General features: G+C 66.7%; 46 protein-coding genes and 2 pseudogenes (2 of these 48 cut by a window edge). 22 read left to right on the forward strand and 26 right to left on the reverse strand.

The genetic code is table 11. The features are described 5' to 3' along the window. Together rpoD and dtd are read right to left on the reverse strand one after the other, a co-directional pair. Positions 1-1,224, reverse strand: the 5' portion of a protein-coding gene (gene rpoD / locus G7079_RS00285; RefSeq protein WP_166054446.1) for an RNA polymerase sigma factor RpoD. It extends 633 nt beyond the left edge of the window; the window shows 1,224 of its 1,857 coding nt (coding positions 1-1,224); it begins with the start codon at positions 1,222-1,224; its stop codon lies beyond the left edge, outside the window. 105 nt (positions 1,225-1,329) lie between these two features. Further along, entirely contained in the window at positions 1,330-1,770 is a 441-nt protein-coding gene (gene dtd, locus G7079_RS00290; protein WP_166054448.1) for a D-aminoacyl-tRNA deacylase, read from the reverse strand. A gap of 39 nt (positions 1,771-1,809) precedes the next feature. Here dtd and G7079_RS00295 point away from each other — a divergent pair, with 39 nt between their 5' ends. Genes G7079_RS00295 through G7079_RS00305 form a run of 3 tightly spaced genes read left to right on the forward strand, consistent with a single transcriptional unit; the run spans position 1,810 to position 4,774 of the window. Then, positions 1,810-2,727: a lauroyl acyltransferase gene (locus G7079_RS00295; RefSeq protein WP_166054450.1), complete on the forward strand. Its 918-nt coding sequence runs from the start codon at positions 1,810-1,812 to the stop codon at positions 2,725-2,727. Further along, positions 2,714-3,250 (forward strand): PH domain-containing protein, encoded by a 537-nt coding sequence (locus tag G7079_RS00300; RefSeq protein ID WP_240906202.1) that lies wholly within the window; start codon positions 2,714-2,716, stop codon positions 3,248-3,250. The genes G7079_RS00295 and G7079_RS00300 overlap by 14 nt, the downstream gene beginning before the upstream one ends. Positions 3,251-3,253: 3 nt before the next feature. After that, positions 3,254-4,774 (forward strand): PH domain-containing protein, encoded by a 1,521-nt coding sequence (locus G7079_RS00305; RefSeq protein ID WP_166054452.1) that lies wholly within the window; start codon positions 3,254-3,256, stop codon positions 4,772-4,774. Here the strand turns inward: G7079_RS00305 and G7079_RS00310 are convergent. Beyond that, complete coding sequence (locus tag G7079_RS00310; RefSeq protein ID WP_166054454.1) at positions 4,727-6,343, reverse strand: glycosyltransferase family 39 protein; 1,617 nt, start codon at positions 6,341-6,343, stop codon at positions 4,727-4,729. The two genes, G7079_RS00305 and G7079_RS00310, sit on opposite strands and share 48 nt — an antisense overlap. Before the next feature lie 68 nt (positions 6,344-6,411). Here G7079_RS00310 and galE point away from each other — a divergent pair, with 68 nt between their 5' ends. After that, positions 6,412-7,404: a UDP-glucose 4-epimerase GalE gene (galE, locus tag G7079_RS00315; protein WP_166054456.1), complete on the forward strand. Its 993-nt coding sequence runs from the start codon at positions 6,412-6,414 to the stop codon at positions 7,402-7,404. Here the strand turns inward: galE and G7079_RS00320 are convergent. The 6 genes from G7079_RS00320 to def all read right to left on the reverse strand — a co-directional run bounded on the left by G7079_RS00320 (position 7,401) and on the right by def (position 13,872). After that, positions 7,401-8,507: a glycosyltransferase gene (locus G7079_RS00320; protein ID WP_166054458.1), complete on the reverse strand. Its 1,107-nt coding sequence runs from the start codon at positions 8,505-8,507 to the stop codon at positions 7,401-7,403. The genes galE and G7079_RS00320 overlap by 4 nt on opposite strands. Further along, positions 8,504-8,806 carry a hypothetical protein gene (locus G7079_RS00325; RefSeq protein ID WP_166054333.1) on the reverse strand — a complete coding sequence of 101 codons (303 nt, stop codon included), beginning with the start codon at positions 8,804-8,806 and terminating at the stop codon, positions 8,504-8,506. Before G7079_RS00325 ends, G7079_RS00320 begins: the two co-directional genes overlap by 4 nt. Positions 8,807-9,481: 675 nt before the next feature. After that, the gene (locus G7079_RS00330) at positions 9,482-11,134 is read right to left on the reverse strand and encodes a glycosyltransferase family 39 protein (protein ID WP_166054460.1); all 1,653 of its coding nucleotides are present in this window, start codon (positions 11,132-11,134) and stop codon (positions 9,482-9,484) included. Between the two features lie 23 nt (positions 11,135-11,157). Continuing rightward, the gene (rsmB, locus tag G7079_RS00335; RefSeq protein ID WP_166054462.1) at positions 11,158-12,441 is read right to left on the reverse strand and encodes a 16S rRNA (cytosine(967)-C(5))-methyltransferase RsmB; all 1,284 of its coding nucleotides are present in this window, start codon (positions 12,439-12,441) and stop codon (positions 11,158-11,160) included. Continuing rightward, positions 12,438-13,355, reverse strand: coding sequence for a methionyl-tRNA formyltransferase (gene fmt / locus G7079_RS00340; RefSeq protein WP_166054464.1), 918 nt, complete (start codon positions 13,353-13,355; stop codon positions 12,438-12,440). Before fmt ends, rsmB begins: the two co-directional genes overlap by 4 nt. Before the next feature lie 4 nt (positions 13,356-13,359). Then, the gene (gene def / locus G7079_RS00345) at positions 13,360-13,872 is read right to left on the reverse strand and encodes a peptide deformylase (protein ID WP_166054466.1); all 513 of its coding nucleotides are present in this window, start codon (positions 13,870-13,872) and stop codon (positions 13,360-13,362) included. A gap of 224 nt (positions 13,873-14,096) precedes the next feature. Here def and G7079_RS00350 point away from each other — a divergent pair, with 224 nt between their 5' ends. The 8 genes and pseudogenes from G7079_RS00350 to G7079_RS00385 all read left to right on the forward strand — a co-directional run bounded on the left by G7079_RS00350 (position 14,097) and on the right by G7079_RS00385 (position 22,116). Further along, the gene (locus G7079_RS00350; protein WP_166057776.1) at positions 14,097-15,233 is read left to right on the forward strand and encodes a LysM peptidoglycan-binding domain-containing protein; all 1,137 of its coding nucleotides are present in this window, start codon (positions 14,097-14,099) and stop codon (positions 15,231-15,233) included. 74 nt (positions 15,234-15,307) lie between these two features. Then, positions 15,308-16,448, forward strand: a pseudogene (dprA, locus tag G7079_RS00355) (DNA-processing protein DprA). 51 nt (positions 16,449-16,499) lie between these two features. Then, a complete protein-coding gene (locus G7079_RS00360; RefSeq protein WP_166054468.1) occupies positions 16,500-16,991 on the forward strand; it encodes a DUF494 family protein in 492 nt (163 codons plus the stop codon). Positions 16,992-17,169: 178 nt separating this feature from the next. After that, positions 17,170-19,728, forward strand: a complete 2,559-nt coding sequence (locus G7079_RS00365) for a DNA topoisomerase I (protein ID WP_166054470.1) — start codon at positions 17,170-17,172, stop codon at positions 19,726-19,728. Positions 19,729-19,756: 28 nt separating this feature from the next. Further along, a complete protein-coding gene (locus tag G7079_RS00370; RefSeq protein ID WP_166054472.1) occupies positions 19,757-20,179 on the forward strand; it encodes an Ohr family peroxiredoxin in 423 nt (140 codons plus the stop codon). Continuing rightward, positions 20,176-20,739: a Sua5/YciO/YrdC/YwlC family protein gene (locus G7079_RS00375; RefSeq protein WP_166054474.1), complete on the forward strand. Its 564-nt coding sequence runs from the start codon at positions 20,176-20,178 to the stop codon at positions 20,737-20,739. Before G7079_RS00370 ends, G7079_RS00375 begins: the two co-directional genes overlap by 4 nt. A 44-nt stretch (positions 20,740-20,783) precedes the next feature. Next, the gene (locus tag G7079_RS00380) at positions 20,784-21,452 is read left to right on the forward strand and encodes a DUF4124 domain-containing protein (RefSeq protein ID WP_166054476.1); all 669 of its coding nucleotides are present in this window, start codon (positions 20,784-20,786) and stop codon (positions 21,450-21,452) included. A gap of 1 nt (position 21,453) precedes the next feature. Further along, complete coding sequence (locus G7079_RS00385; protein WP_166054478.1) at positions 21,454-22,116, forward strand: hypothetical protein; 663 nt, start codon at positions 21,454-21,456, stop codon at positions 22,114-22,116. On the opposite strand, the gene G7079_RS00390 is transcribed toward G7079_RS00385, so the two are convergent. Further along, a complete protein-coding gene (locus G7079_RS00390; protein WP_166054480.1) occupies positions 22,104-22,883 on the reverse strand; it encodes an SDR family oxidoreductase in 780 nt (259 codons plus the stop codon). The two genes, G7079_RS00385 and G7079_RS00390, sit on opposite strands and share 13 nt — an antisense overlap. Before the next feature lie 62 nt (positions 22,884-22,945). Between G7079_RS00390 and G7079_RS00395 the strand changes: the two genes are divergently transcribed. After that, on the forward strand, positions 22,946-23,188 hold the full coding sequence (locus G7079_RS00395) for a hypothetical protein (RefSeq protein ID WP_166054482.1): 243 nt from the start codon (positions 22,946-22,948) through the stop codon (positions 23,186-23,188). 7 nt (positions 23,189-23,195) lie between these two features. On the opposite strand, the gene G7079_RS00400 is transcribed toward G7079_RS00395, so the two are convergent. The 9 genes from G7079_RS00400 to G7079_RS00440 form a co-directional block, all read right to left on the reverse strand. Further along, a complete protein-coding gene (locus G7079_RS00400) occupies positions 23,196-24,362 on the reverse strand; it encodes a GDSL-type esterase/lipase family protein (protein WP_166054484.1) in 1,167 nt (388 codons plus the stop codon). Continuing rightward, positions 24,340-25,095 carry a 2-dehydro-3-deoxy-D-gluconate 5-dehydrogenase KduD gene (gene kduD / locus G7079_RS00405; protein ID WP_166054485.1) on the reverse strand — a complete coding sequence of 252 codons (756 nt, stop codon included), beginning with the start codon at positions 25,093-25,095 and terminating at the stop codon, positions 24,340-24,342. The genes G7079_RS00400 and kduD overlap by 23 nt, the downstream gene beginning before the upstream one ends. Before the next feature lie 22 nt (positions 25,096-25,117). After that, positions 25,118-25,966, reverse strand: a complete 849-nt coding sequence (gene kduI / locus G7079_RS00410; RefSeq protein ID WP_166054487.1) for a 5-dehydro-4-deoxy-D-glucuronate isomerase — start codon at positions 25,964-25,966, stop codon at positions 25,118-25,120. A gap of 98 nt (positions 25,967-26,064) precedes the next feature. Next, positions 26,065-27,120 carry a LacI family DNA-binding transcriptional regulator gene (locus tag G7079_RS00415; protein WP_166054489.1) on the reverse strand — a complete coding sequence of 352 codons (1,056 nt, stop codon included), beginning with the start codon at positions 27,118-27,120 and terminating at the stop codon, positions 26,065-26,067. A gap of 52 nt (positions 27,121-27,172) precedes the next feature. Beyond that, a complete protein-coding gene (pelA, locus tag G7079_RS00420) occupies positions 27,173-28,315 on the reverse strand; it encodes a pectate lyase (protein WP_166054491.1) in 1,143 nt (380 codons plus the stop codon). After that, complete coding sequence (locus G7079_RS00425) at positions 28,315-29,598, reverse strand: TRAP transporter large permease (RefSeq protein ID WP_166054492.1); 1,284 nt, start codon at positions 29,596-29,598, stop codon at positions 28,315-28,317. The genes pelA and G7079_RS00425 overlap by 1 nt, the downstream gene beginning before the upstream one ends. Before the next feature lies 1 nt (position 29,599). Further along, positions 29,600-30,121 carry a TRAP transporter small permease gene (locus tag G7079_RS00430; RefSeq protein ID WP_166054494.1) on the reverse strand — a complete coding sequence of 174 codons (522 nt, stop codon included), beginning with the start codon at positions 30,119-30,121 and terminating at the stop codon, positions 29,600-29,602. Positions 30,122-30,128: 7 nt separating this feature from the next. After that, positions 30,129-31,112: a TRAP transporter substrate-binding protein gene (locus tag G7079_RS00435; protein WP_166054496.1), complete on the reverse strand. Its 984-nt coding sequence runs from the start codon at positions 31,110-31,112 to the stop codon at positions 30,129-30,131. Then, the gene (locus tag G7079_RS00440; RefSeq protein WP_166057777.1) at positions 31,109-31,927 is read right to left on the reverse strand and encodes a 2-keto-4-pentenoate hydratase; all 819 of its coding nucleotides are present in this window, start codon (positions 31,925-31,927) and stop codon (positions 31,109-31,111) included. The genes G7079_RS00435 and G7079_RS00440 overlap by 4 nt, the downstream gene beginning before the upstream one ends. A gap of 193 nt (positions 31,928-32,120) precedes the next feature. Between G7079_RS00440 and G7079_RS00445 the strand changes: the two genes are divergently transcribed. After that, entirely contained in the window at positions 32,121-33,434 is a 1,314-nt protein-coding gene (locus G7079_RS00445) for a hypothetical protein (RefSeq protein WP_206203221.1), read from the forward strand. Beyond that, positions 33,434-35,017, forward strand: coding sequence for a carboxylesterase family protein (locus tag G7079_RS00450; protein ID WP_166054500.1), 1,584 nt, complete (start codon positions 33,434-33,436; stop codon positions 35,015-35,017). Before G7079_RS00445 ends, G7079_RS00450 begins: the two co-directional genes overlap by 1 nt. Before the next feature lie 80 nt (positions 35,018-35,097). Here G7079_RS00450 and G7079_RS00455 read toward each other — a convergent pair whose 3' ends face one another. Continuing rightward, positions 35,098-38,007: a TonB-dependent receptor gene (locus G7079_RS00455; protein ID WP_166054502.1), complete on the reverse strand. Its 2,910-nt coding sequence runs from the start codon at positions 38,005-38,007 to the stop codon at positions 35,098-35,100. 181 nt (positions 38,008-38,188) lie between these two features. Between G7079_RS00455 and G7079_RS00460 the strand changes: the two genes are divergently transcribed. Beyond that, the gene (locus G7079_RS00460) at positions 38,189-39,211 is read left to right on the forward strand and encodes a sugar kinase (protein WP_166054504.1); all 1,023 of its coding nucleotides are present in this window, start codon (positions 38,189-38,191) and stop codon (positions 39,209-39,211) included. Between the two features lie 9 nt (positions 39,212-39,220). On the opposite strand, the gene sppA is transcribed toward G7079_RS00460, so the two are convergent. After that, positions 39,221-41,119 (reverse strand): signal peptide peptidase SppA, encoded by a 1,899-nt coding sequence (gene sppA / locus G7079_RS00465; protein ID WP_166054506.1) that lies wholly within the window; start codon positions 41,117-41,119, stop codon positions 39,221-39,223. A 78-nt stretch (positions 41,120-41,197) separates the two neighbouring features. Next, entirely contained in the window at positions 41,198-42,589 is a 1,392-nt protein-coding gene (locus G7079_RS00470; RefSeq protein WP_166054508.1) for an MATE family efflux transporter, read from the reverse strand. A 72-nt stretch (positions 42,590-42,661) separates the two neighbouring features. Here G7079_RS00470 and G7079_RS00475 point away from each other — a divergent pair, with 72 nt between their 5' ends. After that, the gene (locus G7079_RS00475) at positions 42,662-43,831 is read left to right on the forward strand and encodes a DUF3667 domain-containing protein (RefSeq protein WP_166054510.1); all 1,170 of its coding nucleotides are present in this window, start codon (positions 42,662-42,664) and stop codon (positions 43,829-43,831) included. Further along, on the forward strand, positions 43,828-44,157 hold the full coding sequence (locus G7079_RS00480) for a DUF4286 family protein (RefSeq protein WP_166054512.1): 330 nt from the start codon (positions 43,828-43,830) through the stop codon (positions 44,155-44,157). The genes G7079_RS00475 and G7079_RS00480 overlap by 4 nt, the downstream gene beginning before the upstream one ends. 75 nt (positions 44,158-44,232) lie before the next feature. On the opposite strand, the gene G7079_RS00485 is transcribed toward G7079_RS00480, so the two are convergent. The 4 genes from G7079_RS00485 to G7079_RS00500 form a co-directional block, all read right to left on the reverse strand. After that, positions 44,233-48,270: a hypothetical protein gene (locus G7079_RS00485; protein WP_166054514.1), complete on the reverse strand. Its 4,038-nt coding sequence runs from the start codon at positions 48,268-48,270 to the stop codon at positions 44,233-44,235. A 142-nt stretch (positions 48,271-48,412) separates the two neighbouring features. After that, positions 48,413-50,236 (reverse strand): ATP-binding protein, encoded by a 1,824-nt coding sequence (locus G7079_RS00490; protein ID WP_166054516.1) that lies wholly within the window; start codon positions 50,234-50,236, stop codon positions 48,413-48,415. Further along, on the reverse strand, positions 50,233-50,895 hold the full coding sequence (locus G7079_RS00495; RefSeq protein ID WP_166054518.1) for a response regulator transcription factor: 663 nt from the start codon (positions 50,893-50,895) through the stop codon (positions 50,233-50,235). The genes G7079_RS00490 and G7079_RS00495 overlap by 4 nt, the downstream gene beginning before the upstream one ends. 91 nt (positions 50,896-50,986) lie before the next feature. Further along, complete coding sequence (locus tag G7079_RS00500) at positions 50,987-52,363, reverse strand: hypothetical protein (protein WP_166054520.1); 1,377 nt, start codon at positions 52,361-52,363, stop codon at positions 50,987-50,989. A gap of 467 nt (positions 52,364-52,830) precedes the next feature. On the opposite strand from G7079_RS00500, the gene G7079_RS00510 reads away from it, so the two are divergent. The 4 genes and pseudogenes from G7079_RS00510 to G7079_RS00525 form a co-directional block, all read left to right on the forward strand. Beyond that, positions 52,831-55,023, forward strand: coding sequence for a primosomal protein N' (locus G7079_RS00510; RefSeq protein WP_166054524.1), 2,193 nt, complete (start codon positions 52,831-52,833; stop codon positions 55,021-55,023). Between the two features lie 34 nt (positions 55,024-55,057). After that, positions 55,058-55,999: a transaldolase gene (tal, locus tag G7079_RS00515; RefSeq protein ID WP_166054526.1), complete on the forward strand. Its 942-nt coding sequence runs from the start codon at positions 55,058-55,060 to the stop codon at positions 55,997-55,999. A 9-nt stretch (positions 56,000-56,008) separates the two neighbouring features. Beyond that, positions 56,009-57,267, forward strand: a pseudogene (locus G7079_RS00520) (NAD(P)/FAD-dependent oxidoreductase). 90 nt (positions 57,268-57,357) lie between these two features. Then, positions 57,358-57,671, forward strand: partial view of an alkene reductase gene (locus G7079_RS00525; RefSeq protein ID WP_166054528.1) — the 5' portion only. The gene runs 778 nt beyond the window's last position; only the first 314 of its 1,092 coding nucleotides appear in the window; its start codon is at positions 57,358-57,360; the stop codon falls past the right edge of the window.

The raw sequence follows: 57,671 nt of genomic DNA on the forward strand, positions 1-57,671 counted from the left end.
CAGGTCGAGGAACTGCAGGCCGCGGTTGGTGTACTTCTTGGCGATGGAGATGACCAGGCGCAGGTTGGCCTCGACCATTTCCTTCTTGGCCTTGCGCGCCTTGGCTTCGCCATAGGCCATCACGCGGTTGATTTCCTTGAGGTCGGCCAGGGTCACGCCCATCGCCTTTTCCAGCGCGATGGTGGCTTCCTGCTCGGCGATGATCTGCTCGCGCACGTCGCGCAGGGCCGAGCCCCACTTCTGCTTGCGCTTCAGCAGCTCATCGACCCATTCCAGGTTGGTCTGGTTGCCGTCCCACGCCTTGATGAAGTCCTTGCGCGGCATCTTCGCCACGCGTGTGCTCAGGTCGAGGATGCGGCGCTCGTGTTCCTTCACCCTGCCAACCACTTCGCGCAGCTGGCGCACCAGCGTGTCGGTCAGCGGCAGCGGCAGCTTCAGGGTCATGAAGATTTCGGCGATGTCCTCGCGCGCCTTCAGCACCGGCTTGGCCGACGGGCCGTTCTTGGCATAACCCTTCTGGAAACGGGCATAGGCGGCAGCCATCGCCTCCATACGTGCGGCGACTTCCAGTGGATCCGGGCCGGTCGGGCCGGCTTCTTCGGCATCATCGGCCGAATCATCCGCATCGTCATCGTCAGCGTCTTCCGCCTCGGCAGCAGCGGCCGGGGCCGGCGGTTCGGCGACAGGTTCCTCGGCATCCAGGAAACCGACCACGATCTCGGCCAGGCGCTTCTTGCCGGCCTTGTGCAGTTCGTAGTCTTCCAGCAACAGCTGCGCCGAGGCCGGGAAGGTGGCCAGCGACGACATCATCTGGGTCAGGCCTTCCTCGATGCGCTTGGCGATGGCGATTTCGCCCTCGCGGGTGAGCAGCTCGACGGTGCCCATCTCGCGCATGTACATGCGCACCGGGTCGGTGGTGCGACCGCCTTCGCCTTCCAGCGAAGTCAGCGCCGCAGCGGCTTCCTCGGCGGCGGTGTCGTCGACTTCACGGCCGCTGGCGGCTTGTCCTGCAAGCAGCAGGGTTTCGGCATCCGGCGCGACTTCATGCACCTCGATGCCCATGCCGTTGATCATGCCGATGATGTCTTCGATCTGCTCCGGATCGACCATGTCGTCGGGCAGGTGATCGTTGACTTCGGCGTAGGTCAAATAGCCCTGCTCCAGACCCTTGCTGATCAGGATCTTGATGTCGGACTGGGGGGCTGCTTGCCGTTCGTTGGCCATGGATCGGGTACCGTTTCGAGGGCGCGACGCAGGCCGCGCGGAGTGAACTAAGCATTATACCGTGCCGGCCCCGCTCCGTCCGGGCAAAGCCGTTCAGGAATGCTCTCAGGGGCGCAGCAGGAACGTCACCGGGCCGTCGTTGACCAGGCTGATCACCATATGGGCACCGAACTGCCCGGTTTCCACCCCCGGCGAATGTGATTCGCGACAGATTTCGACCAGGCGGTTGAACCCGCGCTCGGCTTCGGCCGGTGGCGCGGCGGTCGTGAAGCTAGGCCGCATGCCCGACTTGGTGTCCGCGGCCAAGGTGAACTGGCTGACCAGCAGCAGGCCACCGCCGGTATCGGCCAGCGAGCGGTTCATCTTGCCGGCCTCGTCCGCGAACACCCGGTAGCCCAGCAACCGCTGCGCCATGCGCTGGAACTGCGCCTCGCCGTCGCCAGGCTCCACCGCCACCAGGGCCAGCAGGCCGGGGCCGATGGCGCCGACCACGGCATCGTCCACGGTCACGGAGGCGGCGGTCACGCGCTGGATCAGGCTGAGCATGGCGCAAGCCTAACCGCCCCGGCGGCTAGACTGAACGCCATGACCGAAGTCGCCGCCGCCCTGCTGTATGCCCTGGCCTGGAGCGTGGCCCGCCTGCCGTGGCCGTTGTTGCGCCTGCTGGCGGATGGCGTGGCACGGCTGTCGATCACGTTGAACGGCCGCGAGGCACGCGTCGCACGCCGCAACCTGGAGCTGATCCGCCCCGATCTTGACCACGCTGCGCGCGACGCCTTGCTGCGCGACATCTTGCGCACCACCGCACGCCAGGCCTTCGAGACACTGCGCCTGTGGACGCGGCCAGGAGCGCGCAATTTGACCGATCTCGTCGAGATCCATGGCGAAGCCCTGTTCGATGCCGCCCTTGCCGATGATCGCGGCTTGGTCGTCGCCGCACCGCACATGGGCAATTGGGAAATGCTCAACCAATGGTTGGCCTCGAAGACCCCGTTGGCGATCCTGTACCGGCCGCCGGAATCGGCCATCGGCGAGGCCTTCCTGCGCCGGGTGCGGGCAAATGCTGGGGGCGATGTGGAGCAGGTCCGCGCCGAAGCCGCCGGGGTGCGTACCCTGCTCAAGCGCCTGCAGAAGGGCGGCGTGGTCGGGATCCTGCCCGACCAGCAACCCAAGGCCGGCGAAGGCGAATTCGCCCCGTTCTTCGGCAAGCAGGCGCTGACCATGACCCTGCTCGGGCGCTTGGCCGAACGCAGCCGCGCACGCGTGCTGTTCTGCTGGTGCGAACGCCTGCCCGGCAGCTCGCCGCCGCGCTTCGCCCTGCATGTGCAAGCAGCGCCGGACGCCGTAGCCGATGCAGATCCGCAACGCGCGGTCACCGCACTCAACGCCGGCGTGGAAGTCATTGCACGACGCGACTTCGCGCAATATCAGTGGACCTACAAACGCTATACGCTGCGCCCGCCCGGCAGTGGCGAAGAGAACCCCTACCTTGACCTCTACTGATTTCGACGCACCCCGCGCGGACGCCACGCCCGAACCTGCAACGCCTGCACTCGACGCCTGGCATGCACCGCCAACGCGCGCGGTGCGCCTGCATGCCGGTTTCGTCGCAGCGATGTTCGCGTTGTGCGCGATCGGTGCGATGGCCGGTCCGTTGTTCGCGATGGACGAATACGGCCTGGCGCGTTTCGGCATCGCCTTCGTGGTGCTGGTGCTGAGCGCGGCATTCGGTGCCTGGATCGGTGCGCGCCTGCGCCACCAGCGCTGGAAGCTGGATGCCGAAGGCCTGTGGCTGCGCACCGGCCGCCTGTGGTGGCGGGAAACGCGCGTGCCGGCCAGTCGCGTGCAGCACGTCGATCTCAAGCACGGCCCGCTGGAGCGCCGCTTCAAGCTGGCGACATTGGTGGTGCATACCGCCGCCGTGCACCTGAGCGGGATCACCGTGCGCGGGCTGGACGAAGCCGATGCGCAGCAGCTGCGCGATGCGCTGGCGCGCCAGCTCGACGATGCCGGCGACGCGCTGTAAACGATGAACGAAGCACCCATCGGCACCGCCGCGTTGCCGCAGGACGGGCAGGAACACCGGCTGCATCCGCTGTCCTGGCTGTTCGTGCTGATCGCACAGCTGAAGCAATTCATCCTGCCGCTGATCGTGCTGTTGTTCGCAGGCCGCGGCGACCGCAACGATTTGTGGAGCTTGATCGCCGTCGGCGTGCTGGTGATCGCATCGCTCGCCGAATATTTCACCTACCGCTATCGACTGCGCAGTGACGGCATCAGCATCCGTAGCGGCTGGCTGCACCGCAGCCTGCGCGAGATCCCGTTCGCGCGCATCCACAACGTCAGCGTCCACCAGTCGCTGCTGCACCGGATGTTCGGCGTGGCCGAAGTGCGGCTGGAGGCGGCCGGCGGAATCAAACCGGAAGCGCAGATGCGGGTGCTGCGGATGAACCAGGCGTTGGCACTGGAAGCGTTGGTGAAGCGACGCGGGCAAGCCGCCGATGCCGCCCTTGAAGACGAAACCGAACAGTCACCGCCGCTACTGACGCTGTCCACTGGTGAACTGATCCGGCTGGGCCTGATCAGCAACCGCGGCATGCTGGTCGTGGCCGCCGCCTTCGGTGCGCTGGCGCAGGCCGGCAACGACATCTTCGCGACGCTCATCGAGCGCTGGGGCAAGCTGGTATTCGGCTGGCTGACCGACACCATCGGCCAGCACGCGCACGACAGCCCGCTGGTGATCGGGCTGGCGATCGCCACCCTGGTCATCGCGGCACTGGCGGCGCTGCGCTTGTTGTCGATCGCGCTCGCCATCCTGCAATTCCACGGCTTCACCCTGCGCGAGGACGATGGCCGCATCAGCGTCGAGCGCGGCCTGCTGGCACGTTCGCGCTCTTCCGCGAAGCGCCACCGGATTCAGGCCTGGTCGCTGAGCGAAGGCGTGCTGCACCGCTGGTTCCGCCGCCGCAGCCTGCGCGTGGACACCGCCACCGGCCAGCGCGGCGCGCAGGAGCAGCACACGCTGAAGGACATCGCGCCGATCGCCACCCCGCAGCGTTGCGACGAACTGATCCAGCACTTCCTGCCCGAGGCCGGCTGGGGCGCACTGGACTGGCAGCCACTGCATCGCGGCGCGTGGTTGCGGATCGCGGTGCCCGGCCTGTTGTTCGTGCTTGCCATTACCGGCGCGTTGTTCTGGCGTTTCGGCAACATCGGCCTGTTCGCCCTGCTGTTGGTGCCGGTGCAGCTGTGGCGCGCGCGCCGCATCGCCGCTGCCTGCGGCTATGCGGACAACGGGCGAATGGTCGCCTGGCGCAACGGTTGGCTGTCGAAGAGCTGGAACTTCGCCGAGATTGGAAAGATCCAGGCAGTGCGGCTTTCGCAATCGCCACTGGACCGCCGGCTGGGCATGGCCAACCTGTTGCTGGATACCGCCGGCGCCTCACCCTTCGGCGCGCCGCTGCACCTGTACCACCTGCCGATGGATGCCGCCGAGGCGATGTCAGCGCGGCTGGTAACGCAACTCGCCCGCACCCGCCTGCAAAGGTAACTGCTGCGCTGGCAACGCGCGCCAGTCGCCCGCCCGCCAGACCTGGATCCAGCGCGTGCGCCAGCGCTGCTGGAACACCGGTTGCGCGCCGGGATGCCGCCAATCGTCCAGCGTGTTGACCACGATCAGCCCATCCGGATTGCGCGCCGACCATGCGCGCGCATCGGCCTCGTCCATCACCACCAGCGGAGCGTGCAGGCGGCCGGCGAAATGGAACTGCAGTTGGTATTCACCGATGAAGGCGATTTGCTTGCCGGCACGCTGGGCCTCGCCCAGCACGTTGGCGGTGGGGGTGAAATCGAACTGGCTCTTGATCAGCGGAGTGGCGGCCGCATGCAGCACGACGATCGCCAGCAGCAGTCCACCGGCCTGCGCCGGCAACGAGCGCCAGCGCAACATGCCGATGCCAACCGCGGCCAGCACGGCGCCGGCAATCGGCAGGCTCAGCAGTAGCTCGTCCGGGAACGGCTGGTCAATGCGACCGGCGAGCACGCGTGCACCCAGCATGACCGCGGCGATGGCCAACACCAGCACGCCGCCAATCACGCCCAATCGCGGCCGTGCATGCGCGGCGGCGGCCAACAGCAGCGCGAACGCGGCAAAATCCGGCAACAGGTAATACGCGTTCTTGCCGCTGATCAGGCTGAAGCACAGCACGACGCCGACCACCCAGATCCACGCGAAACGATTGCCCGCATCGCGCCACAGCGCCGGCACCTGCTTCCACCACCAGGCCGACCACCACCACGGCGCCATCAGCGCCAGCAGCATCGGCGCGTACCACCACCACGGCTCGGCATGGTCGAAGCTGTCCTTGAGGCGGCCGGCGGTCTGGGTCACCAACAGCGCCTTGCGGTATTCCGGATCGCCCAGCACGACCGCCGGCACCAGCCACAGCGCGAACAGGCCGATACCGCCCAGCACCGCCAGCCCGGCGCGCTTGGCAAACGCCTTGCCGTTTTCGCGCGCAACCGGATGCCACCACCGCGCAGTGAGCAGCGGTATGCCCAGGTGCAGCAGCGCCACCGGCCCCTTCGCCAACAGCCCGAAGCCGACCGCCAGCGCGAAGCCGGGCCACCACGGTCGCCACGCCTCGCCCTCGCGCCGACATAGCGCCAGCAGGCCACCGAGCACCGCCACCGTCAGCGGCAGCTCGTACATGATCTGCAGCGCGAACAGGAAGAAATACCAGAAGCCGGCCATCGCCCATGCCGCCAGCGCCGGCATGTCCGGCCTGTGCGGATACAGCCGCCGCGCCAGCAACCCGGTCTGGGCGATGGCGATGGTGCCCAGCAAGACCATCAACACCCGCGGCCACACATCGCCCACACCGATGACCAGCCAGCCGGCATGGTTCAGCCACGGCAGCAGCGGCGTCTTGTGCGAATACGGCGCGCCATTGAACAGCGGCACCAGCCAGCTGCCGCGATCCCACATCTCCCAGGCCACCGCCAATGAGCGCGTGGAATACAGCGGCACCGGCCCGTGCAGGAAGATCGAGAGCAGCGCGGCCACGGCCCAAGCCAGCAGCGGCGCGCGCAGGTCGCGCAAATCGTATGCGGCTGTCATCGGGCGAGTCGTCATCGCGCGAAGGATACGGCAGCGCAGTGGTGCGTTGCATCGGCGACAATCGCCGCATGTCCGAATCCATCCTCGTCGTCGGCGGTGCCGGGTACATCGGCTCGCACATGGTCAAGCAGTTGCGCCTGGCGGGTTTCGCCGCGACCGTCGCGGATGATCTGTCCAGCGGCCACCGCGAGGCCGCGCAGGGCGCGCCGTTGTTCGTCGGCGACATCGGCGATGCCGATTTCGTCGATCGTGTGCTGCGTGAGACGAAACCCGCAGCGGTGATGCACTTCGCCAGCTTCATCCAGGTCGGCGAGTCCGTCGCCGACCCGGCGAAGTACTACCGCAACAATGTTGCCGCCACGCAAACACTGCTCGACGGCATGCGCGCGCACGGCGTCGACCGCTTCATCTTCTCCTCGACCGCGGCGATCTTCGGCGATCCGCAGTACGTGCCGATCGACGAGTCGCACCCGAAGGCGCCGATCAATCCCTATGGCCGCAGCAAGTGGTTCGTCGAGCAGATGCTGGAGGATTACGACCGCGCCTACGGACTGAAGTCGATCTGCCTGCGCTACTTCAACGCCGCCGGCGCCGATCCCGACGGCGAACTCGGCGAATGTCACGAACCGGAAACGCACCTGATCCCGCTGATCCTGCAAGTCGCCTCCGGCCGCCGCGCACATATCAACGTGTTCGGCGAGGACTACGCCACGCCCGACGGCACCTGTGTGCGCGATTACATCCATGTTGCCGACCTCTGCGACGCGCACCTGCTGTCCCTGCACCGGCTGCTGGATGGCGCCGGCAGCGCGCGCTACAACCTCGGCAACGGCAATGGCTATTCGGTACGCGAGGTGATCGAAGCCGCGCGTCGGGTCACCGGCCATCCGATCCCGACGCACGTCGGCCCGCGCCGCGAGGGCGATCCGCCGGTACTGGTCGCCGATGCAGGCGCCGCGCGCAAAACGCTGGGCTGGCAACCGCTGTACGCGGATCTCGATACCATCGTCGCGCATGCCTGGGCGTGGGAACGCCGACATGCGGACTGGGCGACGCGCTAGCGGGCGAGTTCGAGGAACAACGCCTCATAGCGCTGGTTCATCAATTCACGGCTGTAGTTATCCATCGCCACACGACGCGCCGGCGCGCCGAGACGCGCACCGAATTCGGGGTCGCGCAACACGCGCTCCAGCGCATCGGCCAGCGCAGCCGGGTCGGCTTCCGCCACCAACAGGCCATCGACACCATCGTCGATCACCTCGCGCACACCGGGCACCGCGCTGCCGACCACCGCGCAACCGGCGACCATGCCCTCGATCAGCGCCAGCGGCATGCCTTCGTAGTGAGTGCTGAGTACCGCCAGCTGATGCGTCATCAACAATTCCGGCACATTGCGCACCACGCCGAGGAACTGCACCTGCTCGCCGATGCCGAGTTCGCTCGCCAGTTTCTCCAATGGTTTGCGATGCAACGCTTTGCCGCCACCAGCCAACAACACCGGCGGCACCAGCCCGCGCTCGCGCAGCAATGCGACTGCACGCAACAACGTGGCATGGTCTTTCTGCTTGGAAAAACGCGCCACCATCACGATGCCGGGAATGCGCTGCGCGAACGGATGCGCCTCGGCCTGCGCGAACGGTTCCAGGCGCACGCCGTTCGGGATGGCGATGGTGCGATCCACGGGCATGCCCATGTCCAGCAACACCTGCTTCACGCCATCCGAGCAACCGACGATGCGATCCGTGCGCTTCGCCAGCCAGCGAGTCTGCGCACGTCGCCACGCGGTATAGCGCTCACGCGTGTTGTGCTCCACATGCACCAGGTGCGGCACCTTCGCCAGCAGGCCGGCATAGCGGCCCCATAGGTGCTCACTGAAACCGTGCGCCACCAGCACGTCCGGCTGGAACTCGCGGCAAGCCTTGACCAGCGCGATGATCGTCGCCGCATGCGACCAACCCGGCACCACCCGCATCGGCACGCCTTCGCGCTGCAATTCGACGATGCGCTCCGGTGGCGTGCGGCGCTTGTGGCGCAACACCAGCAAAGGCTCGATGTCGACGCTGTCGCGCGCTGCATTGACCAGCTGTAGCGCCACCTGGGTGGCACCACCGGAGAAGCCGCCGGTGACGAAGTGCAGGACGCGCACCTTGCGGGCCACGCTCATGCCAGCCGCGCCCTGCGCAAGCTGCGCTGCACGCGCCAAGCCCGCAGCCACCAACCACGCCGACGCCAGCCGCGCAGGATGGCGGCGGTGCCGTGCGGGAACAACCGCGCATGACCCTGCGCCAGGTCGCCGCGCAACGCCGCATCCTGTGCCTGCAATGTGTCAGCGTGCCGCAGCAGTGATGCGAAGTTGCGCAGGCTGAAATAGTCCAGCGCGCGGCGCGCGGCCGGCGCCTGCAGTGCGGCATCGTCGCGCAAGCCCTCGCGCAAGTCCTCCACCGCGGCCAGCCATTGGCGCACCTTGCCGGGGTGATCGTTGACATGATGCTATCCGGATGCCGGCGATAACCAATCCACGGCCGATGCACGTGGATGAAACTGTCGGCTGCGCGAATCAGCGCCAGGGTCACCGCGATATCCTCGAAATAACGCGCCTCCGGAAACGGTGCGCGCAACCAGGTTTCCCGCCGTGCGATCTTCGACCACACATGCAGTTCACCTGCTTCCAGCAGTCCGGTGACCAGCGTGCCGCGCTCTTGCAGCACGCGATCGACGGGCCCGGCGAAGGTGCAGCGCAACGACGACGCATGCGTGCCGTTGAGGTAGCGGAAATCGCACAGCACCAGATCGGGCTTCGATGTTTGCAACAGCTGCCGCAACTGCGCGATCGCGCCCGGCTCGACGATGTCGTCGGCATCGACGAACCAGACATGTGCGCCGCGCGCGTTCGCCAGCAACGCGTTGCGGGCCGCGGACACGCCGCGGTTCTCCTCCGCGTGCAACGCATGCAATCGCCCCGGATATGCCTGCGCCACGCGCTGGATCGCGTCCCAGGTGCCGTCGCCGGAAGCGTCTTCCAGCACCACCACCTCGACGCCTGCATCGGCCTGCGCCAGCACCGACACCAGGCAGGCTTCGATATGCGACTCAGCCCGGTAGGCCGGCACCAGCACGCTCAACCAGGGCGCGACCGGATCATCCATGGCAGGCCTGCGTCGCATCGGCACGCAGCAGCCACCACTGGCGGCGATTGGCATTGCCCATATCGCGCGCCTGCGCCTTGTCCACGCAGGCCGGTAGCACGCTGCCTTCGACCAGCAACCAGCGCGATGCCGGCAGCTGCCGCTGCCACGCCAGCGCGTCGGCGAACTGCAACCCTGCATCGCGCTTGAAACCGAAGTCCGCGGCCGGGCGATCCGCCATCAGCAGCTGCTGTTCGCGCCAGCCAACCAGGCCCAGTTGCGCGTCCGGGCCGATGGTCGCGCCGACTTCGCGCATCAACCCGCGCGAGGACGAACCGTCATTGAGCAGCGGCGCACCGATCAGCGAATACAGCACCCACAACGTGGCCAGCATCGCCACCAACGCGGCCTGTACACGGCGACGACCGAACCACAGCAAGGCACCGATGCCGGTGCCGCCGGTGGCCACGAACATCGCCGCCAACCCGTGTGCCACGCCGGCATCGCGCCCATCCATGAAGCGTTGTTCGAAGCCGGGTTCGCCGAACAGCATCGCCAACCCCGCGCCGAGCAGCGCCAGCGAGAACACCGCGACAAAACCCATCAGCAGACGTTGCGCGCCGCGCTTGCGCAGGATGCCGGGCAACAGCGGCGCCAGCGCCAGGCACAGCATCGGCAGCGCCGGCAGGATGTACATGTCGCGCTTGCCGGACGGGATGCTGAAAAATACGAACACCAACAGCACCCAGGCCAGCGGCAACAGGTAGCGCGCATCACGGCGCTGCAGGCGGCGGCGCCACGCCGGGATCGCCCAAGGCAATGCCAGCACAGTCGGCAACCACGCGGTCAACGCCACTTCGATGAAGTACCAGGGCGGCTGGCCGTGGTGCCAGGCATTCGCATAGCGCGTCACCGTCTGTCGCAGCAGGATGTCATCGACATAGGCGCGATAATCCGCGCCGCCATTGCCGAGCGCGGCGAGCAACATCGGCACCAGCCACACCCCGCAGGCGGCAACGAAGGCCAGCGGACCGAGCCAGAACTTCGGTTCGCGCGCATGCAGGCGCACGCCCTGCCAACCACGCATTGAAGCGAACGCCGCCGGCAGCAGCAGGAACAGCGCAATCACGCCCACGCCCTTGGTGATCACCCCCAGCCCTGCCGCTGCCCAGCCCAGCGCCCACATCCGCCAGTCCGGCCCGCGCAAGACATGCCGCAACAGGCCGTAGCAGGACAACGTGATCCAGAACACCACCAGCGGATCGATCTGCGCCTTCTTCGCCTGCCAGGTGAACTGGATGGTGAGCAGCACCGCCCAGCCGGCGTACAGGCCGATGCGCCGCGTCCACAGCCGCTCGCCCAGGTCGGTGACGCACCACAGCGTGCCCAACGCCGCCAGCAACGAGGGCAGCAGGAAGGCGATGCGCAGGTTGCCGGTCAGCCACAGGAACGCCGCCTGCAGCCACATGAACAACGGCGGCTTGTCCGAATACAGTTCGCTGCCGCGATGCGGGAACAGCCAGTCGCCGCTCTCCACCATGTGTTTCGCCACCAGCGCGAAACGCGGCTCATCGGCCGGCCATGGATCGCGCAGGCCTAGGCCCGCGCCCAGGATCAGCAGGGCGAACAGCCAGAACAACCAAGTCTCACGGCGGGTTTGGGTCATGCCGCGATGATAGCGGCGCGCGGTTATGCCTTTCTCAGCCGTGCGTAGAAAAACCCGTCCATGCCGGCTTCGCCCGGAAAGCGCTGGCTGCCGAAGCCAGTGTCGTGGCCGAAGCTTTCATCCAGCAGTTCCAATCGCGCATCCGGCGTGCGAGCCAGGAAGGCTTCGATCTGCGCGGCGTTCTCCTCGCGCAGGATCGAGCAGGTGGCGTACAGCAAGGTGCCGCCGGAGGCGAGCATCGGCCACGAGGCATCCAGCAATTTCGCCTGCGTATCGACCAAGGCGACAATGTCGTTTTCGCGCCGGTGCAACAACACATCCGGCTGACGGCGGACGATGCCGGTGGCACTGCACGGCGCATCGAGCAGGATCGCGTCGAACGGGGTGCCGTCCCACCATGCCTGCGGTTGCGTCGCGTCGGCGACACGCGCATCGATGCCGAGCTTCAGCCGCGCGAACGTGTCCTGCATGCGCCGTACCCGGCGCGGGTCGATATCCAGCGCGGTGATGCACAGGGACGGATCGCGCTCAGCCAGGTGCGCGCTCTTGCCGCCAGGTGCCGCGCAGGCATCGAGCACCCGTGCACGCGGCCTGGGCGACAGCGCATCGGCCACGCGCTGGGCCGCGCCGTCCTGTACCGACACCACGCCTTCATCGAAACCGGGCAACTGCTGCACCGGCAGCGATGCCGCCAAGCGGATCGCATCCGGCAAGTCCGGATCGACATCGACCTCGATGCCGGCTTCCTGCAGCCGCTCGAGATAGCCGTCGCGGGTGGTCGCCCGCGCATGCACGCGCAGCCACATCGGCGCTTCCTCCGCACTGGCGGCGAAGATCGCGTCGGCGTGTTGCGGCCAGTCGACGCGAATGCGTTGCGCCAGCCACGCCGGCCAGGCATCGCCGGGCATCGCCTGCGGCAGGCCATCGCGTTGCGCGCGGCGCAGCACGGCGTTGACCATCCCGGCCTGGTGCGGGCGTCGCAACGCGCGCGCGGCCTCCACCGTCGCGTCGAGCACCGCGTGCTCCGGCATGCCCAACGAGAGTTGCGCGAATCCGGCGTGCAACAACGCGCGCAGTTCGTGATCGCGCTGGCCGAGCGGCTTGGCCAGCCACAGCGACAATGCGGCATCGAAGCGCGCGCGCTGGCGCAGCGCGGCGAACACGATGGCTTCGACCAGAGCACGGTCGCGCGGGTCGGGGAGTGCAGGTAGCGCAGCGCCAAGACTGGCCTTCAGCGAACGCCCGCGATGCAGGACTTCGTCCAGCACGCGTGCAGCGGCAACGCGCGTGGCAACACCGGCGCTCATCGGACCAGGTCGCGGCGCGCGTTCAGATAATCGGCGGCGGTGATCGCCTTGCCGCCATCGCGCTGCAACACGCGGATGCGCAGCACGCCTTCGCCACAGGCGATGTCGATGCCGTCGCGGCTGGCGCGCAGCACGGTGCCCGGTGCGGCCTCATGCGCCTCGTCTAGCGCCACTGCACCGTGGATGCGCACGCGCTCGCCGGCCAGTTGCGCTTCGGCCATCGGCCACGGATTGAAGGCGCGCACCTTGTTCGCCAGCGTGGCGGCCGGCTGTGCCCAATCGAGCCTTGCTTCGGACTTCTCGATCTTGTGCGCGTAGGTCACGCCCGCGTCGGACTGCGGATGCGGCGGCAACTGGATGGTGGCGCGCAGCAGGCCCAATGCATCGGCCAGCACCTGTGCGCCAAGTTCGGACAAACGGTCGTGCAGCTGGCCGCCGGTTTCCGTCGCACCGATTCCCGTGGCCTGCGCCAGCAGCACCGGGCCGGTATCCAGCCCCTTCTCCATCTGCATCAGGCAGACGCCGGTTTCGGTGTCGCCGGCCTCGATCGCGCGCTGGATCGGTGCCGCACCGCGCCAGCGCGGCAGCAGCGAGGCATGCACGTTCCAGCAACCGTGCACGGGGATGCCGAGCACTGACTGCGGCAGGATCAGGCCATAGGCCACCACCACCATCAGGTCTGGCTTCAGCGCGCGCAGCGCGTCCTTCGAGATGGTTGACTTGAAATTTTCAGGCTGCAGCACCGGGATGCCGCGCTGGATCGCCTCCCGCTTGACCGGCGACGGCGTGAGCCCGCGCCCGCGGCCGGCCGGGCGATCCGGCTGGGTGTAGACGGCCACCACATCCGCCTTGTTCGCGGCCGCGCGCAGGCAGGGCACGGCGAACTCCGGCGTGCCGGCGAAGACGATGCGCATGCGGTCAGGCGGCGTGCTTGCGGGCTTTGGCGAGCTTCTTGCGCACCATTTCGCGCTTGAGCGGGCTCAGGTAATCGACGAACAGCTTGCCGTCCAGGTGATCCATCTCGTGCTGGATGCAGACTGCCAGCACGCCGTCGGCCTCGAGGCTGAACGGCTGCCCGTGGCGATCCAGTGCCTGCACGGTGATCACGTCGCTGCGGGTGACATCGGCATAGATGCCGGGCACCGACAGGCAACCTTCCTGGTACACCTGTTCGCCTTGGCGGGCGGTGATCTGCGGGTTCACGAACACCAACGGCCGGCTTTTGTCCTCTGTCACGTCTATCACCATGAAACGCTGGTGCACGTCGACTTGGCTCGCGGCCAGGCCGATGCCCGGCGCCTCGTACATGGTTTCGAACATGTCGTCGAACAATTGCTGGAACGACGGTTCGGCCAGGCGGGCGGCATCGACCTCCACCGCTTTGGTGCGCAGGCGCGGATCGGGGAATTCGAGAATCGGGAGCAGGGCCATGACGAGCAATCCGCTGAACAGCATTCGGGGCAAAGGGGCCGCAATTGCCGCGGCTGCCACGATTGTACCGCGCGAAAGCTGGTTGACCGCTTGCCAGGGTGCGGGTTTTGTGGGCTATAGTGGCCCGGCTTCAGGGGGTTTTTATCAACGGGAGCGGGGAGATGGCTGCCATGCTTGAACGCTTTTCTAATTTCGTGCGCGAACGTGCGCCGCGTCCGCGCGCAATGCGCACCATGCTGGCGGCGGCACTGCTGACGGTGGCGACCTATGCTGCCGCGGTGGAACTGCGCGGCGGCCATCCCGACAGTTACGTCGTCAAGCGTGGCGACACGCTCTGGGATATCGCCGGTCGCTTCCTGCAGAAGCCATGGTTATGGCCGGAGATCTGGCAAGCCAACCCGCAGATCAAGAACCCGCACCTGATCTATCCGGGCGACGTGATCAGCCTGGCCTACCTGGATCGCGTCGGCGTGCAGGCCGGCCCGCGCACCGATGGCCCGATCAACGCCGTGCCGCTGGGCGAGATCGAGCCGTTCCTGAAGGACCTGCGCGTCGTCGACAGCATCGACGGGCTGCCCTATGTGGTTGGCCTGGAAGAAGACCGCCTGCGCAGCAGCAACGGCCAGGTCGCGTATGTGCGCGGACTGGACGGCATCGCACCCGGCCAGCGCTACCTGGTGGTGCGTGCGGAGAAGCGCTACCGCTTCGTGGATCGCTCCGGCTATTGCTGCGATCTGTTCCAGACCGAGGATCTCGACGCGCGCGGCCAACACATGCGCGAAGCCGGCACCATGTGGAGCAACTGGGTGTTCCCGAGCAAGAACACCGAATTCATCGGCTACGAGTTGATGACCCAGTCCACCGGCACCGTCACCCGCGGCGAAGTCGCCGGCATCCAGGCCTCCACCCTGTTGCTGGACAGCGAAGGCCGCGAAGTCCGCGTCGGCGACCGCTTGATCCCGGTCGAAGCGCAACCCTACGACCTGCAGTTCTTCCCGCATGCGCCCAAGCAACAGCAGGAATACGGCCGGCTGCAGGTGATGTCGGTCGCTGACCGATTCACCACCGGCGGTCCACACGATGTCATCGCGATCTCCGGCGGCAGCGCGCAGGGCATCGACAACGGCACCGTGTTCTCGGTCTGGCGCCGTGGCAATTCGGTGACGGACAAGGTCAAGGACGGGCTGGATCGCGACGAGGACGTGACCCTGTTCGAGCAAAAGGTGCGCCTGCCGGATGAATTCGCCGGCCATGCCATGGTGTTCCGCACGTTCGACAAGGTCAGCTATGCCCTGGTCATGGACAGCGTGAAGCCGACCCGCGTTGGCTACGAGTTGAAGCACCCCGACGCACCGTACTGATCGCGGCGTTTTCCGACGCCATACCGCGACGGCGCCCGATGGCGCCGTCGTCGTTTGCGGCCGATGCTGGGCGAATGTCGAGATCGACCGAACAGCAAGACGAACAACGGGCCCTGTTGCGTCTGCTTGCCAGCGGGGCGGCAGCGGGCGCGCTGCGGCGGTTGCTGGACAGCCACGGCAACGCCTGCGCCGCATTCACGGCCGGTGTGCGCGACTGGGCCAGCCATGGACTGGATGCGGATGCCTGCAACGCAATCCGCAAGCCGGATGCGGCGACGATGGCGCGCGGCGAGCGCTGGCTGGACGATGCGAACCGGCAATTGATCGGCTGGGGCGATCCGGACTATCCGCCACTGCTGCGTCGCATTTCCAGCCCACCGCCAATGCTGTTCGTGGCCGGTGATGCCGGCTTACTGTGGCGGCCAACGGTTGCGGTCGTCGGCAGCCGCGTCGCGACCGCGGTGGGCCGGGCCAACGCGGCGACCTTCGCGGCCGCGCTGGCCGGGGCCAGCCTGTGCGTGGCCAGTGGGCTGGCGGCAGGCATCGATGCCGCCGCACATACCGCCACGCTGGAGGCCAATGGCGCCACCGTCGCCGTGCTGGGCACCGGGCCGGACATCGCCTACCCGCCGCGGCATCGCCCACTGCTGGATCGCGTCGCCGTTGAGGGGCCGTGGTCAGCGAGCACCTGCCCGGCACCCAGCCGCTGCGCCAGCACTTCCCCAGTCGCAACCGCATCCTGGCCGGCCTCAGCCTGGGCACGCTGGTGATCGAGGCCGCAGAGCGCTCCGGCGCGTTGATCACCGCCCGGTTGGCGGCCGATGCCGGGCGCGAAGTCTTCGCCCTGCCCGGTTCGATCCACAACCCGATGGCCCGCGGCTGCCATCGGCTGATCCGTGAGGGTGCCACCCTGGTCGAATCCGCGGAAGAGGTGCTCACGATCCTCGGGCCGTTGGCGGCTGACTTGGCTCGAGCCTTGCGCGGAGCGTTGGGCGACCCCATCCATCCCCTCAAACCATCACTCAAGCCTTTCTTCCGCCAGATCCCGACTACAACCGCTTGTGGCAGGCGCTCGGTCACGACCCAACCAGTATGGATGACCTGGTCGAGCGCAGTGGATTGACGACCGCCGCCCTGTCCTCCATGCTGCTGGCGCTGGAGTTGGAAGGGCGGGTCGCGGCGGAACATGGCCGCTACTGCCGGATCGGGGTCTGAGACGACGGTTTTTTTCTTCCACACGCGCCGTTGCGGCGCAGGCCGAGGGCCATGAAAGAAAGCATCCTGGACGTCCTGCTGTACCTGTTCGAACATTACTTCACCAACGACGCCGCCAACGTCGACGGCGATGACCTGACTGCCCAGAACGGCCTGCTGATGGGCGAGCTGACCGAGGCCGGCTTCTCCACCGCCGAAATCCGTCGCGCCTTCGACTGGCTGGACGCCCTCGCCCGGCAACGCCCGGCACCCGGCCAGCCGCGCAGCAATGGCCCCACCCGGGTCTTCCATGGCGCCGAGCTGGACAAGCTGGACACCGAATCGCGCGGATTCCTGCTGTTCCTGGAGCAGCACGGGATCCTGGATGCCGACCAGCGCGAGCTGGTGCTGGACCGGGCGATGGCGCTGGACCAGGAAGAGCTGGAGCTGGACGACCTGAAATGGGTCGTGCTGATGGTGCTGTTCAACCAACCGGGCAGCGAAGCCGCCTACGCCTGGATGGAAACCCAGATGTTCCTGGACGAGCCGGAACCCGTGCACTGAGCCCGCTTTTGCGGGGCTGCAGCCGCCGATTCAGGATCGCCGCGCTTGACACGGCCCCACCCCCCGTGATTCCACTGTAATAAGGAACAAGCTGAACGCCCGGGGCATCCGCTCCGGGCGTTGGCTTCTGCGGCGCACTTGCACGCCGCCTTCACCGCCCCACCGGAAGCTGCGCCACATGGCCAAGAACCTGCTCGTCGTCGAATCGCCCGCCAAGGCCAAGACGATCAACAAATACCTCGGCAAGGACTTCACCGTCCTCGCCAGCTACGGGCACGTGCGCGACCTGGTGCCGAAGGAGGGCGCGGTCGATCCGGCGCACCACTTCGCGATGCGCTACGAGACCATCGAGAAAAACGAGAAGCACGTCGAAGCGATCGCCAAGGCGGCCAAGTCCGCCGAAGGCATCTATCTGGCGACCGACCCGGACCGCGAGGGCGAGGCGATCAGCTGGCACATCGAGCAGATCCTGCGCGAGCGCAAGCTGCTGGACGACAAGCGGGTCGAACGAGTGGTGTTTACCGAGATCACCCCGCGCGCGATCAAGGAAGCGATGACCAAGCCGCGCGGCATCGCCATGGATCTGGTGGATGCGCAGCAGGCGCGCCGCGCACTGGACTACCTGGTCGGCTTCAACCTATCGCCGGTGCTGTGGCGCAAGGTGCAGCGCGGCCTGTCCGCCGGCCGCGTGCAGTCGCCGGCGCTGCGCATGATCGTGGAGCGCGAGGAAGAGATCGAGGCCTTCATCGCCCGCGAATACTGGACGGTGGAAGCCGAGGTCGCGCATCCCTCGCAGGCGTTCACCGCCAAGCTGAGCAAGCTGGACGGCAAGAAGGTCGAGCAATTCACCATCACCAATGGCGAGGATGCCGAAACCGCGCGCACGCGCATCCAGCAGGCGGCCGGTGGCTCACTGCATGTCACCGATGTCGGCGCCAAGGAGCGCAAGCGTCGCCCCGCAGCACCGTTCACCACCTCCACCCTGCAGCAGGAAGCCGCGCGCAAGCTGGGCTTCACCACCCGCAAGACCATGCAGGTCGCACAGAAGTTGTACGAAGGCGTGGCGATCGGCGAAGAAGGCACGGTCGGCCTGATCAGCTACATGCGTACCGACTCGGTGAACCTGTCGGCCGAAGCGCTGACCGAGATCCGCGACGTGATCGCTCGCGATTACGGCACCGCCTCGCTGCCGGACAAGCCGAACACCTACCAGACCAAGTCGAAGAACGCGCAGGAAGCGCACGAAGCCGTGCGCCCGACTTCCGCCCTGCGTACTCCTGCTCAAGTGGCGAAGTTCCTCAGCGACGACGAACGCAAGCTCTACGACCTGGTGTGGAAGCGCGCGGTCGCCAGCCAAATGATCCCGGCCACCCTCAACACCGTGACCGTGGAACTTGCCGCCGGCAGCGAACACAGCTTCCGCGCCAGCGGCACCACCGTGGTGGTCTCCGGCTTCCTGGCCGTGTACGAGGAAGGCAAGGACAACAAGTCGGCGGAAGACGAAGATGAAGGCCGCAAGCTGCCGTTGATGAAGCCCGGCGACAAGATCCCGCTGGACCGCATCCACGCCGACCAGCACTTCACCCAACCGCCGCCGCGCTTCACCGAAGCGGCCTTGGTCAAGGCGCTGGAGGAGTACGGCATCGGCCGTCCGTCCACCTACGCCTCGATCATCCAGACCCTGCTGTTCCGCAAGTACGTGGAAATGGAAGGCCGTAGCTTCCGCCCCACCGACGTGGGCCGCGCGGTCAGCAACTTCCTTAGCTCGCACTTCACCCGCTACGTGGATTACGACTTCACCGCCAAGCTCGAGGACGAGCTCGACGCCGTGAGCCGCGGCGAGGAAGAATGGATCCCGTTGATGGAGAAATTCTGGGGCCCGTTCAAAGAACTGGTCGACGAAAAATCCGAAAGCGTGGATCGCAGCGAGGCCACCGGCGCGCGCGAACTCGGTACCGACCCGAAGTCCGGCAAGCCGGTCAGCGTGCGTCTGGGCCGCTACGGACCGTATGCTCAGATCGGCGACAAGGACACCGATGAAAAGCTGGAATTCGCCTCGCTGCGGCCCGGCCAGTCGATGCACACGATCACCCTGGAACAGGCGATCGAGCTGTTCAAACTGCCGCGCAAGTTGGGCCAGCACAAGGACGAGGAAGTCAGCGTCGGCATTGGCCGCTTCGGCCCGTTCGCCAAGCGCGGCAGTGTTTATGCCTCGCTGAAGAAGGAAGACGATCCGTACACCATCGACCTCGAGCGCGCGGTGTTCCTGATCGAGGAAAAGGAAGAGATCGCGCGCAACCGCATCATCAAGGAATGGGCGGATAGCGATATCCAGGTGCTGAACGGCCGCTTCGGCCCATACATCAGCGATGGCAAGCTCAACGGCAAGATTCCGAAGGATCGCGAACCTGCTTCGCTGACGCTGGAGGAAGTGCAGCAGCTGCTGGCCGAAACCGGCAAGCCGGCGCGCAAGGGCTTTGGCGCGAAGAAGGCCGCTGCAAAGAAAGCCGTGGCCAAGAAGGCGCCTGCCGAAAAGAAGCCGGCGAAGAAAGCGGCCAAGAAAACCGCAACCAAGAAAGTCGCGAAGAAGGCGGTGAAAAAAGCCGCGACGAAGAAAACCGCGCGTCCGCTTTCAGCCGACATCGAACAAGCCAAATCCATGCTGACCCCGGCCAAGGTCGAGATCGGCAAGAAGCGCATCATCAAGAAACCGACGCGCGACGACGCACCATTCTGATCGACGCGCACAGCCACGAGAACCCGCGATGAACACCCTCGACAAAGTGCTTTACACCGCCCGCGTCCACACCACCGGCGGCGGCCGCGATGGCGGCCGTTCCAGCAGCGACGACGGCCATCTTGACGTCACCCACACCCCGCCCGGCCATGGCAACGGCACCAATCCGGAACAATTGTTCGCCGCCGGCTATTCGGCCTGCTTCATCGGCGCGATGAAGGCGGTGGCGGCGCGGCAGAGACTGACGCTGCCGGCGGACCTGTCGGTGGATGCCGAAGTCGACCTGGGCCCGACCGGCCAGGCCTACGGCGTCGCCGTGCGCATGACCATCCACCTGCCCGGCATGGACGCAGCTGCGGCCCGCGAGCTGGTCGATGCCGCGCATCAGGTCTGCCCGTATTCCAACGCCACCCGCGGCAATATCTCGGTCGACCTTCGCATCGCCGAATGAGTACGCGCAGCACGACCGCCGAAGCGGTGGCCGCGCTGCGCGCCGGCGGCGTGATCGCCTATCCGACCGAAGCCGTGTGGGGCCTGGGCTGCGATCCGCGTGATGAAGCCGCCACCCTGCGTCTGCTCACGCTGAAAATACGTGAAGTCGACAAGGGCCTGATCCTGATCGCCGCCGATGAAGCGCAACTCACGCCATTCATCGACATGGCTGCGCTCGACCAGGCCCAACGCGAAACGGTGCGCGCCAGCTGGCCCGGCCCGCATACCTGGATCGTGCCGGCATCGCCCGCTGCGCCGCGCTGGGTCACCGGCGCACATGTGGGTATCGCGGTGCGGGTCAGCGCGCATCCGGCCGTCATCGAACTGTGCAATGCCTTCGGCGGGGCGCTGGTGTCGACCAGCGCCAATCGCGCTGGTGAACCGGCAGCGCATGCCATCGACCAGCTCGATCCGGACATTATCGAAGGCGTGGACGGCGTACTCGCGGGCGAAACCGGCGGATTGGTGCGCCCCACCGACATTCGCGATGCACGCAGCGGCGCAGCCCTGCGCCTCTGAACTGCACCATTTGCGATTCAGCCGCGTGCGCGCAAGATGCACGCATGAAGCGGATCCTCGCCATCGTCCTGTTGTTGTTCGCGGCCCCTGCCGTGCGCGCACAAACCAGCGGTGAAGTGCGCATCTATCGCTGCACCGATGCCGCAGGCACGCAGGCCCTGCGCGACACGCCCTGCCCCAAGGGCCAGTCGCAACAGACCCGAGATATGTTGCGTCCCAAAGACGCCCCCAAGACCACGCGCCCAGCCGCCGCTCCGACACCATCGTCCGCATCGCAGCCGACGCCGACGCAGGTCGTCTACCTTGCGCCGCCGCAGCCGATGTACGAATGCATCACCCATGAGGGCAAGCGCTACACCAGCGACAACAGCGAGGGCAATCTGCGCTGGGTGCCGCTGTGGACGCTGGGTTATCCGGCAGTACGACCAGGAACCTCGCTCGGCAGCAATATCGGTGGCCCGCCACCGCGACCGGATCGGCCGATGCATCCGCCCATGCGCGACATCAACTGGCCGGTGGCGACCGGTGGCGGCACCTGGATCCGCGACGACTGCGCCATGCTGCCGCCAAGCGAAACCTGCGCGCGCCTGCGTGATCGTCGCAGTGAGATCCGCACCCGCTTCTTCAACGCAATGCCCTCCGAGCGCGACGTGCTGCGGGTGGAAGAGCGTGGCATCAACGCACGCCTCGACAACGACTGTGGTGGCCACTGACATGCGCAAGACGATCGTTATCGCAACCGGAATCGCCTTGTTGCTGGCGCTGGCACCACGCGCAGCCCCGGCGCAGGAAACCGTGTTCTACAAATGCACGAACGCCAAGGGCGAAGTGTCGATGCAGAACGGCACGCCCTGCGCACCTGGCATGAAGCAGGAAATCAAACGCATCGGATCGGTGCGTACGGTGCCGGTGCCGGCGGCCAAGCCGAAGGCGGAAGCGGCGCCGCCCGCTCCGGTCTATGGCGAATTCCAGCTGGTCAGCGGCCCGAACATGAAGCGCAAGCCGTCGCCCGAAGCCTCCGGCTTGCCACCACCGCCACCGCTGTATCAATGCACCACCTGGGAAGGCGACGACTACCTCGGCGAAACCGCAACGCCGGAGCCACGCTGTGCACCGCTGGAGATCACCGGCATCGATGGCAGTGCCGGCCTCGGTGCCGGAAGCGCCTGCGAAATGAAGGAAGACAAATGCACTGCCATTCCCGCCGAAGGCCTGTGCGAAGCATGGCTGAGGCGACTGGACGATGCCGATTTCAAGTTGAAGTACGCCGGCAACAACAACCGGAATGAACGGCAAGCGGCGTTCGACGCGATTGACGCGAAAGTGAAAGCGAGCAACTGCTCGCCAGTGGCACCAACACCGGCTCAGAAGCCGTAACGCAGGAACCCACCGTCCACCGCGATGCATTCACCGGTGATGTAGCTGGATGCCGGCAGGCACAGGAACGCCACCGCTGCGGCCACTTCCTCCGGCTCGCCGATGCGGCCCAGCGGCGTGCGCAGCAGCACTTCATCCAGGTAATCGGGATCGGACAGCTTCGTTGATGTCCGCCGGGTGCGGATGTACCAGGGCGCCACGCTGTTGACGCGCACGCCGTCCTCCGCCCATTCCACCGCCAGGTTGCGGGTCATCTGGTGCAGCGCCGCCTTGCTCATGCCGTAGGGCGCGCCGCTGCGCACATGGGTGATGCCGGACACACTACCCACGTTCACGATGGCGGACGCCGCGTGCTTGGTCAGCAACGGATATACGCCGCGGCACAACTCGAAGGCCGAGAACAGGTTGGTCTCGAAGATCTCGCGCCACTGGTCTTCGCCGTAGTCCAGCGCGGGGCGGGTGACGTTGCCGCCAGCGTTGTTGACCAGGATGTGCAGGCCGCCGTGGTCGGCGGCCCAATCGAGGACTTCGTTGCGCTGTTCCTCGTCGGTGACGTCGGCGGCAAGCGCCAGCACGGCGTCCTCGGGACCGGGGAATTCGTCTTCGAGGTCGGTACGCATCCGTTCCAGCAATTCGCCATCGCGCGCCACCATCAGCACCTGTGCGCCCAGGCCCAGCAATTCGCGGCAGATCGCAAGGCCAATGCCGGCGCTGGCACCGGTCACCAGCGCGCGTTGTCCGTCCAGTCTCCAGCGGAGCGATGTCATGCGCGGCCTCGAAGGGTGAGCTCAGGCGTAGGATAGGCCGCGAACCACTCCGAGGCCACGCCATGCATCGCAACGCCCGCATCGCCGCCGCATCGCTCGCCATCGGCTTGCTTGCCGCGTGTTCGCCGCCGAAGCCACCGGAAGAGGAACGCCGCCCCGAGCCGCAGGCGCAGGCCGCCGCGCAACCGCAGTCGGCCATCGTGCAAACCGCCGAGGCCTACAAGGACCGCGCGCGCAGCGCCGAATCGCAGCAACTGGAAGCGGCAGACCAGCAGCGCGCGCAGATCGACGCGGCCACGCAATGAACCTTGGTCAGTCCGCGGTCTTCGGATAGGCGAGCAGGATCACCAGGTCGTCCTCGCCGGCCTGCTGCAACGCATGGGAGCTGCCGGGACGGGTGAGCATCGCATCGCCGGGGCCGACATCGCGAATCGTCCCGTCGACGATATAGCGGCCCTTGCCGCTGACCACGTAATAGATCTCGTCCTTGTCGTGCTGGTGCAAGCCGATGCCGGCACCCTTGTGCAACACGCGCTTGCGAAAGAAGAACGACAGGCCGGACGCATCGGCGAACAGCGGGTAGGCGGTGGTGGTGCCGGCACCGCCGTGCGGACCGGGTTGCTGGCGCGCCAGGCCGGCCACGTTCACCACCAGCGACGGATGCGCTTGCGTGCGGCGATCTTCGAGCGCGGTGTCGCGCGCTCCGCAGTCGGTATCGCGCACGACCTGTTTCGCCAATGGCGGATCCAGCGCTTTCCAGCCAGCCACCACCAGGCAGGCGACCAGTACCGCGCCGCGTTCCTGCAGGTGGGTATCGTCGGCCTGTTGCTGTTCCGGCACGTGCATGAAGAACGGCTTTGAGGCCTCGTCGCCCAGCGCGCGCAACCAGGCCATCGAGGCCGCGTTGAGATCGATCAGGCCGACGCCTTCGCGCTGCGCCAGCGTACGCACCGCCGAGGCATATTCGCCATGTGTGTCCAGCAACTGGTCGATCTTGCTGCCGCGCTCGAACTTGCGCCGCGCCAATGGCGTGATGAGGATCGGCGTCGCGCCCTTCGCCCGCGCCAGCGCCACGTAACGCATCAACCATTGCGGGAAGGCCTCCGCGGGTTCGTTGTAACGCGTCGGGTCTTCGGCCTTTTCGTCGTTGTGGCCGAACTGGATCAACAGCACATCGCCGCGCGACAGCGATTTTTCCACCGGCGCCAGCCAGCCTTCTTCGATGAAACTGCGCGAACTGCGGCCGGACTGCGCATGGTTGCGCACCTGCCACGCTGCGGGATCGAGGAAGGACTGCAGCTGCATGCCCCAGCCCTGCCGCGGTGCGCGTTCGGCGCCGTATTCGCTGGCGGTGGAATCGCCGACGATGAACACATGTCTTGCAGCCGCTTGCCGCGGCTCTGCAGCAACGACCTGCAGCGCCGCGCCCAACAGCGCGGCGCACCACAGCCAGCGGTTAGCGCGCCAGCCAGCCACCATCGACCGGGATGATCGCGCCGTTGACGTAGTCCGACGCACTGCTGGCCAGGAACACGGCGGTGCCGCCCAGGTCGGCCGGCACGCCCCAGCGGCCCGCCGGGATGCGGTCGAGGATCGCCTTGTTGCGGTCTTCGTCGGCGCGCAGCTGGGCGGTGTTGTCGGTGGCCATGTAGCCCGGCGCGATGGCGTTGATGTTGACGCCCTTGTTGCCCCACTCGTTGGCCAGCAGGCGGGTGATGCCGGCGATGCCGGACTTCGACGCGGTGTACGAGGGCACGCGGATGCCGCCCTGGAAGCTCAGCATCGAGGCGATGTTGATGATCTTGCCGCGGCCCTGCGCGATGAAATGGCGGCCTGCCGCCTGCGCCATGAAGAACGCGGACTTGATGTTGACGTTCATCACCTCGTCCCAGTCCTGCTCGCTGAAATCGACCGCGTCGGCGCGACGGATCAGGCCGGCGTTGTTGACCAGGATGTCGAGCCCGCCGAGCCCGCCGAGCGTTTCCTGCACGATGCGGTCGATCGGCTCCAGCGAGGACAGGTTGGCCTGGATGGCGACGAAGCGCCGGCCCAACGCCGTCACCATCGCCTCGGTCTCGGTGGGCGGCGCGATGCCGGCCGCGGCGATGTCGGCGCCGGCTTCGGCCAACGCCAGCGCGATGCCCTGTCCCAGGCCGGTGTTCGCGCCGGTGACCAGTGCCACCTTGCCTTGCAGGCTGAACGGATTCGTCATCGTGTGATCCTCGTGGTCGCGCTTACTTGAGCTGGCAGATGTCGAGTACGTGCATGTCGGTGTAGTCCAGGTTTTCGCCGCCCATCGCCCAGATGAAGGCGTAGTTGCTGGTGCCGGCGCCCATGTGGATCGACCACGGCGGCGACACCACCGCCTCGTCGTTTTTGACCACGATGTGGCGCTGCGATTCCGGCTGGCCCATGAAGTGGTAGACGCGGTCGTTCTCGGGCAGGTCGAAGTAGAAATAGACCTCGCTGCGGCGGTCGTGCAGGTGCGGCGGCATGGTGTTCCACACGCTGCCGGTCTTCAGCACGGTCAGGCCCAGCAACAGCTGCGAGGACTGGCAGGTGGCCGGCACGATGAACTGGTAGATGGTGCGTTCGTTGCTGGTCTCCAGCGCGCCGCGCTCCAGCGCCACCGCGTCCTTGATCGACAATTGCTTGGTCGTGAAACGCGCATGCGCCGGGGTCGAGGCGAGGTAGAACTTCGCCGGGTTGGCCGCATCGTCGGAGGCGAACACGACATCCACGCTGCCCATCGCCACGTACAGGCCATCCTTCGGGCCCAGCGCGAAGGTGGTGCCGTCCACGGTGACCGTGCCCGCACCTGCGCCGACATTGATCACGCCCAGCTCGCGGCGTTCGAGGAACGGATGCCCGGCGGCCGAGGCCGGCTCGGTCTGTTTCGGCAACGCGACCGTCTGCGATACCGGGGCCGCGCCGCCGATCACGAAGCGCTCGTTGTGCGAATAGTTGAGCTGCACGCTGTCGGCCACGAACAGGTCGCCGACCAGGTAGCGGTCGCGCAGTTGGTCGTTGCTGGCGCCGGCCATCATGTCCGGATGGGTGGCGTGGTAGGTCTTGCAGAACATGGACGCTCCGTCGCTGCGATCGTGGATTCAGGTGCAGTCTAGCGGCATTTGGTAACCGGTGTCATTACGCGGTGCGTCAAATCTTCGCCATGGGCCGCTCAGGCTGGCGGCTGGGTGGAATCGCGGATGATCAGATGCGGGCGGATGCTGGCCGCAGCCAGCGCATTGGCGCCTTCCGGCTGCAGCAGCATGGCGGCGGCGATGCGCCCGGTATCGCGGGTATTGCGCCGCACCGAGGTCAACGCAGGCCATAGCCGCGAGGCCAGCGGGCTGTCGTCGAAACCGACGATCGACAGCTCGCGCGGGATGCTGATCCCGGCGCGCATGGCGACCTTGTACACGCCCGCGGCCATCTCGTCGTTGCCGGTGAAGATCGCGCTGGGCCGCTTCTTGCCGGCCAGCAATTGCTCCGCCGCGGCCACGCCGGATTCGAAGGTGTAGCCGGCTTCGACGATGCGCGACTTCGGCAGTTCGATGCCACGCCGCCGCAACACTTCCAGGAAGCCGTCGGTGCGCTCGATCGCCGAGCGATACGCGCTTGGGCCGGTGATCAGGGCGATATCGGTATGGCCGAGCGAGAGCAGGTATTCGGCGACTTCGGCGGCACCGTTGCGGTCGTGGGTGACCACCATCCGCGACGGATCGTCCATCGCCACCGAGGCGATGCGCGCGTAGCGGCAGCCGATATCGGCCAGCATTTCCGCCAGCGCATCGTCTTCCGATGCGCGCGGCACCAGCATCACCCCGTGCAGCTTCTGCTGCTGCGCGAAGCGGCGCACGCCATCGATGTAACCGGGGCTGCGGCTGTCGCAGGGATGCACGACCAGCTCGAAGCCGGAATCGCGCAGTGCGTCGAGTGCGCCGTATTGCATGTTGACGATGTACTGCGCGGTCGGGTTGTCGTAGACCATGCCGATCAGGAACGACCGCCGGAACGCCAGTGCGCGTGCCATCGGATCCGGCGAATAGCCCACTTCGCGCATCACCGCTTCCACCCGCTCGCGGGTATCCGGCTTCACCAGCGGCGACTTGTTGATGATCCGCGACACGGTCTTCTTGGACACGCCGGACAGCCGCGCGATGTCGTTGATCGTCGACGCGCGGGTCGCCGGCTTGGCGGTGGAAGAGGTTTCGGGCGGTTTGCGTGCGGGCATGTGCTTGGGTCGGGTCGCGTGCAGGGAGGATACCGGTGCCAGCCGCCGGCCGTTACTCCGCTGCGACCGGCAGCTGCCGCGCGCGCCAGGCCGGATAGTCGCGATCGAGCAATGCCCGTGGCCAATCGCCATACCAGGCATAGCCGGTGCGGCGTTCGCGGCTGACATCCTGATAACGCGCCAGTCGGCGCCCATCGCGATCCGCCAGCACCACGCTGTTGTCGCCGAGATCGTGGAAGCGTGCCCACAGACCATGCGCCGAGGCATCCGCGACCAGTCGTCGATCCTTGCTGCTCTCGTGATAGCGGAATTGTTCCGCCGGCGCATCGAAGGTCTCCAGTCGCCAGCCGTGCAACTCCACGCGCTGCAGCCACTGCGCCGCGCCATCGACGGCGGCGCGCACTTGCGGTGAAGGCGACGGGATCGACATCAGGTAACGCACCACACCCACGGTTTCCTGCGTGGCGATCGCCGGCAATTCGAACTTGCGTCCCGGCGCGGGCTGCAGCGTGGTTTCGTCGTATTGCCCGGCCCAGCCTGCCAGGCCGTCGCCCTGCCGCACCTGCAAACGCAGCACGCAGGCATCGCCGTGCTGGATCGCCTGTTGCACGCGCGCCAGCAGCGCGCCGTCGACGAAGGCATAGCGACGTCGATCGTCGACCACCTTGCGCAAGGTACCGAGCACGCCAGCGGTCACATCGTCAGCGAAGGTGATGCGTGGGTGGTAGGACTGCGATGCCGGCACGGTATGCGGCCAGCCGCCACAGGACGCGATCTGGTGCGCAAGGGTGAATTCGAGTCCGCGCAGGCTGCCATCGCGATAGCGCACATCACCGGTGAGTGCGTACGCGGTGGCAAGGTAGTCGAGCTGGGTGTAGATATTGCGGTTGTCGAAGCTGCCACCGGATTTCTGCGCTTCCTGCGCATAGCGTGTGCGCGTTTCGTCGTCGAGGATCCGCGCCGGGTCCTCGTTCTCCTTCCAGCCGCCGTCGCGGCGCTGGTACAGCAGGATGGTGTCGGCGATCTTCGCCACCGCATCCGGCGCATGCCGCGGATATTTGTCGCCATGCACGTTGCGCCAATGATGGATGGCATCGTCGAAGCCGCCCAACGCCGGCGCCTCCTGCGGCGCAACAGCAGCACAAGCCGTCCCCGCACACGCCATCAGCACACACAGCAATGGCGCGCGCAACATCACGACTTCAATACCGCCGGCAGCCACAACGAAAGCCCGGGGAACAGCGCCACCACCAGCAGCACCAGCAGGCCGGCCAGCCAGAACGGCCAGATCGTGCGCATGCTCTGGCCGATGCTGATCTTGCCGATCGCGGTGCCGATGAACAGCACCGAGCCCACCGGCGGGGTGACCAGGCCGATGCCGCCGGTCAGCACCAGCACCAGGCCGAAATGCACCGGATCGATGCCATAGGCCTTGGCTACCGGCAGGAAAATCGGCGTGCAGATCAGGATCATCGGCGCCAGATCCATGAACGTGCCCAGCACCAGCAATGCCAGCACGATCAGCAACAAGGCCGCGTGCTTGCTTTCGGCGAACGATTGCAGCGCTTCCACCGCCGCGGTCGGCACCTGCAGGTAAGCCAGCAGCCAACCGAACACCGCCGCCGCCGCGATCACGAACAGGATCGCGCCCGCACTGCGTGCGGCATGGGTGATCGCGGCGAGGAATCCGCGGATACCGAGTTGCCGATACAGCAGGCCGGTGACCAGCAGCGCGTACACCACCGCGATCGCCGCGCTTTCCACTGCAGTGAAGATGCCGGCACGGATGCCGAAGAAGATCAGCGCGACCAGGCCCAGGCCGGGCAAGGCCGACAGCAGGCGCAGCATCACCGCGCGCCTGCCGGGGAACGGCTCCACGCCGTAACCGCGATGCCGCGCCACCGCATAACCGGTGATCATCAGCACCACCGTCATCAGCAAGGCGGGGACGATGCCGGCGGCGAACAGATCGGCGATCGACAAGCCACCGCCCGCCGCCGCCGAATACAGGATCAGGTTGTGCGAAGGCGGCACCAGCAACGCCACCAGTGCGGCGGTGATGCTGACGTTGACCGCATAGTCGCGGTCGTAGCCGCGCTTGATCATCTGCGGAATCATCGTGCCGCCAACCGCCGACACGTCCGCGATCGCCGAGCCCGACACGCCGCCGAAGAACAGCGACGAGAGGATGCTGACCTGCCCCAGGCCACCGCGCAGGCGGCCGACCAGTGACGATGCCAGCGCGATCAGGCGTTCGGAGATGCCTCCACGCAGCATCAGCTCGCCGGCGAAGATGAACAACGGAATCGCGATCAGGCTGGCGGATCCGGAGCCGGCCGAGATCTGCTGCACCAGCACGATCGTCGGCACATCCAGGTAGATCAGCGTCGCCAGCGAAGCGGCCGCCAGCGCGAAGGCGACCGGCACGCCGATCACCAGCAACAGGCCGAACACGATGAAGAGCAGGGCGATCGCCATCTCAGTCGCCCTCCGCCACGGCCGGCGCGACACTCGCGCCTGTGTCGCCCGCGCGCAACTGCGCCAGCGCGAACAGCAGCATCAGCCCGCCGCCAATCGCGATCGGCAGGTAATCGATGCTTTCCGGCAGCGCCGCGCCCGCAGTCGGGATGTGCAGCCCATCGAGGAACAACACGCCGCCCCACCAGGCCATCATCGCCCCGATCACTGCCACCACCAGGGCCTGCAACACGTTCAAGGCCTGCCGTGCACTGGGTTGCAGGGCATCGGCCAACAGCGAGAAGCTGAAATGCCGGCGCGCATGCACGCCGGCGGCGGCGCCCAGGCTCATCGACGTGCTCAGCAACAGCACGGTGACCGGCTCGGTCCAGCTGGGTGAATCGTTCAGCACGTAGCGTGCGATCACCTGCCAGCCCTGCACCAGCACCAACCCGAACAGGGCACAGGCAGCGATGGCGATGGACAGGCCGGCCAACCGATCGATCAAGCCTTGTGGTGCGGCGGGAGTAGTGGTTTCCGGCATGGAGGCCTCAGGCAAGCGCGCGGATGCGCCGGGTCAGGTCGTCGATCGCCGGGTTGCGGCGGTACGCGTCGAGCAACGGTTGCGCGGCACGCTGGAATGCGGGGATGTCGCAGTCGTTGAAGCGCACGCCGGACTCGATGACCGTGCGTCGCGACACCGCCTCGGACTCCGCCCATTTCGCCCGCATCACCTGCACCGATTCGCGCGCGAGTTCCAGCATCAGGCTGCGGTCGCGCGGCGCCAGCGCATCGAAACTGCGCTGCGACATCAGCAACACGTCCGGCGCATACGAATGCTCGCTCTGCGACCAGTAGCGCGCGGCTTCGAAATGGCGGCTGGACTGGAAACTGCGGATATTGTTTTCCGCACCTTCGATCATGTGCGTCTCCATCCCGGAGAACACCTCGCCCAGCGCCAGCGGCGTCGGGTTGGCGCCGAACAGGCGCAGCATGCGGATGAAGATGTCGGAAACCGGCACGCGGATCTTCAATCCGTGCAGGTCGCGCGGTTCGACGATCGGATGTTTCGTGTTGTAGAAGCAGCGCGGGCCGCTGTCGTAGATCGCAAGCCCGACCAGGCTGCGCGCTTCGAAGCCCTTCAGCACGGCCGCGCCGACCTCGCCGTCCAATGCGCGGCGCTGGTGTTCGACCGACTCGAACACGTAAGGCAGGCACAACGCCTGGGTCAGCGGGAACGCATTGTTGAGCGCACCGGAATACACGCGGGTGATGTCGATGGCGCCGAACCGCGCCATGTCGATCGCTTCGGATTCGCGCCCGAGCTGGCCGGAGTGGTACTGGCGGATGCGGATGCGCCCACCGGTGCGGTTCTCGAGCTGTTCGCCGATCCAGCGCACCGCCGCCACCGTGGGGTAGTCCTTCACGTGCACGTCGGTCGCGGTGAGCACGCCATCGCGGCTCATGCCGAATGCCGGGAGCGCGGCACCGCAGGCCGCGCCGAGGCTGCCGGCGAGGAATGCGCGGCGCTTCATGCCTGCCCCCCTTGCCCGGCAGGCGCAGCCGGCACCGCACGACCAACGATCTCGCCGTAGGCGCCGAAGCTGACCCGCCCTTCCTGCCCGGCACGGATATCGTGGATCCCGGTGGCATTGCCGGTGGCGATCAGGTCGCCCGCCTTGAGCGGACGACCGCGCCGCGCCGAGCGCGACAAGGCGAAGGCATACGCCGCCAGCAGGCCGCCCGGCAGCGTGGTGGCACCGCCGCTGCCGACGCGTTCGCCGTCGATCCAGGTCTCCGCGCGCAATTCGCTTTCCGCGATCTGCTGCCAGTCTGGGATCTCCCCGCCGATCACCAATCCGTTGTTGTTTCCGAAATCGGAGACCACCACGCGCGGCCCCAGCATATTGATGGTGGCAAGCGGGCTGCTGGCGATCTCCACGCCGACGAACAGGCGCGCCGGCAGCGCCGCAGCGTCCTGCGCCGTCCAGTGCAGTTTGTGCCCCGGCGCATCCGCGTCCAGGCGCAGCACGTACTCGGCTTCGATCGCACCGAAGCCTCCGGCGAACACCGGGAACCGGACCGCCTCGCCCGCCGCATGCACTTGGCCGGCATAGATCGGGCCGAGCAGGCGTTCGTCGCCGGAGTCGTCGCGACGTTCGGGTGCGATGTATCCCACCTTCCAGCCCACCACCCGGTCCGGCCAGCGGGCAATGGCGAGATCCTGCACGGCATAGGCCGCAACCAGATCGCGCGGCACGCTGCCCGGGAAGTCGGGCAACGACCGTCCCTGCAGGCGCGCCTGCACGAAGGCCTCGGCAATGGCCGCCGCCTCGTCCTGCCGTTCCATCGTCAGTGTCTCGTTGACCAATCGCATCCCCTCGGCCGATGTTGCGGTGCAGATGGCCTGTTCTTGTTGGTCGGTATAAGGTAAACCGGTGTCATTGACAATACGCACTGCGTCAAACCGATGGATTTCCACCATCGGCGCCGCATCCGCCACCATGGAGTCCACCATGCCTGTCGCCCCACGCCTCCGATCCGTGTTCCGCATTACCCTGCTGAGCGGCCTGCTGGCTGCCGCACCACTCACCGCGCAGCAGGCGCCGCCGCCACCGTTGGCCTTCCCGGGCGCAATGGGCTGGGCCGCGCACACGCCGGGCGGGCGCGGCGGCAAGATCGTCCGGGTCACCACCCTGGCCGCCGAAGGACCGGGCTCGCTGCGCGAGGCCGTGGATACGAAAGGGCCGCGCATCGTGGTGTTCGAAGTGGGCGGAGTGATCGACCTCGGGGCCAAGGCGCTGAAGATTCGCGAACCGTTCCTGACCATCGCTGGACAAACCGCGCCGCAGCCGGGCATCACCCTGATCCGCGGCGGCATCGACCTCAGCGCGCACGACGCGGTGATCCAGCACATCCGGGTGCGCGCGGGCGAGGCCGGGCTGGCGAAGATGAGCGGTACCGACTTCGATTCGATCAGCACCGTCGGCGCCTATAACGTGATCGTCGACCACTGTTCGCTGACCTGGTCCACCGACGAGAACCTGTCCGCCTCCGGCACCCGCTTCAAGGGCGACACGCCGGAGCAATGGCGCGAAGGCACCTCGCACCGCATCACCTTCAGCAACAACATCCTGGCCGAAGGCCTGGGCTACGCCACCCACGCCAAGGGCGAGCATTCGAAGGGTTCGCTGATCCACGACAACGCGCGCGACATCCTGATCATCGGCAACCTGTATTCGCAGAACCGCGAACGCAACCCGATGTTCAAGGGCGGCACCCAGGGCTGGGTGGTGAACAACCTGATCTACAACCCGGGCCAGCGCGCGGTGCACTACAACCTGATCGCCGCGGAATGGCTGGGCCATCCCTACCAGGACGGACGGCTGGTGCTGGTCGGCAATTCGATGCGCGGCGGCCCGAACACGCCGGAGCGCACGCCGTTCTTCCAGTTCGGCGGCTCGGGCTGGCTGGACCTGTACATGGAAGACAACCTGGCGGTGGATCGTTACGGCGAACCCTTGCCGCAGACCGGCCGCTACAGCAGCAACGACGTCGGCTGGCGCATGCTCAAGTCGCGGCCGCCGCTGCCGTTCGGGGTCACGCCGATGCCGGCGAAGGACGTGCAGGACAGCGTGATCGCCAATGCCGGCGCACGCCCGTGGGACCGCGACGATATCGACCGGCGGATCCTCGAGAACGCCATCGAAGGACGCGGCAAGCACATCGACAGCGAACAGGAAGTCGGCGGCTATCCCAAACACGCGGAAACCCGGCAGGCCTTCGTGCCGGCGGACTGGAACCTGGACACGATGGAACCGCTGAAGCCGTTGCCGCGCCGCGAACCGCTGCGCTGATGCCGATGGATCGCGAACGCCGGCGCCTGCTGCAGGCATCGTTCGCACTCGGACTGGCGGCATCGACGCCAGCCTTCGCAACACCGCGCATCGAACACAGCACTGCACGCACCCGCAGCGGCCGCATCCTCGGCCTGCGCGACGGCGACCTGCATGTCTTCCGCGGCATCCCGTATGGTGCGGACACCGCGGCATACCGCTTCCAGCCGCCGCGACGCGAAGCGCCCTGGCGCGGCACGCGCACAGCGCTGGCGTTCGGTAACAGCGCACCGCAGTCCGGCAACGACGGCCCAGGCAGCGAAGACTGCCTGTTCCTCAACGTGACCACGCCCGGCCTGCGCGACGGCGGGCGACGACCGATCCTGGTCTACATCCATGGCGGCGGCTACAACAACGGCAGCGGCAGCGATCCGTTGTACGACGGTCGCCGCCTGTGCGCGGCCGGAGACGTAGTGGTGGTCACCGTCAACCATCGACTCAACGCGTTCGGCTATCTCCATCTCGGCGAGTTCGACGAACGCTTCGCCAGCTCCGGCAATGCCGGCCAGCTCGATCTGGTCGCGGCATTGCAATGGGTGCGCGATCACGCCGCGGAATTCGGCGGCGACGCCGGCAATGTGACCGTGTTCGGCCAATCCGGTGGTGGTGCCAAGATCGCCACCCTGATGGCGATGCCAGCGGCACGCGGCCTGTTCCATCGCGCATGGACGATGAGCGGGCAACAGGTCACCGCCGCCGGCCCGCGCGCCGCCGCGCAACGCGCACGGCTGTACATGGATGCGCTCGGCGCACGCGATGTCGATGCGCTGTCGCACCTGCCAATGGCATCTCTGGTCGCGGCATTGCGCACGCGCGATCCTTCGCGCGTCGAGGACAGCTCGCTCTACTTCGGTCCGGTAATGGACGGCAACGCCTTGCCGCGGCATCCGTTCTGGCCGGATGCGCCACCGCAGTCGGCGGTAATCCCGATGGTGATCGGCAATACCCGCGACGAGACCCGCGCGTTCCTGGGCAACGATCCGGCCAACTTCAGCCTCGGCTGGGGCGAACTGCCGGAGAAGTTGCGCAAGCAGCAGTACGTCGACATCGATCCGCACGAGGTCATCGCCGAATACCGGCAGCTGTATCCGCACTACACGCCATCGGAAGTGTTCTTCGCCGCCACCACCGCCGGGCGCTCATGGCGCGGCGCGGTGGAGGAACTGGAGGCACGTGCGGCGCAAGGCGGGAACACCTGGGCCTACCAACTCGATTGGTATCCCGATACCGACCAAGGCCGGCGCACGCGCGCCTTCCACACGCTGGATATCCCGCTGGTGTTCGACAACATCGCGCAACCGGGTTCGCGCACCGGCACCTCGGACGAAGCACGCAACGTGGCAGCGGCAATGCGCGATGTGCTGCTCGCCTTCGCCCGCAGCGGCGATCCACGCACGGGCGCGACTGCATCGTGGTCGCCATATTCGCTGCCGCGTCGCGAGACGATGGTGTTCGGCGCCACGCCGACGATGCAGGACGATCCACGCGGCGGAGAGCGCCGCCTGTATCGGCGTGCACCCTTCGTCCAGCGCGGCACGTTCTAAGCCCAGATACGCGACATACACGACCAAAAAAAAACCGCGTGCACGGGGCCGTCCTCCCGTGCACGCGGCCTTGCCAAGCGTCAGAACTTGTAACGGAACCCTGCGTAGAACTGCCGGCCGGTGTGGTGGTAGACGGACGGACGGTCGCCCACCGAATCCACGAACTGGTCGTTGAACTCGTCGGTCAGGTTGATCCCTTCCACGGTGAACGACAGGTTGTCGCTGAAGTTGTAGCTGGTCGAGAAATCGATGTTGAAGGTATTGCGCTTGCCTTCGACATCGTTGCCGTTCTGCCCGGGCACGCGCTGCAGGTAATCGTCGCGGTAGGAACCGGACACGCGCGCGCTGAACTTGCCGTCGTCGTAGTACAGGGTCGCGTTGTACGCGTCCGGCGACAGGTTGACCAGATTGTCGATCACATAGGTATTGCTGGTCGGCGAGATCGCATAGGAGATCTCGGATTCGACGTGCGTGTAGTTGATGAGCGTGCCGAAGTTGCTCCAGAAGCCAGGCAGGAAGCGGAATGCCTGCTGATAGTTGATCTCGAAACCCTTCAGCGGGCCGCCCGGGGTGTTGACCGCGGAAGTGATCTCGAACGGGGTGTCGTTCGGCATGCCCGTGGGCAGCAGGCTGTCCGGCAACCCGGTGGTGTTGAACGGACGCGTCTCGCGCAGGTTCTGGATGTAGGTGCCGATGTCCTTGTAGAAGTACGCCGCGCTCAACAGCGAGTCCTCGGCGAAATACCACTCGGCGCTGAGGTCGTAGGTCTTGGCGCGGAACGGCTCCAGCAGCGGGTTGCCGGTAGTGATCGTGCGCAGGGTGGTATTCACCGTGCCGCCGGGCGACAGGTTGGCCAGCTGCGGACGCGCCATCACCTTGGCCGCACCGAAGCGGAATATCAGTTCGTCGGTGAAATTCCAGGCCAGATTCAACGACGGCAGCCAATCCTTGTAGCTGTTGTCCACCGTGACCTCGGTACCGCCGGCCGTGGCCAGGTAACCGGTCGCTTTGATGTCGGTCTTGGCGTAACGCACGCCGACGTTGCCGCGCAACGGCCTGTCCATCAGGTCGACGTCGAAGTCCATCTGCACGAACGCGCCGGTGTCTTCCTCGATCACCGCGCGGTTGTTGCCGCGCGCGTTGCCGTTGGTGATGCTGGCCAGGCTGAAATCGCCGCCGGCCACGCCGGTATTGCAGTTGCAATAGATGTTGAACAGCTGCGCGAGCTTGTCCAGGTCCGGGATCAGCCAGCCTGACGGTACGTTACCGCTCATGCCGCTGCCGAAGCCGCTCAGGACCTTGCTGATGTCGGCAAGCGTCGTGCCCGCCGGCAGCGCCGGCACCACGGTCTCGCTGGGGCGGCGGAACTCGAAGGTCGAGTTGTCGTATTTCTTCCAGCTGCCACCCGCCTTCAGCGTGACGCTTGGATTGGCGATGAACTCGAAGTTGGCCTGGAAGGTTTCGAAGATGTTGGTGGTGCCCAGCGGGCGGATGCGGATTTCCGAACCGGTCGAATTGGCCGGCGGCGAACTCACCCACTGCCATGCGGCCGGGTTGTTGACGTCGAACGGATAGGTGATCAGCGGCTCGCGATCGTTGTTGCGGAAGTCCCAGCTGTAGCCATCGACGTTCTGGATGTCGAAGGTGACCGTGGTCTGGGTCGGGTTCTCGAAATCGGATTTCGAGCGGCCACCGATCAGGCGCATCGAGAACCTGTCGTTGAACTCGTGCTCGAGGTCGGCGGTGAACTGGGTGAACTTGGTGGACAGATCGTCGAAACGCGATTCCGAACGCACGTCGACGTTGTTGAACACGCCATACACCATGTTGCCGCGGCCATCGACTTCGGCGGCCACCACTTCGGTCTGCGGCTTGCCGCCCTGCGCGGCGGTACGGCTGAACGAAATGGATTCCAGGAAATCTTCCCGGCGGGTGGCATCGAAGCGCGAATACATGCCGTCCAGCGACAGCGTGGTGTCGTCGCTGATCTTGAATTGCAGCGAACCGGTCACGCCCAGGCGTTCCTGTTCATGGGTCAGGCGGCCGTAGCGCGGCAGGCGCGGATGGAACACGCCGGCGCCCATCGCGGTGTTGTACGCAGCGACATTCGATGCCGTATTCGCCGGGCGCGGGATGCCGGTGCCGCAGTTGGCCGCACTGGAACCGGCGCCGCTGGCCGGGTTGGCCGGCGTCACGCCCAGCGGGCTGCAGAAGCCGCCGGAATTGATGCCGGGCTCCCAGCGCACCGCGCTGAAGCCTTCCTCCAGCAGGTCGCGCTTGCTGTAGGACACCGACAGCAACGCGCCGATCTTGCCATCCGCGAAGATGTTGCTGATCAGCGCCGAGCCGCGCGGATCCCAGGATTCGGACAAGTCGTTGTAGCCCATCTGCCCGGTCACGGTGGCGGTGAAGCCGTCGTAGTCGAACGGGCGGGCGCTGCGCAGGTCGACGGTGGCGCCGAGCGAGCCTTCCTCGATCGACGCCGACTGGGTCTTGCGCACGGTGAGGTTGCTGAAGAGTTCCGACGCGAACACGTTGAAGTCGAAACCGCGACCGCGGTTGGCGCCGCCCGAGCTGTCGGTGCCGCCGGTGGTCGACAATGCCTCCATGCCGTTGATGCGCACGCGGGTGAAGTCGGGGCCCAGGCCGCGCACGGTGATCGAGCGGCCTTCGCCGGCATCGCGGTCGATCGACACGCCGGGGATGCGCTGCAGCGATTCGGCAAGGTTCAGGTCCGGGAACTTGCCGATGTCCTCGGCCACGATCGAATCGATCTGCTCGGTGCTGTCGCGCTTCTCGTCCAGCGCCTTGGCCAAGCTCTGGCGGAAAGTACCGACCACGGTCACCGTGTCCAGGTCCTTCGCTTCTTCGGCGGGCGGCTTCGTCGTCTGTTGCTCCTGCGCGGCCACGGGCGTGACATACAGGGCGAGGGCGATCGATGCCGCAAGTATGGAAACCGGTGTCTTTTTGTTCGTGCTCAACTGGCGCATCTGAATCCCCCTCCGGATGATGCATTGAATTTCATGCGTGCCTTGACGTGGCGCCCGCACTTCCCTAGGTTCGTCAGCGGAAAATGACACCGCTGGTCAAAACCGTAGCACTAGCCGGGCGACAAGGCATGCTGCAGTGCACGATGGCGGTACCGTGGCGGAAACCGGAGGGGTACGGGCAATGACGGATCGAGTGCTGTGTTTCGGTGAAATCCTGCTGCGGCTGGCCGCGCCGGGGCGCGAGCTACTGTTGCAGACGCCACGCCTGGACGTGCACGTGGGCGGCGCCGAGGCCAATGTCGCGGTCTCGCTGGCGGCGTTCGGCCATGCCAGCGCGATGGCCGGCGTGCTGCCTGCCAATCCGCTGGGATACGCCGCGCGCGACGCCCTGCGCCGACATGGCGTGGACACCACCGCACTGCGTTTCGACGAAGGCCGCATGGGCCTGTATTTCTACACCACCGGCGCCGGCCACCGTCCCAGCGAAGTGCTGTACGACCGCGCCGGCTCCGCATTCGCGCTCGCCGCAGCTGACACCTACGACTGGCCCGCCCTGCTCGCGGATACGCGCCTGCTGCACCTCTCCGGGATCACCCCCGCGCTCGGCCCCGCGACCGCACAGGCCGCGCTGGAGGCCGCGCGCGCGGCACGCGCGGCTGGTGTGCTGGTCTCGTTCGACGGCAACTATCGGGCCAAGCTGTGGGCCGCGTGGGATGGCGATCCGCGTACCCGCCTGCACGCGCTGCTGCTGGAAACCGACCTCGCCTTCGCCGATCACCGCGACATCGAACTGGTGCTGGGCATCGATGGCGACGCGTCACTGTCCGCGCGCGACCGTTTCACTGCCGCCGCTGGCGCTGCGTTCGCGGCGTTCCCGCGCCTGCAACGCATCGCCACCACCACCCGCGCGCAGGCCAGCGTCGACCACCACCGCCTGGGCGCGATGCTGGCCACCCGCGATGGCGCGTTGCACGTACGCGACGGCATCGAGCTTGGCGGGATCGTCGACCGCATCGGCGCTGGCGATGCCTTCGCCGCCGGCGTGCTGCATGGCCTGCTGGCGGGCATGGACGATGCGGACAGCCTGGCCTTCGGACAGGCCGCAGCCTGCCTCAAGCATTACCTGCCGGGCGACGCCAGCCTGGCCAGCGCGGCCGATGTGATGGCCCTGCTCAACGGCGAACGCCTCGACGTCCGCCGCTGAGGATCGTGCTTACTGCGCACTGCAGAAGCAGTGCGCCAGCGGGGTCACGCGGACGTTGCCGCGGTTCTCCAACGCGTTCTGCACGAAGCGCAGCGGCGCGTCGGATTGACTGGCGACATGCTCCAGCAACAGCGCCTCGCCGATGCCGGAGGCGCGCAGCAGGCCAAGCCCGGCACGGCTGCTGACCAGGCCGCCGAACCATTGCGCGAACGGCTTGGCGGTTTCCTCCAGGTAGCGGGTCTGCCAGGTGTCGGGCTTGCCCAGCTTGGCGCGCGCAGCGGCATCCGCCACTGCGGCATCCACGCCGCCGAAGGCATCGACCAGCCCGCGCTGCTTGGCCTGCTCGCCGCTCCACACGCGGCCGCGCGCGACTTCATCGATCTGTTCCACGCTGCGTCCACGCGCCTGCGCGACCTTGCCGGTGAAATCGCGGTAACCCTTGTCGATCACCGACTGCACGATGGTGCCCACGCCCGGATCCAGCGCGCGTGTGATGTCGAACGCACCCGCGTACTTCGTGGTGCCCACGCCATCGGTATGCACGCCGATCTTGTCCAGCGCGCGGTTGGCGGTGGGGAACAGGCCGAAGATGCCGATCGAACCGGTAATGGTCGAGGGATCCGCGTAGATGCGGTCGGCGTTCATGCTGATCCAGTAACCGCCGGAGGCGGCCACGTCGCCCATCGACACCACCACCGGCTTGCCGACCTTCTTCAGCGCAGCGACTTCGCGGCGGATCTGCTCGGAGGCGAACACTTCGCCGCCCGGCGAGTTCACCCGCAGCACCAGCGCCTTGACGTTGTCGTCGTCGCGCGCCGCGCGCAGCAGCGCCGAGGTGGATTCACCGCCCACCTTACCCGGCGGCGATTCGCCACCGGCGATCTCGCCTTCGGCCACCACCACCGCCACCTGCGGACGCATGTCGGCCGGCGACAACGCACCATCAAGGTGTTGTACGTACGTCTCCAACGCGACTTGCCGGAAGCCGCCCTCGGCGGTGTCGTCGGCGGTGCCGCCTTCGAGCAACAGGTCTTCGACCTCCTCGCGGGTCTTCAAGCCATCGACCAGCTTCTGCTTCAACGCGAGTTGCGCAAGATCGCCATTCGCTCCGGCGACCTGGTCGGCCATCGCGTCGATGTTCGCGGCAAGTACGGCCGGCTGCAGCCCGCGCGCCTTGCCGATGTCGGCCAGCATGCGCTGCCACACATCGTTCATCCAGAACAGGTCGGCTTCCTTCGATTCCGGCGATGCGGCGTCGAGGATGTAGGGCTCGGCGGCGGACTTGTACTCGCCCACCTTGAACAGGTGCATGTCCACGCCCAGCTTGTCCTGCAGGCCTTGGCGGTAGTACTGGCGGTAGCCGGCCAGGCCTTCCAGCATCACCCCGCCCTGCGACATCGGGTCGAGGTAGATCTTGTTCGCCTGCGCAGCGAGCAGGTACTGGCCTTGCGTGTAGTTGTCGCCATAAGCAATGACCTGCTTGCCGGCGGCCTTGACCTTGCCGATGGCGGCGGCGACATCGCGCAGCGAAGCAAAACCGCTCGGCTGGAATTCATCCAGTTGCAGCACCACGCGGTCGATGCGCTTGTCCGTGCTCGCCGCATCCAGCGCGCGCAGCAGGTCGCGCAGGCGCACTTCGCGGCAATCGTTGCTGTTGGTGGCGGCGGCGAACTTGCGGCTCAGCGGGTCGCAGCGGAACTGCTCGACCAGCTGGCCTTCCGGCGCGATCACCAGAGTCGACTTGTCGGCCAGCGGCGCCAGCTTGCCGCCGCCGAACATCGCCGCCAGCAGCAGGAACACCACCAGCAGGAACAGCAGGTTGAAGACCAGCCGACGGCTGAAATTGACGGCATCCCACAGGCCGATGAAAACGCGGGCGATGGGGCCGCGGCTGCGCGGTTGGTTCATTGCGTGCTCCGGAAAAAACGAGTGCTGCGTGTAGGCGACATGCTACCGAGACGGCGTGAAAGGCTCATGCGGCATCGGTCACGGTGACCGATGGCCGGCCTCGATCGAGGCTTCCTGCACGATGGGGACGCGGCGGCTGCTGCGCAAGAAGCGCCGGCACAACAGGAACGCCGCCACCGACAGTCCGGCGGTCAGGCCCAGCCACATGCCCTTCGGCCCCCAGCCCAGCGCCAGGCCCAGGCCGGCGCCGACCGGCATGCCGATCCCCCAATAGGCCAGCGCGGCCAGCCACATCGGCACGCGGGTGTCGTTCAGGCCGCGCAGGGCGCCGGCGGACAGCACCTGCACGCCGTCCGGAAACTGGAACAGCGCGGCATACAGCAGCAGCGAGGCGGCCAGCGCGCCTACCATGGCATCGCTCGTGTACAGGCCGACGATGACATGGTTGCCGGACAGCATGATCAGCGCGGACACCGCCTGCGTGCCCAATACCAGCGCCAGCCCCGCGAAATAGGCGCGGCGGATGCCGTCGCGGTCGCCGCGGCCCAGCGCATGGCCCACGCGCACGGTGGTGGCCTCGGCCACGCCGAACGGGATCATGAAGCACAGCGTGGCCACGTTGATCGCGATCTGGTGCGCGGCCACCGGCACTTCGCCCAAGCGCCCGATCAACAGGGTGGTGACGATGAACAGGCCGCCTTCCATGGTGATGGTGACGCCGATCGGCAGGCCACGGCCCAGCAGGCCACGGATCACCGGCCACTGCGGCCGTTCGCAGCGCGCGTACAGGCGCAGGTCGGCGAAGCGCGGCGACAGCCGCAGGTACAGCGCGAACGCGAGCAGCTGCACCCAGAACATCGCCGCCGACGCCCAGCCGAGGCCGGCCGCGCCCATCGCCGGCAGCCCGAACAGACCGTTGGTCAGCACGTAACCGACCGGTGCCAGGAAGAACAGGCCGCCGAAGCCGATCAGCATGGTCGGCAACGACCAATGCAGGCCATCACTGAGATAGCGCATGCACAGGTACAGGGTGAATGCCGGGATGCCCCAGCGGATCGCGTGCAGGAACTCGATGGCACCGGGGATGATCGCCGCGGAAATCCCCATCGGCCCCAGCAGCCACGGCAACACCGTCATCAGCACGAACAGCAGCGCGCCCAATCCAAGCCCCAGCCACAGCGACTGCCGCCACAGCGGGCCGATCTCGCCGCGCCGCTGCGCGCCATCCAGCTGCGAGACCGACGGCGGCAGCGCCATCAAGGTACCCATCGGCAACATCATCGGCAGCCAAAACAGCGCCGTGCCCACCGCCACCGCCGCCAGCGTGGTGGTGCCGTGTTGGCCGGCCAACACGGTGTCCACGAAACCGACCAGGCCATGCGACAGGTGACCGGCCGCCAACGGCGCGGCCAGGCGCGCACTGGTGCGCACCTCGTCGCGAAACCGGATCGGCGTGGTCGTGTCTGTCATGGCGGTTTCCGTGCGCTGCGGTGGCGCAATCGCGCAAGGGCTGCCATCTTAACGGCGACAGGGTGAATGCCGATGACCGAACAAACCACCAATACCGAAGCCACACCGACCGCCGCCGCCGGCGACTGCCGCAACTGCGGCACGCCCTTGCTGGGCGCGCACTGCTACGCCTGCGGACAGCCGGTGAAAGGCTTGGTGCGGCCGCTGGGCAACCTGTTCGGCGACCTGCTGGACAGCGTGTTCAACATCGACACCCGCATCCTGCGCACGCTGCCGCCGCTGTTCGCCAAGCCCGGCTTCCTCAGCACCGAATATTTCGCCGGGCGCCAGGTGCGCTACGTGACCCCGGTGCGGCTGTTCTTCTTCCTCGCCATCGTGACGTTCTTCCTCGCCCAGCTGAGCTTCCAAATCGGCCCGGACGCGATCGACGTGGACGGCAAGGGCAGCAACGGCAACATCCGCGACGCGAGCACCGTGGCCGAGGTCGAGAAACGCCGCGATGTGGCGCTGGCCGGGCTCGCAGATGCAAAGAAGGGCATGGCGGGCACGCCTGCCGCCAGCGGCATCCCTGGCATCGAAGCCGGCGAGCAGAAAGTGCGCGAGGAAGCCAACGCGCGGATCAAGCAACTGCAGGAGGCGCAGGCCAAGGGCGAGCCGGTGCCGGAAGCCGACGAGAACAAGCTCAACCTCAGCATCAATGGCAAACGCTGGGATGCCAAGAAGAACCCGGTCGACACCTGGCTGCCTTCTTTCGCCAACCGCTGGCTCAACGACCAGATCGTACGCGGCAACCGCAACATCGAACGGCTGAAGCAAGATCCGTCCGCGTTCAAGGACGCGGTGCTCAGCGCGGTGCCCACCACCTTGTTCGTGCTGGTGCCGATCTTCGCGCTGATGCTGAAGCTGGCCTACCTGCTCAAGCGGCGGCTGTACATGGAGCACGTGGTGGTGGCCCTGCACAGCCATGCCTTCCTGTGCCTGGACCTGTTGCTGGTGTTGCTGGTGCGGATGCTGCAGGAGTGGCTGGCCCCGAACGGCGGCGCGCTCGCCACCCTGTTCGGCTGGATCGAAGGCCTGCTGATCGCCTGGATGCCGATCTACCTGCTGCTCATGCAGAAGCGCGTCTATGCGCAGGGCTGGCCGATGACGCTGCTGAAGTACTGCGTGCTGGGCTTCTGCTACACGATCCTGCTCAGCTTCGCGATCGCGGCGAGCATGGCGATCGGACTGGTGGCGATGTGAGCGCGGCGCAGGCCGGCGATGTCGTCTACGAGGTGAACCTCGATGTCGAGGCCGCCATCGAAGCCGACTACCGCGCCTGGTTGCGCGGACATATCGACGACATCCTCGCCCTGCCCGGCTTCCTCGATGCGCGCGTGTTCGACGTGATCGACCCGCCGCCCGCTCCCGGCCGCATCGCGCTGTGCGTGCAGTACCGCATGCATGACGAAGCTGCACTGCAGGACTACTTCGACCAACACGCACCGCGATTGCGCGGCGATGGCATCGCTCGCTTCGGCGGCAGGTTCAACGCAAGCCGGCGCGTGCTGCGCGCAGTAGCGGCCTGATAAACGAACGGGGGCGATGCCGAAGCATCGCCCCCTCCCGCAACGACGGCGGGCGCCCCCGCAGCAAGGCTTGCCTTACAGGTCGAAGCCGAAGCCCGCGCCGGCGCTGGATTCACCGCTGCCGAAGCTGGCGCCCAGCGAGAACGAACCGCGATCACCCAGGCGCTTGCCGTAACCGATCGACACCGCCCCCTCGCCGCCCTGTGCACCCACGCCGATGGCGATGCGGCCCTTGCTGCTGTTGCCGTTGGCCGCGTTCACCGACATCTGGGTCATCGCAGCGCCCATCGCACCGATCCGGTCGATGCGCTGGTCGGTCTTGGCGAAGCGCACATCCACTTCCCGCTGGTACTGGGTGAAGTTGTCGTTCCAGGCCGCGAACTTGCTGTCCGTGTACGCATTCGCCGCGCTCAGCGTGGCGGTGCTGCGGGTGTCCGTATACGCCTTCGAGCTGCTCAGGGTGGCCGCATCGCCCGCGGCCATGTCGGTGCGCACCGCCGCTTCGCGGGTGTCGGTATAGCCATTGGCCGACGCCAGCGTGGCCGCATCACCGGCATCGGCGTGCGTATTGGCGGCGGCCAGCGTGGCCGCATCACCGGCATCGGCGTGCGTATTGGCGGCGGCCAGCGTGTCGGCATCGCCGTCCTGCAGCTGCCCCAGGTTCACGGCATCGGTGGCGGCGGTGCCGTCGGCCAGGTTATGCACTTGCGTGCCATCCGCACCCTGCAGGGTCACGCTGGACTGGCTGGGATCGTCGTACTGCACCCCATTGCCGCCGGTATCCATCCAGCTGCCGATCGCTGCCAGCGCGTCGCCCACGTTGTTGTAGGTGATGCCCAGGATGGTGTAGCTGGGCGGCGCGAACACGCCGCCGGCATAACTCGCGCCACCGCCAAAAGCGGACGCCAGCGGGAACAGTTGCCCCACATTGACCGCATCGGTATCGGCGGTACCCGCCGCAAGATGGATGATCTGGCCCTGCGTGGTCGCGCTGCCCACCGACACCGCATAGTCGCGGTCGGCGACCGCTTGATAACCGATCGCGGTGCTGCCGAAGTTCAACGCCTGAGATCCGTAACCGAACACGCTGCTTCTCATGCCGCTGGCGGTGTTCGCCACCCCGAATGCAGTGCTGCTCTCACCACTGGCGGTGTTGGCGAGGCCGAACGCGTTGCTGCCACCACCGGCAGCCGTGTTCCGGGTGCCGAACGCGCTGCTGTTAGCATTGCTTGCGACGTTTTGGAAGCCGAACGCGCTGCTTAGGCTGCCGCTGGCGGTATTAATGTAGCCAAACGCGCTACTGTAGTTACCGTTGGTGACACTCCCTACACCAAACGCACTGCTCATCAGCCCGCTGGCTTGGGTCACCCGGTCAATGCCCGCATCGAACACGCCATCGCCGTCCTCGTCGTACCAGGTGCCCACCGCGATGCTGTTTGCCCCGTTGGTGGTGCCGGCAGCACTGTTGCCGGCCACGCTGCCCACGCCGATGGCCACGCTGTTGTTGTCGTAGGCGGTGCTGCCCACGCCCACCGCAACGGCGTCGTCGCCGGTCGCCCCGTCGTTGTTGTAGTTGCCGGCGGCGCTATTGGTGTTATTGACGCTGAAGAAATGCACGGCTGTGCCACCACTGACGCCGGCGATGGCGTCAGTCAACTGCCCAAAGTTCACCGCATCGGTGGCGTTGATGCCCGCCGCCACATGAACCAGGCGGGCGTTGCGGTCGCTGCCGTAGGCATTGCCGTTTATATCCAGATCGACCGCCGCGTGGCCGAACGAGACCACGCCGGCTTCGTCGGCCACCGCCTCGTAGCCGATGGCGGTGCTGCCCTCCTTCAATCCCCGGCTGCCGTAACCGATCGCGACGCCTTTATTCACCGTCACTGCAGCGTGAGTGCCGATCGCAACGCTGAAATTGCCCGAGACCGAGCTATGACTGCCGAATGCGTTGCTGTAATGCCCGTAGACATTGTTAAAAGTACCTACCGCGTTGCTCCTTTCACCTTGAACAACGTTTTGGGTGCCAACTGCGTTGCTGTAGTTGATGACTTCGACGGTGTGGCCGACTAGATTCCATGTGCCAAACGCGTTGTTGAAATTGCCGATGACGGTGTTGCCGGAGCCAACCGCACTGTTCAACACGCCGTCAACGTAGTTCAAGGCGCCGAGCGCGGTGCTTGAGTCGCCAATGACGGAACTCCCCACGCCGAACGCACTGTTGCTATCTCCGTTGACCTGGGTCAGCGTGCCGTTGAGATCCTTGGTGCCTGGCAAGGTCGAGTAATACCAGGTACCCACCGCGACGCTGTTGTTGTCGTTGGCGATGGCATTGGTACCCACGGCCAGACTGCTGTCGCCGCCGGCGGTGCTGCGCACGCCCACCGCAGTGGCATCCGTGCCGGTCGCCCCGTCGTTGTTGTAGTTGCCTGCGGTGCTGTCGGTGGAATTCACGCTGAAGAAATGCAGCGGGGCGCCGCCACCACTGACGCCGGCGATGGCCGCATCCAGCTGGCCCTTGTTGACCGCATCGGTGGCTGACGTACCCGCCGCAAGATGGATGATCTGGCGCTGCGTGGTCGCGCTGCCCACCGACACCGCATAGTCGCGGTCGGCGATCGCCTGGTAACCGATCGCGGTGCTGCCAATGTTCAGCGCCTGCGAGCCGTAACCGAACGCGCTGCTCCATTGGCCGCTGGCCGTGTTCAGACTGCCGAAGGCACTGCTGCCGATGCCGCTGGCGGTATTGAAGAAGCCGAACGCGCTGCTCTTGTTGCCGCCGGCGGTATTGGAGAAGCCGAACGCACTGCTGAAGAGCCCGCTGGCGTCACTGCCCACGCCGAACGCGCTGCTGTGCGTCCCGGAGGCCTGGGTCAGCCAATCGGTGCCCGCATCGAACACGCCATCGCCGTCCTGGTCGTACCAGGTGCCCACCGCGATGCTGTTGCTGCCGCTGGCGGTGGCGGGATCGCCGTCGCCCGCCACGCTGCCCACGCCCAGCGCCACGCTGGTGTTGTCCGTGGCGATGCTGCCGTTGCCCACGGCCACGCTGCTGGTACCCAGCGCAACACCGACTTCGTCGTTACCCGGCGAGCCGTCGCCATTCTTGTCCCACCAGCCACTCAGCACCGTGCTGTACGCGCCGCTGGCGTAGCCGCCAAAGCCGAACGCGCTGCTGCCGAAGCCACTGGCGATGCTCTGATTGCCGAAGACGCTGCTGTAGCTGCCGCTGGCCGTGTTGAGGAAACCGAACGCGCTGCTCCGCTCTGCGCTGGCGGTGTTGCCCACGCCGGATGCACTGCTGTAGCTGCCGGACGCGCTGTTCACCTGGTCGGTGCCGGCATCGAACACGCCATCGCCGTCCTGGTCGTACCAGGTGCCCACCGCGGTGCTGTTGCGGCCGATGGAGCCGGGATTGCCGTCGCCGGCCACGCTGCCCACGCCCACCGCCACGCTGAAGACGTCGGACGCCTGGGTACCGGCCCCCACGGAGACGCTGCTGGGGCCACTGGCGCTGCTGGTTTCGCCGGCGTCGACGGTCCCGTCGTTGTTCTTGTTCCACCAGCCGCTGAGCACCATGCTGCCCTGGCCACTGGCGCTGCCGCGAAAGCCGAATGCGCTGCTGGCGCTGCCGCTGGCGATGTTCGTGTAGCCGAATGCACTGCCGTACAAGCCATTCGCGGTGTTCATGTAGCCGAACGCACTGCTGGCAACGCCGCCCGCAGTATTGGTGTTGCCGAACGCGCTGCTGTACGCGGCACTGGCGGCGTTGAGCAGGCCGAACGCGTTGCTGCTGCCGCCGCCAGCGGTATTGCCCACGCCGAACGCGCTGCCGAAATTGCCGTTGACGGTGTTCAAGACATCTCCGGCATCGAACACCCCATTGCTATTGGCGTCGTACCAGGTGCCGAACGCCGCGCTGTTGGCACCCAGGGCGCGATTGCCGTCGCCGCAGGCTACGGCTTCCGCGCCGGCGGCACTGTTGGGCTGGCTGGGTGTCGCCGGCGTGGTGGTGCAGACCACCCCGGCCAGCGCCGGCGTGGTCAGCAACGACAAACCGCCGCTGACAGCCAGCGACAGCACGGAACGGCGGACATTGCGGCGAGACATGCGCATGGCGATTTCCCCGAAGGAACCGCCAGTCACCATGCCGCCCGGCACAGCCGTCGCCGACGGTCGTGCCGCCTAAAGTATGCACATGGGCGCGGCTTGAACATCCACGAAATCAGGTAGGCCGGAGGGCGAATCGCCCGCGCACTCACCCAGCCAGCGGCATCTCCAACCGCAGCTCCATGCCCGGCGCCCTGTCTCGCACCTGCAAATCGCCGCCCAGCCGCATCGCGCGCAACCGCATCGACGCGAACCCCGCACCGCCGCCTTCCATGCGCAGCATGCTGCTCGCCGGCAAGCCCACGCCATCGTCGCGCACGCTGATTTCGAGCCGTTCTCCCGCGCGCGCGATGCGCACGTCCACCCGTTGCGCGCGGCTGTGCTTGAACACATTGGTCAGCGCTTCCTGCAACAGTCGCAGCAGGTCGAGGCTGCGCGCAGGTTCCAGGTGCAGACCGTCGATGCCTTCCACCTGCCAGTAGGCGTCGATGTCCGCCGCTTCCAGCAAACGGCTGGCGCGATGCCGCAGCGGCGCGATCAATGCGGCCAGGTCCGCCTGTTCCTGCGCGGTAGTATCGATCACCAGGCGCAGGTCGTCGCGCATATCCTTCAGCATCGACACCAGGCTTGCCTCCGATGAAGTTTCCGGCGCCTGTTCGAGTCGCGCGATGGCGCCGACCAGAGTGCCGCCAAAACCATCGTGGAGGTCGCGCACCAGTTGCAGGCGCTCGCCGGCGCGGGTGTGCGCGAGTTCCAGCGCGTGTTGCTGGTTCATCGTCTGCGCAAGCTGCGAGGTCGCCGAATGCACTTCGCGGGTCAGTTCGGCGTTGAAGCCTTCGACACGCTTCATGGTGTTGGCAAAGCGATAGGCCAGTACGAAGGCCGTGCCGAGGACGGTCAATGGGGACAACAGCGCGCCGAGGTAAGTCGATGCCTTCATCCAGCACAGATAAATGGCAAGGTCGTGGAAGGACACCACCAGCGGGACGCTGACGCAGGCCGCCAGCACCAGGTAATCGATGCGACGCTTGCGCAAGGCATAGCCGATGAAGGCGAGGTTGGCGACATACACGAAGGCGACCGCCGGGATCAGATAGGTATTGCGCTGCGTCCCCATCCAGTCGGGAATGATCGGAACCAGCACCAGCGCCAGCAAGGCAATCACCAGCAACGCGCGCTCGATGCGCGGCCAGCGGCGATTGCAGTAGCGCAGCAGGAAGATCGCATGCGTCACCACCATCGCCACGAAGGTGGCCGAGATGAAGGCCTGCCACATGTTGGTGGTCGGGAATGGCCAGATATTCTCGACGATGTAGTTACTGCCATACAGGCTGCCGAAAAAGCCGCTGAGCGCGTACCAGCCATAGGTGGTGTCCTGCTGGCGCACCAGCCAGAACAACCCGAACAGCGAAGCGACGACGATGCCGATGGTGAAATAGAGGATCTGCAAATCGCGGCGAATGAAGACGGCTTCGCTGAAGCTGTCCTGCAGCGCCTTGGCATCCCCGACCGACACCGTACCGAGGCCCGGTACGTATTCGCCGAGTCCCGACACCCGCACCAGCAGCTCGTTCTCGCCCTGTTTCAACAGTGGCGCCTGCACCACGTAATGGCGCGGCACGTGCCATTTGCGCGACAACGGCTCCACCAGCGATGCATCGCGATCAATCACGCTACCGTTGAGCCGCACCTCGGCTGCCATGCCGGTGTAATCGAGCAGCAGGCCGGTGGGCACTTGCGCGTCGGCCTGATTCCATCGCACGCGATACCAGACCACGCCATCGTGATCCGGCCAGCGCTCGCCCCAATCGTCCTGCAAGGTCACCGACACCCAGCCGTCGATCGGCGGCGTCTGCGCGTTCCAGTCCGAACGCGCGGCCTCCGCTTTCGCGATGGTGATCGGTGCGGCTTGCGCCTGCGCGATACCAGCGCAACACCACAGCAGCAGGGCGAGCACCGCGCGCAGGATCATTGCAGCAGGCCGCGTTCGCGTGCGGCATGCACGGCCTCGGTACGCGAGCGCACCGCCAGCTTGCGGTAGATGTTGCGGGTATGGGTTTCGATGGTCAGCCGCGACAGGCCGGTGGCCTCGGCGATCTCGCGGTTGCTCAGGCCGCGTTCGACGCTGCCAAGGATCTCGTATTCGCGTTCGGACAGCCGCGGTGCATCGGACATCAAGAGTGGTGCGGCCTTCGGCACCAGCTGCAGGATGCGCCGCGCGATGACCGGATCGATCGGCGCGCCGCCGCGCTGCAGGCTGCGCAGATGCATCGCCAGTTCGATGTCCTCGGCGTTCTTCAGCAGGTAGCCGATCGCGCCATTGCGCAGCGCGGACAGGATGGTGCCTTCCTCGGCCCACGACGACAGCACCACTGCCGGCAGCTGCGGCGCATGCTCGCGCAGCCAGGCGATGAAGTCGACACCGTTGCCGTCCGGCAGTTGCACATCGACCAGGACCAGGGTGTAGTCGCCGCGGGCGGCATGCTCGCGCGCGGTCGCCACATCGCCGGCGACATCGATGCGGATGTCGTCGCCGCCGACTTCGCGCAGCAGGCGCTGCGAGCGCGCCTGCATCGCAGCGTCGTCTTCCACTACCAGCACTGATGTCAGCGCGATTTCGCCCGCTTGCATCCCGTAGCGATTCCTTTCAGCCGGCGGCCGATCCCTTCATCATCATACGTTTACTGGCCGACGTATTGCCCATCGAGTCACGCACTGCCGGCTATTGAAGCTGTGCCTGCAACCACGCCCCACGCTGCGTGGCCGGTTGTGCCAACAGTTCCGCACGCAAGGCCGCGCGCTCCTCCGGCGGCGTGCTCTGCGCAAGCCGCGCACAGGCATCGATGTCTTCCGGCGCCGCGTCGCGCAGGAAGCGCAACAGGCGTTCGCGTTCCGCGGCATCGACGTAACCGAACAGCGCCGCGATGCGCGGCCAGTCGCGGCCCAAGCGCGGGCCCAGCCGCCAACCGGCGCGCGCATCGGAGGTTTGCGCGGCGAAACGTTCGCGCAGGAGCCGTTGTTCCTCGCCCGAAAGCTGGCGGACGCGTTGGCCGATGCCGCGCAGCTGCACGCGCTCGCCCGCCTCCAACGCCTGCCATGCCTGCCAGTGCCCGCGTTGCACGCCGCGCATGCGCGGCGACAAGGCCTCCCACTGCCGCACGCGCTGCGCGATGGCGGCCGCTTCATCGGCGGCATCGCGCACGCGCGGTTGCTCGCTGGCGCTGGCGATCGGCAATGGCACGGCATCCGCCGCCGCGGGATCGGATGCATTCGCCAGCCATGCCAGCAGGGCGAGCCGCTCGGCGTACCAGGCTTCCTGCGGCGCGGCCAGTTGCGCGCGGTCAGGGTGCAGGGCGATGTCGCCGGCATCGAAACGCGCCTTCGGCGCCGCCGCGGCCGGCAACGCCTCGCGCTTGATGCTGGCGAACCACTTCGAAATCGTTTCGCGTCCCGCCGGGTGGATGAAGAAGGCCGCGGAAAACGCCAGCACGCAGGCCAGCACGCCCAGCCACAGCCAGCGCGAGTCCTGCGATGGCAACGGTTCCGCCTTCGCTTTCGGCAACCGCCGGTCGCCGCGTGCGGATTCCGCCACCGGCCTTGCCAGCGGCGCCGGCGCAGGTGCGCGCTCGAGTTCGCGCTGTGCCGCCGCACGCCAGGCGCGCCAGACATCGACATCCGGCTGGCCCAGTTCGTTGCGCGGCAGGCTGTCGCGGATCATCGCCTGGTAGGCCGGCACCGCCAATCCCAGCGATGCCGCGGCGGCCTCGTCGTCCAAGCCCGCGACCAGATGCAGCAGCACGCCCGCGCGTTGTGCGGGCGGCAGCCTGGCAACGCCGGGCAGCAGCGCAGACGCGTCCGGCATCGACGCCTGGCGCAGCGAGGGCGTGGCCAACAGCAATCGCCAGTATTGCTGCGGCCATTGCGCCAGCGGCCACTGTCCGGCTTCCGCGGCGAACACCCGCGCGACGGCGGCCAGCGCATGCTCGCCACGCCCAGGGTCGCCTGCCTGCACGGTGGCGAATAGCCGCGCACGCTTGTCCAGGCCGCGCAGGAACGCGGCAACGGCAGCCGGCGAGGGCGGGGCAGGGCTGGGGGTCATTGCAGGCAGGGTTTCACACCGCAATCTTAGCCGCGCCAGCCGTTGGTGACCGACGAAACGAATGCTTGACAGCCCGCGTGCATGCGGCTCCGCCAGCGGTGATGCGGTCTGTGGGTAAAACGGTTGTGCACAGGCGTCATAAAAGCTTCACTGCCCAGTGTTCCACGGTTTTTCGGGCAGGCATGACAATTGCGTTTCACGCACAAGTGCTTGTTTTGAAAGGATTTGGATGCAATGGCTGTTTTTTCGCCAATCCCGGCGCGACGCTTGTTGTACGGCCCTTGCGCACGCTGGCCCAAGCAGGATGCACAGACTTATCCACAGATGATGTGGATAAAGACATTTTCTTAATGATGTCGGGCAGTTACGCGCCTTTCATCAGTAAAGCCTGAGTTGTGCCGCGCAAACCGGCCCACAACCCCATTCGCCACCGCCGCAGTCTGGCCAGCCTGCCCTAGACTGGCGGCATGCAGGCCACCCGTCCGGTACTGCACGTGGCCCTGCCCGTGCCGTTGCCACGTCCTTTCGACTACTTCCCGCCACCCGGCATCGATCCCGCATCGGTGGCGGTCGGCCAGCGCATCCTGGTGCCGTTCGGCGCGCGCGAGCTGTGCGGCATCGTCACCGGCCATGGCGTGGCCGAGGCCGGCATCGAACCCAAATCCGTACTCGCCCTGCCCGATCCTGCGCCGCTGCTGCAGGGCGAACTGTTCGCTTCGCTGCAGTGGCTGTCCGGCTACCTGCATGCGCCGCTGGGCGAGGTGTTGGCCACCGCACTGCCCGCCGCCTTGCGGCGCGGCGAGCCGCTGCCGGACACCACCCAATACGGATGGCGATTGAGCGAGGCCGGCCGCACCGCATTGCCATCGATGCGCGCAGGCAAACCGAAAGCGCTGGCGACGCTGTTCGAATCAGTTCGCGACGAGGAATGGCTGGATGACGAAGTCCCCGGCTGGCGTTCGGCCTTGCGCGGCTTGCGCGAACGCGGGCTGGTTGAGCGCATCGAAATGGGGACGGAGGGAATTAAGCCGCACTTAATTCCCTCCGTCCCCGTTTCCCTCAACTCCGAACAGCAGACCGCCGCCGAGACCATCCGCGCGGCAGATGGCTTCGCCGCGTTCCTGCTGGACGGCGTCACCGGCAGCGGCAAGACCGAGGTGTATCTGGACGCGATCACCGACTGCCTCGCGCGCGGCAAGCAGGCGCTGGTGCTGGTACCGGAGATCGGCCTCACCCCGCAGGCACTGGCGCGGTTCCGCGCGCGCCTCGGCGTGCCGATTCATGCGTTGCATTCCGGCCTCAACGACAACGAGCGCGCGCGCAGCTGGATGGCGGCAGCGCGCGGGCAGGCGCGGGTGATCGTGGGCACGCGCTCGGCGGTATTCGTGCCGCTGCCCGATGCCGGGCTGATCGTGGTCGACGAGGAACACGACGGCAGCTACAAGCAGTTCGACGGCATCCGCTACCAGGCGCGCGATTTCGCCATCGTCCGCGCGCGCGCGCTGGGCGTGCCGATCGTGCTGGGCAGTGCCACGCCCTCGCTGGAATCGCTGCACAACGCGCAGTCCGGCCGCTACAACCATCTGCGCTTGCGCCATCGCGCCGGCAATGCGAAGCCGCCCGCCGTGCGCGTGGTCGATGTGCGCAAGCAGCCGTTGCAGGCCGGCTTGTCGAATACGGCACTGGATGCGATTCGCGCCGCTTTGCAAGCCGGTGGACAAGTGCTGGTGTTCAAGAATCGCCGCGGCTATGCGCCGGTACTGCTCTGTCACGACTGCGGCTGGAGCGCGCATTGCACGCGCTGTGGCACTCCGGACAAACCCAGCGCAATGACCGTGCATGCAGGTGGCCACCGCCTGCAATGCCATCACTGCGGGCATCGCCGCGCGGTGCCGCTGGCCTGCCCGGATTGCGCCAGCCTGGGCCTGCAGCCGCAGGGTGCGGGTACCGAACGCATCGAGGAAGTGCTGAAGGAGCGCTTTCCCGACACGCCGGTACTGCGCATCGACCGCGGCAGTTCGCAACGCCGCGACGCCATCGAACACCACTTCGCCGAACTCGGCAGCCAGCCCGGAGTTTTGGTTGGCACGCAGATGCTGGCCAAGGGTCACGATCTACCGAACCTGACGCTGGTCGTCGTGGTCGGCGTCGACGAAGGCCTGTTCTCCGCCGACTTCCGCAGCGGCGAAAAGCTCGCCCAGCTGCTGATCCAGGTCGCCGGCCGCGCCGGCCGCGCCGACAAGCCGGGCACGGTGTTGGTGCAGACGCATCACCCCGAACATCCGCTGCTGCTTACGCTGATCGGTGGCGGTTACCACGCGTTTGCCGATGGCGAAATCGCGCTGCGCGAAGCCGCTGCGTTTCCGCCGTTCGCGCATCTCGCCCTGCTGCGTGCGGAAGCGAAGCATGCCGATCCGCCGATGCAGTTCCTGCAGCGCGCGAAGGAACTATTGGGCGATGCCGGCATCGAAATCGCCGGCCCCTTGCCCGCGCCGATGCCGCGCCGCGCCGGCTATCTACGCGCGCAGCTGATCCTGGCCTCGAACGAACGCCGCCGCCTGCATGCCGCGCTGGATGTAGTGATGCCGCAACTGCAAGCACTGCCCGAGGCACGCAAACTGCGCTGGTCGCTGGATGTCGATCCGGCGGAACTCTACTGAACGACAATCGCCGCAAGACAAGACGACGACACCGATGAGCAACCAACTCGAACAACTGCGCCAACTCTCCACCGTGGTCGCCGACACCGGCGACATCGACGCCATCGCCCGCTTCCGGCCGATGGATGCCACCACCAATCCTTCGTTGTTGCTCAAGGCCGCCGCGCTGCCGGCGTATGCGCCCTTGCTGGATGCCGCCATCGCGCAGGCCGCAGGCGATGACCGCGTGGGCGATGCCTGCGATCGCCTGGCGGTCGCCATCGGCGGCGAAATCCTCAAGCTGATCCCCGGCCGCGTCTCCACCGAAGTCGATGCGCGCTTGAGCTTCGACACCGAAGCCACCATCGCCAAGGCGCACCGGCTGGTACAGCTGTATGCGGATGCCGGCATCGGCACCGACCGCCTGCTGATCAAGATCGCATCGACGTGGGAAGGCATCCGCGCCGCCGAACGGCTGGAGCGCGACGGCATCCACTGCAACCTGACCTTGCTGTTCTCGTTCGCGCAAGCCGCCGCCTGCGCCGAAGCCGGCGTCTTCCTGATCTCGCCCTTCGTCGGCCGCATCCTCGATTGGCATCTTGCGCATGGCATGCAACCACCGACCGCGCCGCAGGACGATCCCGGCGTGCAGTCGGTCGCGCGCATCTGGCAGCACTACAAGCGCCACGGCTACGCCACCGTGGTGATGGGCGCGAGCTTCCGCAATACCGGCGAAGTGCTGGCGCTTGCCGGTTGCGACCGACTGACGATTTCACCGGAACTGCTGGCCGCGCTGGAACAGTCCGATGCCACGGTCGCACGCGCATTGGTCGATACCGGCGAACGCGCCGCGCCGCCAACGTCGCTAGATGAAGCGAGCTTCCGCTGGCAGCACAACGAAGACGCGATGGCGACCGAAAAACTCGCCGAAGGCATCCGCAAATTCGCCGCCGACCAGCGCACGCTGGAAGCGCTGGTGGCAAAACGGATGGGTTGAGCGATGGCGATGCCGCATGTGGTGATCATCGGTGGCGGTTTCGCCGGGTTGTGGGCCACGCGCGCACTGGCATCGGCGAAGGTGCGGATCACCCTGGTCGATCGCGGCAACCACCATCTGTTCCAGCCGCTGCTGTATCAGGTCGCCACCGCCGGCCTGTCCGCGCCCGACATCGCCGCGCCGCTGCGGCAATCCTGCGCAAGCAGGACAACGTCGAAGTGCGGATGGCGACGGTGACCGGCATCGCTGCGAACGCGAAACGAATCACGCTAGACGATGGCAGCACGCTCGATTTCGACTATCTCCTGCTCGCCAGCGGCGCCACCCATGCCTACTTCGGCAACGATGCGTGGGCCGAACACGCACCCGGCCTGAAGACGCTGGATGACGCGCTGGATCTACGACGCAAGCTCCTGCTCGCCTTCGAACGCGCCGAAGCCGCCAGCGATCCTGCAGAACGCGAGGCATGGCTGCACTTCGCCATCGTCGGCGGCGGCCCGACCGGCGTTGAACTCGCCGGCACCCTGGCCGAAATCGCGCGGCACACACTGAAGGATGAATTCCGCAACATCGATCCATCGAAAGCGCGCGTACGCCTGATCGAAGCCGGCCCGCGCGTGCTGGCCGCCTTCCCCGAAGACCTCTCGGCCAAGGCGAAACAGCAGCTGAAAAAACTTGGTGTCGAAGTTTCGCTCGGCATGCCGGTGAAAGAGATCAACGCAGACGGCTACATGCTGGGCGATACCTTCGTTCCCGCGAAGACCGTGGTCTGGGCCGCAGGCGTGGCGGCATCACCCTTGGGCGCGCTGCTGGGCGTGCCGCTGGATCGCGCCGGCCGCGTACGGGTGGAAACCGACCTCAGCATTCCGGGCCATCCTGACATTTTCGTTGCCGGCGACCTGGCCGCGCTGATGCAAGCCGACGGCAAGCCCGTGCCCGGCGTTGCACCGGCCGCCAAGCAGATGGGCCGCGTGGTCGCACACAACATCCGCGCGCGATTGGCAGGCAAACCAACGGAACAGTTCGCATACAAGGACTACGGCAACCTGGCCACCATCGGCCGCATGGCCGCAGTGGTCGATCTTGGGCGATTGAAGTTCTCCGGCATGCTGGCCTGGTGGTTCTGGCTGGTGATGCACGTGTTCTTCCTGATCGGCTTCCGCAACCGGCTGGTGGTGCTGCTCAACTGGACGTGGGCGTATTGGAGCTACCAGCGCGCGGCGCGGATCATCCTGGGCAAGGCGGGGCGCAACGGCCACGGCGGATAAGGCAGGGATTTCCGGCCGGCTTGACGATATAGGTCAATTGTCCTAATTTTACTAGGACGATTGACCTAATAATTGCCGGAGCCGCCGACGATGACCGCATTGTTCTCCCCGCTTTCACTGGGCGATCTGACCCTGTCCAACCGCATCGTGATGGCGCCGATGACCCGCAACCGCGCCGACGAGCATGGCGTGCCCACTCCGATGATGGCGACGCACTACGGGCAGCGCGGCGACGCCGGCCTGATCGTCTCCGAGTCCTCGCCGGTCTCCGCGCAGGGCGTGGGGTATCCGCACACGCCCGGCCTGTTCGATGCCGCGCAGGCGTCGGCATGGCGTGCCGTGACCGATGCCGTACATGCGCGTGGCGGACGCACCTTCGCCCAGCTGCAGCATTGCGGACGGAT

This window comes from Thermomonas sp. HDW16 (assembly GCF_011302915.1).
GTDB lineage: Bacteria > Pseudomonadota > Gammaproteobacteria > Xanthomonadales > Xanthomonadaceae > Thermomonas.

Excerpts from the sequence above, each read along its gene's own strand:
- fmt (WP_166054464.1), bottom strand. The coding sequence starts at position 13,355 with ATGCGCATCGTCTTCGCCGGCACGCCGGAGTTCGCCGTGCCCTGCCTG.
- G7079_RS00305 (WP_166054452.1), top strand. The coding sequence starts at position 3,254 with ATGAACGAAGCACCCATCGGCACCGCCGCGTTGCCGCAGGACGGGCAG.
- dtd (WP_166054448.1), bottom strand. The coding sequence starts at position 1,770 with ATGCTCAGCCTGATCCAGCGCGTGACCGCCGCCTCCGTGACCGTGGAC.
- G7079_RS00470 (WP_166054508.1), bottom strand. The coding sequence starts at position 42,589 with ATGACAGACACGACCACGCCGATCCGGTTTCGCGACGAGGTGCGCACC.
- G7079_RS00380 (WP_166054476.1), top strand. The coding sequence starts at position 20,784 with ATGAAGCGGATCCTCGCCATCGTCCTGTTGTTGTTCGCGGCCCCTGCC.
- rsmB (WP_166054462.1), bottom strand. The coding sequence starts at position 12,441 with ATGAGCGCCGGTGTTGCCACGCGCGTTGCCGCTGCACGCGTGCTGGAC.
- G7079_RS00415 (WP_166054489.1), bottom strand. The coding sequence starts at position 27,120 with ATGCCCGCACGCAAACCGCCCGAAACCTCTTCCACCGCCAAGCCGGCG.
- G7079_RS00460 (WP_166054504.1), top strand. The coding sequence starts at position 38,189 with ATGACGGATCGAGTGCTGTGTTTCGGTGAAATCCTGCTGCGGCTGGCC.
- G7079_RS00510 (WP_166054524.1), top strand. The coding sequence starts at position 52,831 with ATGCAGGCCACCCGTCCGGTACTGCACGTGGCCCTGCCCGTGCCGTTG.
- G7079_RS00330 (WP_166054460.1), bottom strand. The coding sequence starts at position 11,134 with ATGACCCAAACCCGCCGTGAGACTTGGTTGTTCTGGCTGTTCGCCCTG.
- G7079_RS00435 (WP_166054496.1), bottom strand. The coding sequence starts at position 31,112 with ATGAAGCGCCGCGCATTCCTCGCCGGCAGCCTCGGCGCGGCCTGCGGT.
- galE (WP_166054456.1), top strand. The coding sequence starts at position 6,412 with ATGTCCGAATCCATCCTCGTCGTCGGCGGTGCCGGGTACATCGGCTCG.
- pelA (WP_166054491.1), bottom strand. The coding sequence starts at position 28,315 with ATGTTGCGCGCGCCATTGCTGTGTGTGCTGATGGCGTGTGCGGGGACG.
- G7079_RS00500 (WP_166054520.1), bottom strand. The coding sequence starts at position 52,363 with ATGACCCCCAGCCCTGCCCCGCCCTCGCCGGCTGCCGTTGCCGCGTTC.
- G7079_RS00295 (WP_166054450.1), top strand. The coding sequence starts at position 1,810 with ATGACCGAAGTCGCCGCCGCCCTGCTGTATGCCCTGGCCTGGAGCGTG.
- G7079_RS00425 (WP_166054492.1), bottom strand. The coding sequence starts at position 29,598 with ATGGCGATCGCCCTGCTCTTCATCGTGTTCGGCCTGTTGCTGGTGATC.
- G7079_RS00390 (WP_166054480.1), bottom strand. The coding sequence starts at position 22,883 with ATGACATCGCTCCGCTGGAGACTGGACGGACAACGCGCGCTGGTGACC.
- G7079_RS00395 (WP_166054482.1), top strand. The coding sequence starts at position 22,946 with ATGCATCGCAACGCCCGCATCGCCGCCGCATCGCTCGCCATCGGCTTG.
- sppA (WP_166054506.1), bottom strand. The coding sequence starts at position 41,119 with ATGAACCAACCGCGCAGCCGCGGCCCCATCGCCCGCGTTTTCATCGGC.
- G7079_RS00440 (WP_166057777.1), bottom strand. The coding sequence starts at position 31,927 with ATGGAACGGCAGGACGAGGCGGCGGCCATTGCCGAGGCCTTCGTGCAG.
- def (WP_166054466.1), bottom strand. The coding sequence starts at position 13,872 with ATGGCCCTGCTCCCGATTCTCGAATTCCCCGATCCGCGCCTGCGCACC.
- G7079_RS00455 (WP_166054502.1), bottom strand. The coding sequence starts at position 38,007 with ATGCGCCAGTTGAGCACGAACAAAAAGACACCGGTTTCCATACTTGCG.
- G7079_RS00350 (WP_166057776.1), top strand. The coding sequence starts at position 14,097 with ATGCGCACCATGCTGGCGGCGGCACTGCTGACGGTGGCGACCTATGCT.
- G7079_RS00365 (WP_166054470.1), top strand. The coding sequence starts at position 17,170 with ATGGCCAAGAACCTGCTCGTCGTCGAATCGCCCGCCAAGGCCAAGACG.
- G7079_RS00370 (WP_166054472.1), top strand. The coding sequence starts at position 19,757 with ATGAACACCCTCGACAAAGTGCTTTACACCGCCCGCGTCCACACCACC.
- kduD (WP_166054485.1), bottom strand. The coding sequence starts at position 25,095 with ATGACGAATCCGTTCAGCCTGCAAGGCAAGGTGGCACTGGTCACCGGC.
- G7079_RS00375 (WP_166054474.1), top strand. The coding sequence starts at position 20,176 with ATGAGTACGCGCAGCACGACCGCCGAAGCGGTGGCCGCGCTGCGCGCC.
- G7079_RS00475 (WP_166054510.1), top strand. The coding sequence starts at position 42,662 with ATGACCGAACAAACCACCAATACCGAAGCCACACCGACCGCCGCCGCC.
- G7079_RS00310 (WP_166054454.1), bottom strand. The coding sequence starts at position 6,343 with ATGACAGCCGCATACGATTTGCGCGACCTGCGCGCGCCGCTGCTGGCT.
- G7079_RS00430 (WP_166054494.1), bottom strand. The coding sequence starts at position 30,121 with ATGCCGGAAACCACTACTCCCGCCGCACCACAAGGCTTGATCGATCGG.
- tal (WP_166054526.1), top strand. The coding sequence starts at position 55,058 with ATGAGCAACCAACTCGAACAACTGCGCCAACTCTCCACCGTGGTCGCC.
- kduI (WP_166054487.1), bottom strand. The coding sequence starts at position 25,966 with ATGTTCTGCAAGACCTACCACGCCACCCATCCGGACATGATGGCCGGC.
- G7079_RS00495 (WP_166054518.1), bottom strand. The coding sequence starts at position 50,895 with ATGCAAGCGGGCGAAATCGCGCTGACATCAGTGCTGGTAGTGGAAGAC.
- G7079_RS00485 (WP_166054514.1), bottom strand. The coding sequence starts at position 48,270 with ATGCGCATGTCTCGCCGCAATGTCCGCCGTTCCGTGCTGTCGCTGGCT.
- G7079_RS00400 (WP_166054484.1), bottom strand. The coding sequence starts at position 24,362 with ATGGTGGCTGGCTGGCGCGCTAACCGCTGGCTGTGGTGCGCCGCGCTG.
- G7079_RS00320 (WP_166054458.1), bottom strand. The coding sequence starts at position 8,507 with ATGAGCGTGGCCCGCAAGGTGCGCGTCCTGCACTTCGTCACCGGCGGC.
- G7079_RS00450 (WP_166054500.1), top strand. The coding sequence starts at position 33,434 with ATGCCGATGGATCGCGAACGCCGGCGCCTGCTGCAGGCATCGTTCGCA.
- G7079_RS00385 (WP_166054478.1), top strand. The coding sequence starts at position 21,454 with ATGCGCAAGACGATCGTTATCGCAACCGGAATCGCCTTGTTGCTGGCG.
- G7079_RS00490 (WP_166054516.1), bottom strand. The coding sequence starts at position 50,236 with ATGATCCTGCGCGCGGTGCTCGCCCTGCTGCTGTGGTGTTGCGCTGGT.
- G7079_RS00360 (WP_166054468.1), top strand. The coding sequence starts at position 16,500 with ATGAAAGAAAGCATCCTGGACGTCCTGCTGTACCTGTTCGAACATTAC.